This is a genomic window from Corallococcus caeni, from assembly GCF_036245865.1.
Classification (GTDB): Bacteria; Myxococcota; Myxococcia; order Myxococcales; family Myxococcaceae; genus Corallococcus; species Corallococcus caeni.
The window spans coordinates 456,116-513,356 of the sequence record NZ_BTTW01000001.1 but is presented as its reverse complement, the minus strand read 5'-3'; the positions used below and the strand labels follow the sequence as shown (position 1 = coordinate 513,356).

General features: G+C 70.7%; 44 protein-coding genes (2 of these 44 cut by a window edge). 26 read left to right on the top strand and 18 right to left on the bottom strand.

Features of this window, described 5'->3' with window-relative positions; translation table 11 throughout:
* Both AABA78_RS02125 and AABA78_RS02120 read right to left on the bottom strand, forming a co-directional pair.
* On the bottom strand, positions 1-1,441 hold the 5' portion of the coding sequence (locus AABA78_RS02125; protein ID WP_338261397.1) for a POT-type proton-dependent oligopeptide transporter. 8 nt of this gene lie to the left of the window's left edge; the window shows 1,441 of its 1,449 coding nt (coding positions 1-1,441); its start codon is at positions 1,439-1,441; the stop codon falls past the left edge of the window.
* A gap of 9 nt (positions 1,442-1,450) precedes the next feature.
* Positions 1,451-2,491, bottom strand: a complete 1,041-nt coding sequence (locus AABA78_RS02120) for a histone deacetylase family protein (protein WP_338261396.1) — start codon at positions 2,489-2,491, stop codon at positions 1,451-1,453.
* Between the two features lie 336 nt (positions 2,492-2,827).
* Between AABA78_RS02120 and AABA78_RS02115 the strand changes: the two genes are divergently transcribed.
* Positions 2,828-3,928, top strand: coding sequence for a FadR/GntR family transcriptional regulator (locus AABA78_RS02115; RefSeq protein ID WP_338261395.1), 1,101 nt, complete (start codon positions 2,828-2,830; stop codon positions 3,926-3,928).
* Here the strand turns inward: AABA78_RS02115 and uvrA are convergent.
* Positions 3,867-6,740 carry an excinuclease ABC subunit UvrA gene (gene uvrA / locus AABA78_RS02110; RefSeq protein ID WP_171418476.1) on the bottom strand — a complete coding sequence of 958 codons (2,874 nt, stop codon included), beginning with the start codon at positions 6,738-6,740 and terminating at the stop codon, positions 3,867-3,869. The two genes, AABA78_RS02115 and uvrA, sit on opposite strands and share 62 nt — an antisense overlap.
* Positions 6,741-7,158: 418 nt before the next feature.
* On the opposite strand from uvrA, the gene AABA78_RS02105 reads away from it, so the two are divergent.
* Positions 7,159-10,101 (top strand): choice-of-anchor D domain-containing protein, encoded by a 2,943-nt coding sequence (locus tag AABA78_RS02105; RefSeq protein WP_338261394.1) that lies wholly within the window; start codon positions 7,159-7,161, stop codon positions 10,099-10,101.
* An 84-nt stretch (positions 10,102-10,185) separates the two neighbouring features.
* Positions 10,186-11,112 carry a metallophosphoesterase family protein gene (locus tag AABA78_RS02100; RefSeq protein WP_338261393.1) on the top strand — a complete coding sequence of 309 codons (927 nt, stop codon included), beginning with the start codon at positions 10,186-10,188 and terminating at the stop codon, positions 11,110-11,112.
* On the opposite strand, the gene AABA78_RS02095 is transcribed toward AABA78_RS02100, so the two are convergent.
* Together AABA78_RS02095 and AABA78_RS02090 are read right to left on the bottom strand one after the other, a co-directional pair.
* A complete protein-coding gene (locus tag AABA78_RS02095; RefSeq protein ID WP_338261392.1) occupies positions 11,102-12,217 on the bottom strand; it encodes a hybrid sensor histidine kinase/response regulator in 1,116 nt (371 codons plus the stop codon). The two genes, AABA78_RS02100 and AABA78_RS02095, sit on opposite strands and share 11 nt — an antisense overlap.
* Before the next feature lie 207 nt (positions 12,218-12,424).
* Positions 12,425-13,336 (bottom strand): phosphatase PAP2 family protein, encoded by a 912-nt coding sequence (locus AABA78_RS02090; protein ID WP_338261391.1) that lies wholly within the window; start codon positions 13,334-13,336, stop codon positions 12,425-12,427.
* 162 nt (positions 13,337-13,498) lie between these two features.
* Between AABA78_RS02090 and AABA78_RS02085 the strand changes: the two genes are divergently transcribed.
* From AABA78_RS02085 to AABA78_RS02065, 5 genes are all read left to right on the top strand, one after another.
* The gene (locus tag AABA78_RS02085) at positions 13,499-16,744 is read left to right on the top strand and encodes a PD-(D/E)XK nuclease family protein (protein WP_338261390.1); all 3,246 of its coding nucleotides are present in this window, start codon (positions 13,499-13,501) and stop codon (positions 16,742-16,744) included.
* Entirely contained in the window at positions 16,741-20,409 is a 3,669-nt protein-coding gene (locus AABA78_RS02080; RefSeq protein ID WP_338261389.1) for a UvrD-helicase domain-containing protein, read from the top strand. Before AABA78_RS02085 ends, AABA78_RS02080 begins: the two co-directional genes overlap by 4 nt.
* A gap of 12 nt (positions 20,410-20,421) precedes the next feature.
* Positions 20,422-21,732, top strand: a complete 1,311-nt coding sequence (locus AABA78_RS02075; RefSeq protein WP_338261388.1) for an adenylosuccinate synthase — start codon at positions 20,422-20,424, stop codon at positions 21,730-21,732.
* A 56-nt stretch (positions 21,733-21,788) separates the two neighbouring features.
* Positions 21,789-22,685, top strand: a complete 897-nt coding sequence (locus tag AABA78_RS02070; RefSeq protein WP_338261387.1) for a tetratricopeptide repeat protein — start codon at positions 21,789-21,791, stop codon at positions 22,683-22,685.
* Positions 22,686-22,827: 142 nt separating this feature from the next.
* On the top strand, positions 22,828-23,190 hold the full coding sequence (locus AABA78_RS02065) for a PH domain-containing protein (protein ID WP_370469443.1): 363 nt from the start codon (positions 22,828-22,830) through the stop codon (positions 23,188-23,190).
* 11 nt (positions 23,191-23,201) lie between these two features.
* Here AABA78_RS02065 and AABA78_RS02060 read toward each other — a convergent pair whose 3' ends face one another.
* Positions 23,202-24,038 (bottom strand): FHA domain-containing protein, encoded by an 837-nt coding sequence (locus AABA78_RS02060; RefSeq protein WP_338261386.1) that lies wholly within the window; start codon positions 24,036-24,038, stop codon positions 23,202-23,204.
* Positions 24,039-24,167: 129 nt separating this feature from the next.
* Positions 24,168-24,803 carry an outer membrane beta-barrel protein gene (locus tag AABA78_RS02055; RefSeq protein ID WP_171413035.1) on the bottom strand — a complete coding sequence of 212 codons (636 nt, stop codon included), beginning with the start codon at positions 24,801-24,803 and terminating at the stop codon, positions 24,168-24,170.
* A gap of 186 nt (positions 24,804-24,989) precedes the next feature.
* Between AABA78_RS02055 and AABA78_RS02050 the strand changes: the two genes are divergently transcribed.
* Positions 24,990-26,195 carry a carbohydrate-binding family 9-like protein gene (locus AABA78_RS02050; protein ID WP_171413034.1) on the top strand — a complete coding sequence of 402 codons (1,206 nt, stop codon included), beginning with the start codon at positions 24,990-24,992 and terminating at the stop codon, positions 26,193-26,195.
* A gap of 9 nt (positions 26,196-26,204) precedes the next feature.
* Here AABA78_RS02050 and AABA78_RS02045 read toward each other — a convergent pair whose 3' ends face one another.
* A complete protein-coding gene (locus tag AABA78_RS02045) occupies positions 26,205-26,465 on the bottom strand; it encodes a hypothetical protein (RefSeq protein ID WP_120530179.1) in 261 nt (86 codons plus the stop codon).
* The gene (locus AABA78_RS02040; protein ID WP_338261385.1) at positions 26,452-28,776 is read right to left on the bottom strand and encodes a DNA internalization-related competence protein ComEC/Rec2; all 2,325 of its coding nucleotides are present in this window, start codon (positions 28,774-28,776) and stop codon (positions 26,452-26,454) included. The genes AABA78_RS02045 and AABA78_RS02040 overlap by 14 nt, the downstream gene beginning before the upstream one ends.
* A gap of 338 nt (positions 28,777-29,114) precedes the next feature.
* Here AABA78_RS02040 and AABA78_RS02035 point away from each other — a divergent pair, with 338 nt between their 5' ends.
* Entirely contained in the window at positions 29,115-29,609 is a 495-nt protein-coding gene (locus AABA78_RS02035; protein WP_014398206.1) for a CarD family transcriptional regulator, read from the top strand.
* A gap of 307 nt (positions 29,610-29,916) precedes the next feature.
* Here AABA78_RS02035 and AABA78_RS02030 read toward each other — a convergent pair whose 3' ends face one another.
* Positions 29,917-31,560 (bottom strand): FHA domain-containing protein, encoded by a 1,644-nt coding sequence (locus AABA78_RS02030; RefSeq protein WP_338261384.1) that lies wholly within the window; start codon positions 31,558-31,560, stop codon positions 29,917-29,919.
* Positions 31,561-31,688: 128 nt separating this feature from the next.
* Here AABA78_RS02030 and cysS point away from each other — a divergent pair, with 128 nt between their 5' ends.
* The 7 genes from cysS (at position 31,689) to AABA78_RS01995 (ending at position 41,585) form a co-directional block, all read left to right on the top strand.
* Positions 31,689-33,158: a cysteine--tRNA ligase gene (gene cysS, locus AABA78_RS02025; RefSeq protein WP_338261383.1), complete on the top strand. Its 1,470-nt coding sequence runs from the start codon at positions 31,689-31,691 to the stop codon at positions 33,156-33,158.
* Positions 33,159-33,202: 44 nt separating this feature from the next.
* Complete coding sequence (locus AABA78_RS02020; protein ID WP_338261382.1) at positions 33,203-34,879, top strand: M28 family metallopeptidase; 1,677 nt, start codon at positions 33,203-33,205, stop codon at positions 34,877-34,879.
* 79 nt (positions 34,880-34,958) lie between these two features.
* On the top strand, positions 34,959-37,109 hold the full coding sequence (gene uvrB / locus AABA78_RS02015) for an excinuclease ABC subunit UvrB (RefSeq protein ID WP_338261381.1): 2,151 nt from the start codon (positions 34,959-34,961) through the stop codon (positions 37,107-37,109).
* Positions 37,110-37,117: 8 nt separating this feature from the next.
* Positions 37,118-39,058 carry an excinuclease ABC subunit UvrC gene (gene uvrC, locus AABA78_RS02010; RefSeq protein WP_338261380.1) on the top strand — a complete coding sequence of 647 codons (1,941 nt, stop codon included), beginning with the start codon at positions 37,118-37,120 and terminating at the stop codon, positions 39,056-39,058.
* Positions 39,059-39,196: 138 nt separating this feature from the next.
* Positions 39,197-39,715 carry a DUF507 family protein gene (locus AABA78_RS02005; protein WP_120527258.1) on the top strand — a complete coding sequence of 173 codons (519 nt, stop codon included), beginning with the start codon at positions 39,197-39,199 and terminating at the stop codon, positions 39,713-39,715.
* Between the two features lie 61 nt (positions 39,716-39,776).
* On the top strand, positions 39,777-41,162 hold the full coding sequence (locus tag AABA78_RS02000; protein WP_338261379.1) for a hypothetical protein: 1,386 nt from the start codon (positions 39,777-39,779) through the stop codon (positions 41,160-41,162).
* 72 nt (positions 41,163-41,234) lie between these two features.
* Positions 41,235-41,585 carry a hypothetical protein gene (locus AABA78_RS01995; RefSeq protein ID WP_171413027.1) on the top strand — a complete coding sequence of 117 codons (351 nt, stop codon included), beginning with the start codon at positions 41,235-41,237 and terminating at the stop codon, positions 41,583-41,585.
* Between the two features lie 116 nt (positions 41,586-41,701).
* Here the strand turns inward: AABA78_RS01995 and AABA78_RS01990 are convergent, their stop codons facing one another.
* The 3 genes from AABA78_RS01990 to AABA78_RS01980 are packed head-to-tail and all read right to left on the bottom strand — an operon-like array spanning position 41,702 to position 45,240.
* Positions 41,702-42,688 carry a DUF3108 domain-containing protein gene (locus AABA78_RS01990; RefSeq protein WP_338261378.1) on the bottom strand — a complete coding sequence of 329 codons (987 nt, stop codon included), beginning with the start codon at positions 42,686-42,688 and terminating at the stop codon, positions 41,702-41,704.
* 25 nt (positions 42,689-42,713) lie between these two features.
* The gene (locus tag AABA78_RS01985; protein ID WP_338261377.1) at positions 42,714-44,399 is read right to left on the bottom strand and encodes a DUF4091 domain-containing protein; all 1,686 of its coding nucleotides are present in this window, start codon (positions 44,397-44,399) and stop codon (positions 42,714-42,716) included.
* 34 nt (positions 44,400-44,433) lie between these two features.
* The gene (locus AABA78_RS01980; protein ID WP_171413024.1) at positions 44,434-45,240 is read right to left on the bottom strand and encodes a DUF3108 domain-containing protein; all 807 of its coding nucleotides are present in this window, start codon (positions 45,238-45,240) and stop codon (positions 44,434-44,436) included.
* Positions 45,241-45,532: 292 nt separating this feature from the next.
* Between AABA78_RS01980 and AABA78_RS01975 the strand changes: the two genes are divergently transcribed.
* Positions 45,533-45,754, top strand: a complete 222-nt coding sequence (locus AABA78_RS01975; protein ID WP_171413023.1) for a hypothetical protein — start codon at positions 45,533-45,535, stop codon at positions 45,752-45,754.
* Between the two features lie 22 nt (positions 45,755-45,776).
* Here AABA78_RS01975 and AABA78_RS01970 read toward each other — a convergent pair whose 3' ends face one another.
* Positions 45,777-46,448: a YggS family pyridoxal phosphate-dependent enzyme gene (locus AABA78_RS01970; protein WP_338261375.1), complete on the bottom strand. Its 672-nt coding sequence runs from the start codon at positions 46,446-46,448 to the stop codon at positions 45,777-45,779.
* On the bottom strand, positions 46,445-47,038 hold the full coding sequence (locus AABA78_RS01965) for a Maf family protein (protein WP_338261374.1): 594 nt from the start codon (positions 47,036-47,038) through the stop codon (positions 46,445-46,447). The genes AABA78_RS01970 and AABA78_RS01965 overlap by 4 nt, the downstream gene beginning before the upstream one ends.
* 65 nt (positions 47,039-47,103) lie before the next feature.
* On the opposite strand from AABA78_RS01965, the gene AABA78_RS01960 reads away from it, so the two are divergent.
* The gene (locus AABA78_RS01960) at positions 47,104-48,204 is read left to right on the top strand and encodes a GGDEF domain-containing protein (protein ID WP_338261373.1); all 1,101 of its coding nucleotides are present in this window, start codon (positions 47,104-47,106) and stop codon (positions 48,202-48,204) included.
* Here AABA78_RS01960 and AABA78_RS01955 read toward each other — a convergent pair whose 3' ends face one another.
* Entirely contained in the window at positions 48,205-49,785 is a 1,581-nt protein-coding gene (locus AABA78_RS01955; protein WP_338261372.1) for a peptidylprolyl isomerase, read from the bottom strand.
* Between the two features lie 230 nt (positions 49,786-50,015).
* Between AABA78_RS01955 and mreC the strand changes: the two genes are divergently transcribed.
* From mreC to AABA78_RS01930, 5 genes are read left to right on the top strand one after another with little or no spacing between them, the layout of a single operon-like run.
* A complete protein-coding gene (mreC, locus tag AABA78_RS01950; protein ID WP_338261371.1) occupies positions 50,016-50,879 on the top strand; it encodes a rod shape-determining protein MreC in 864 nt (287 codons plus the stop codon).
* Positions 50,876-51,376 (top strand): hypothetical protein, encoded by a 501-nt coding sequence (locus tag AABA78_RS01945; protein ID WP_171414423.1) that lies wholly within the window; start codon positions 50,876-50,878, stop codon positions 51,374-51,376. Before mreC ends, AABA78_RS01945 begins: the two co-directional genes overlap by 4 nt.
* Positions 51,373-53,433, top strand: coding sequence for a penicillin-binding protein 2 (gene mrdA / locus AABA78_RS01940; protein ID WP_338261370.1), 2,061 nt, complete (start codon positions 51,373-51,375; stop codon positions 53,431-53,433). The genes AABA78_RS01945 and mrdA overlap by 4 nt, the downstream gene beginning before the upstream one ends.
* A gap of 7 nt (positions 53,434-53,440) precedes the next feature.
* Positions 53,441-54,568, top strand: coding sequence for a rod shape-determining protein RodA (gene rodA, locus AABA78_RS01935; RefSeq protein ID WP_171414430.1), 1,128 nt, complete (start codon positions 53,441-53,443; stop codon positions 54,566-54,568).
* A gap of 24 nt (positions 54,569-54,592) precedes the next feature.
* Entirely contained in the window at positions 54,593-55,231 is a 639-nt protein-coding gene (locus tag AABA78_RS01930) for a PilZ domain-containing protein (RefSeq protein WP_370469442.1), read from the top strand.
* 18 nt (positions 55,232-55,249) lie between these two features.
* Here the strand turns inward: AABA78_RS01930 and AABA78_RS01925 are convergent, their stop codons facing one another.
* Together AABA78_RS01925 and trxA are read right to left on the bottom strand one after the other, a co-directional pair.
* Complete coding sequence (locus AABA78_RS01925; protein ID WP_338261368.1) at positions 55,250-55,591, bottom strand: hypothetical protein; 342 nt, start codon at positions 55,589-55,591, stop codon at positions 55,250-55,252.
* Between the two features lie 435 nt (positions 55,592-56,026).
* Positions 56,027-56,350, bottom strand: a complete 324-nt coding sequence (gene trxA, locus AABA78_RS01920; RefSeq protein ID WP_338261367.1) for a thioredoxin — start codon at positions 56,348-56,350, stop codon at positions 56,027-56,029.
* Positions 56,351-56,483: 133 nt separating this feature from the next.
* Here trxA and AABA78_RS01915 point away from each other — a divergent pair, with 133 nt between their 5' ends.
* A complete protein-coding gene (locus tag AABA78_RS01915; protein ID WP_338261366.1) occupies positions 56,484-56,849 on the top strand; it encodes a hypothetical protein in 366 nt (121 codons plus the stop codon).
* Between the two features lie 45 nt (positions 56,850-56,894).
* Positions 56,895-57,241, top strand: the start of a protein-coding gene (locus AABA78_RS01910; protein ID WP_338261365.1) for a cytochrome C assembly family protein. 466 nt of this gene lie beyond the right edge of the window; 347 of the gene's 813 nt are visible here — the first part of the coding sequence; its start codon is at positions 56,895-56,897; its stop codon lies off the right edge, out of view.

Sequence of the window (57,241 nt, the reverse complement as noted above, 5' to 3'; positions counted from 1 at the left end):
GCTTCGGCTCCACCGCGGGGTTGCGTCCGTCCATGGGGGCCTGCGCGTCCGTCTGGTAGTAGTCCCGCACCACGTAGCGACGGGCCACCAGCGCCATGCCCACGCCGGCCGCCGCGGCCAGGGCCGCGTAGAAGAAGAACTGCGCGGAGCCCGTGAAGACGTTGAGCGCTGCGGCGATGGCCACCGCCACGTTCGCCAGCGTGTTCGTCACCAGCCACACGCTCTGGATGGTGCCCTTCATCTGCCGGGGGGCCTGCGTGTACGCGAACTCCAGGCCCGTGGTGGACACCAAAATCTCCGCCACCGTCAGCACGATGTACGGCAAGAGCTGCCAGGCGATGTTCAGCGTCGTCCCGCCCTCCATGGCCACCTGGAAGAAGCCCGCGATGACGAACGACGCGGCGCCGATGATGAGGCCCATGGGCATGCGCCGCAGCGGCGTCAGCTCCCAGCCCGCGCGCTGGAAGGCCGGGTACACCACGGCCGTGAGGAAGGGGATGAGCAGCATCACCAGCATGGGGTTGATGAACTGCATCTGGCTGGGCTGGAACACCACGCCGCCCACGTTGGGGTCCATGGACCGCGCCTGCACCACCCAGGTGGACGCCTTCTGATCAAACAGCATCCAGAAGAAGGGCACGAAGGGCAGCAGCAGCGCGGACACCCGGAACACCGCCTTCACGCCCTCCACCGCCTCCGCCGGGTGCTCCGCCTTCGCCTTGTCCAGCCAGGTGCCGCCCGCCACGTCCTTGCCCCGGAACGCGCTGCCCAGCACCTTGAAGAACGAGTGCGGGTTGGGGCCCGTGGGCGGCACCAGCACGTAGTGCTTGCGGCCCGCCCAGAAGATGACCGTCGCCAGGAACATCAGGATGCCCGGCACGCCGAAGGCGACCGCGGGTCCGTAGTTCTTCATGAGCAGCGGGACGAACAGCGACGCGAAGAACGAACCGAAGTTGATGGTCCAGTAGAAGATGGCGAAGACCTTCTTCACCAGGTGGCTGTTCTTCTCCGTGAACTGGTCCCCCACCATGGCGGAGACGCACGGCTTGATGCCGCCACTGCCAATCGCGATGAGCGTCAGGCCCGTGTAGAAGCCCGTGGCGTTGTCCTCGAAGAGCGCCAGGCACGCGTGCCCGCCGCAGTACACGAGGCTGAGCACGAAGATGGTGTGGAACTTCCCGAAGAAGCGGTCCGCCAGGTAGCCGCCGATGAGCGGGAAGAAGTACACCCCCGCCATGAACAGGTGCATCAGGCTCTTGGCCTGCGCCTCCCGCGCACCCGTCTCCGGCACGTGCGTGCGCAAGAGGTAGTCGATGAAGAACACCGTGAGGATGTTCCGCATCCCGTAGAAGCTGAAGCGCTCACAGGCCTCGTTCCCGATGATGTAGGGAATCTGGGGCGGGAAGCGCTGGGCGGTGGGGGCGGTCGAGGTCTCGGCCATACCCCCACCCTACCGCAGGACGGCGCCATCGAACGCGCCCAGCACGGCCGCCACGTTGTGGCCGATGTCCTCCACCGCGTAGCCGCCCTCCTGGACCAGCACCGTGGGGAGCCCCAGCCCGGCCAACTGCCCTCCCAGCAGCGGGAAGTGCTCCTTGCGCAGCTTGAACGCGCTGATGGGGTCGCCGTCGTAGGTGTCCACGCCCAGCGACACCACCAGTGCGTCCGCCCTGAAGGCCTGGATGGCCTCCCGCGCCGTGGCCAGCGCGGCGGAGTACCCGGCCCAGTCCGTGCCGCGCTGCAGCGGGAGGTTCAGCGTGTAGCCCTCGCCCCGGCCCGCGCCGCGCTCGTCGGCGTACCCGAGGAAGTAGGGGTACTCGGTGTCCGGCGTGCCGTGGATGGAGATGAACAGCACGTCGTCGCGCTCCCAGAAGATCTCCTGGGTGCCGTTGCCGTGGTGGTAGTCCACGTCCAGCAGCGCGACCCGCGCCTTGCCCGCGTCGCGCAGGCCCTGGGCCGCCAGCGCCGCGTTGTTGAGGAAGCAGTAGCCGCCGTAGGTCCCGCTCGCGGCATGGTGCCCTGGCGGCCGACACAGCGCGTAGGCCGCCCGCGCGCCCTCCGTCACGAGCGCCGCGGCGGTCATCGCGCAGTGCGCCGAGGCCAGCGCCGCCTCCCAGGTGCCAGACACGATGGGCGTCCCGGCGTCGAACGCGTAGTAGCCCATCGCGCCGTGGATACCGGAAGGCACGCGGTCCCGCCGCAGGCCGCGCGCCGGGAAGCCGCTCGGCAGCATGGAGCCGTCGCGCCCCTCCGCCCGCCAGCGCGGATAGGCCGTGCGCAGGAACTCGATGAAGCCCGCGTCGTGGATGTTCAGCAGGCGCTCCAGCGGGAAGTCGCGCGGCGGCAGCCAGGTGTGATGGCCCGCCGCCCGCAGCGCCTGCTCGATGAAGTCCACCCGCGCGGGGCACTCGTAGCAGGGCACCAACTGCCCGCGATGAAGCTCCACCCCGCCGTCATGCCCTGCGTGCAGGGCGCTGTGCACTACGTCCATCGAGCCATCCTCCCGTTCGCGAAGGGAGGACAGCGTAGGCAGGACTCCAGCAGCTCGTGACACGAACCTGGGCCTGGAAGTTCTCCGCGCGCGCGTGCCTCACGGAGCGCGGAGGCCGTCCGCGGCGGTGCGTCCGTGCGGAGACCCGGGGGGAGCCACGGGCAGAGGTGCCCGCCGGGACCGACGTCGCCCAACTGGTCCGACAGTCGGACCAGTTCGCGGCGTCCGCCGCCCGAGGGCCCGCGCTCACGACGGGGGCGAAGGTCGGTGTCCCTTCGCGTCCATGTCAGACCCGTCTGGTTGGATGGGCGAAGCATGGGCGGGGAGGGGACACAGATGGTGCGGGTGGGGTTGGTGGCGTACGTGGAAGAGCAACTTGAGCAGGACATCGCGCTGGGGCGGTTGCCGATGAACGGGCGGCTGGCCTCGGAGCGGGTGATGGCCCACTGGTATGGCGTGAGCCGGGGCACGGTGCGCGAGGCCTTGCGACGGCTGGCGGCACGGGGCCTGATTGTGCAGCGCCCCGGGCGCCAGGCACGAGCGGTGGCACTGGACGAATCGCTGACGCTGGAGAACCTGGGCCTGGCGCTGCATGCCGCGCGCTCCGAGGAGAGCCGGCGACTGCTGGAGGGCTTCTTCAGCCTCAAGCGGCAGGTGCTGATGGAGCTCCTGACCGACTGCTGCGCGAACGCCTCCGCGTCGCAGGTGAGCCAGTTGGAGTCCGTCTGTTACGCGCTCTCGGATGCGGCGCACTGGCACTCCGGAGAGCGGTGCGCCCAGTTGGAGTTCGAGTTGCTGAGGCTGGCAGCCCAGGCGGCTGCGCGTCCCGGGCACCTGCTCCTCGTTCAATCGCTGCAACGGGCCTTCAGGGGCATTGGGGCCCGGCTGCTGCCCTTCATGGGCGGCGAAGCCCTGCGCCAGTGGGCCAGGTGCGCGACGCACGCCCTGAGCGATCGCGACGCGCAGACGCTTCAGCAACAGCTGCCGGCCCTGCTGAAGACATGCGATGAGGGCGTGCTCAACCAGTTCGCGCCAGTCCCCCAGGAGACTGTGTCTCCCGAGGTTCACCACGCCCAACAGTGCGTCTGCGGGGCTTCAGCGTCAGTCCCCTACGAGGCCGGTCCTCTTGAGGCACGCCCCTTCGTCGAGGAGCGTGACCTTGGAACCCTCGCACCAGCCGCCGAGCCTACCGAGGCGCAGCTGCTTCCATCCGTTCCGGAGCGTCATCACGGCGAACCTGATGGTGACTGCGTCCGGGAGGCGTGCCTTCAGCCCGGACCTCAGGACCCGCCCCCAGCCATGACCGGACCGGAGGGCTGCGCTCCTGGGGCTGCTTCCTTGCCCACAGCCCGGGAGCCACCTGCTTCGTGCAGACTCAGGCCGCGTCCACGCGCTTGCCGATGCGGGCCCGGCGCGCCTTGCCCAGCACGTGCTTGAGGTATCGGCCGGTGTGGCTGGCCTCCACCTTCGCGACGTCCTCCGGCGTGCCGGTGGCCAGGATGTTGCCGCCGCCCGAGCCGCCCTCCGGCCCCAGGTCGATGAGCCAGTCCGCGCTCTTGATGACGTCCAGGTTGTGCTCGATGACGAGCACGCTGTTGCCCGCCTCCACCAGCCGGTTGAGCACGGACAGGAGCTTGCGGATGTCCTCGAAGTGCAGGCCCGTGGTGGGCTCGTCCAGGATGTAGAGCGTGCGGCCGGTGGCCACGCGCGCCAGCTCGCGCGCCAGCTTGATGCGCTGCGCTTCGCCGCCGGACAGGGTGGGGGAGGGCTGGCCCAGCCGCAGGTAGCCCAGGCCCACGTCGGTGAGCGTGGTGAGGACGCGCAGGATGTCCTTGTGCGCGCCGAAGTGGTCCACCGCCTCGCGCACGCTCAGGTCCAGCGTCTCCGCGATGTTCTTGCCCTTGTAGCGCACGCGCAGCGTCGCTTCGTTGAAGCGCTTGCCGTTGCACACCTCGCAGGGGACGTAGACGTCCGCCAGGAAGTGCATCTCCACCAGCTTCACTCCGTCGCCCTCGCACGCCTCGCAGCGGCCGCCCTTGATGTTGAAGCTGAAGCGGCCCGGGCCATAGCCGAAGGTGCGCGCCTCCGGCGTCATCGCGAAGACCTCACGGATGGCGTCGAACACCTTGGTGTACGTCGCCGGGTTGCTGCGCGGCGTGCGGCCAATGGGCCGCTGGTCGATGTCGATGACCTTGTCCAGGTGCTCCAGGCCCTTGATGGACTTGTGCTTGCCCATGGGCTCGCGGCTCTCGTAGAGCGCGCGCGCCAGGGCCGGGTAGAGGATCTCGTTGATCAGCGTTGACTTGCCCGCGCCGGACACGCCCGTGACGGCCGTGAAGATGCCCAGCGGGATGTCCGCGTCCACGTTCCTCAGGTTGTTCTCCGTCGCGCCCACGATGGAGATCTGATGCTTGGGGTTGGGCTTGCGGCGCGTCTCCGGGATCTCAATCTCCTGGCGCCCGGACAGGTACGCCCCGGTGAGGCTGTTCTCGTCCGCCATCACCTGCCTGGGCGTGCCCTGGGACACCACCTGTCCACCCAGCTCGCCCGCGCCGGGGCCGAAGTCCACCAGGTAGTCCGCCTCCTCCATCGTCTCCTCGTCGTGCTCCACGACGATGACGGAGTTGCCCAGGTCGCGCAGCCGCTTGAGCGTGGACAGCAGCTTGCCGTTGTCGCGCTGGTGCAGGCCGATGGAGGGCTCATCCAGGATGTAGATGACGCCCGTCAGCTCGCTGCCCATCTGCGACGCCAGCCGGATGCGCTGGCTCTCACCGCCGGACAGCGTGGACGCCGTGCGGTCCAGCGTGAGGTAGCCCAGGCCCACGTCCACCAGGAAGGACAGGCGGCTGCGGATCTCCTTGAGCAGCTCCTGGGCGATCTTCTCCTCCTGCGCGCTCAGGCCCATCTGCGTGAGGAAGGTGCGCGCCTCCGTGATGGTCATGCGGCTCAACTCCACCAGCGTGCGCTGGTGCACCTTCACCGCGCGGCTCTCCGGACGCAGGCGCTCGCCCTTGCAGGACGGGCAGGGCTTGTCGCTGAAGTAGCGCTGGAGCTCCGTCTTGCGCGCCTCCGACGTCGTCGTCTTGAAGTTGCGCATGGTGCGGGCGAGCAGGCCCTCCCACTCCATGTCGTACTGGCCGTTGTCGCCCCACTGCACGGTGAAGGACTTGCCCTTCGCGCCGTTCATCAGGACGTCCTTCTCCCGCTTGGACAGCTTCGCGTACGGGACGTCCAAATCAATCTTGAACGCGGTCGCCAGGCTCTCCACGAAGTCCGCCGTCCAGCCCTCGCCGCGGTTCATGCCGCTGGCCCACGGTTCAATCGCGCCGTCGCGGATGCTGCGGCTCTGGTCCGGCACCAGCAGGTCCGCGTCCATCTCCGGACGCGTGCCCAGGCCGTTGCAGTCCGTGCACATGCCCAGCGGGTTGTTGAAGGAGAACGACGCGGGCGTGAGGTCCCCGAAGGACAGGCCGCACGCGGGGCACGCGTTCAGCTCGCTCATCACGCGGTCGGACGCGAGCGTGCCCTTCTCATCCGTGATGATGAGCGTGCCCTTGCCCTCGCGCAGCGCGGTCTCCACGGAGTCCGTCAGGCGCGTGCGCAGGTCCGGCTTCAACACCAGGCGGTCGATGATGAGCGCGATGTCGTGCTTGGACTTCTTGTCCAGTTCGATGCGCTCCTCCAATTCGCGCACCTTCCCGTCCACGCGCGCGCGGGAGAAGCCGCGCTTCTGCGCCTCCGCCAGCAGGTCCTTGTGCTCGCCCTTGCGGTTCGTGACGATGGGCGCCAGCACCTGGAGCTTGGTGCCCGCGGGCAGCTTCATGATCTCATCGACGATCTGCTGCGCGCTCTGCTTGCCCACCTTGCGGCCGCAGTTGGGGCAGTGCTGCACGCCGATGGAGGCGTAGAGCACGCGCAGGTAGTCGTGCACCTCCGTGACGGTGCCCACCGTGGAGCGCGGGTTGTTGCTGGCCGCCTTCTGCTCGATGGAGATGGTGGGCGACAGGCCGCGCAGCGTGTCGTAGCGGGGCTTCTCCATCTGCCCCAGGAACTGGCGCGCGTAGGAGGAAAGGCTCTCCACGTAGCGGCGCTGCCCTTCGGCGTAGAGCGTGTCGAACGCGAGCGAGCTCTTGCCGGAGCCCGACACGCCGGTGAACACCACGAGCTTCTTCTTCGGGATGTCCAGGGAGACGGTCTTGAGGTTGTGCTCCCTGGCTCCACGGATGGAAATGACGTCGGGCTCGGACATGGGGGCGCGCTTTATCACTGAAAGGGTGTTCCGGTGCACGCAAAGGCGCACGCCCGGAGCGGTTCTGAAGCAACACCCGGGAAGCCCGCCCGCATCCCCCGGCCAGACGGGCACGCGGCCGTCCTGCGCGCTCCACTCATCCCTGCTGGAAGTCGCACGGCCCCCGAGGGTGAGGGGTCGGTGTGGCATCGACCGTTTGTGAAGCTTTTGCAGTCGCTTCCACGAAACGTCGAATCTCCTGTTTTACCCGTTAAGGCCCGCATCCCAACGTGGGCGCCTGTTTGCCGTGTTGGCGGCGCGACGGCGCCTCGTTGGGACGTTCAGGCACCAGGGTTGCACCTTTCCACGACGACCGGATCCACGTGCAGGGCTGTGTGGGGGGACACCGGTGCCGTGTGTAGGAAGGACGAGACTCTGTATGCGTGGACTCCGATGGTTGGTGTTGGCGGTGGCGGTGGCGGCGGGGACGGCGTGTGAGCGACCCACTTCACAGCAGGCACGCACGGGGTTCGCCGCGCGGCCGGAGCTCCTGGAGTTCGGCGCCGCCGCGGTGGGCCGCACCAAGGCGATGAAGCTGCGGCTGGCGAACGAGGGGCGCGCGTCGTACCGCGTGGAGGGGGCGCGCTCGTCGCTGCCCAACGTGAGCGTCCCCGCGTTCGAGCCCTTCACGCTGACGGCCGGCGCGGAGCACGAGATTGAAGTGCGCTTCACGCCCGACGTGGAGGGCGCGGTGCAGGGGCAGCTGGAGTTGATGACCGACGCGTCCGGCGGCGCGGCGGCGCAGGTGCCCGTCAGCGGGCGCGGCGTGAAGGCGCTGGTGGAGGTGCCGGAGTCGGCGCTCGACTTCGGCAACGTGAACCTGGGGCTGGTGGAGATGCGCGAGGTGACGGTGCGCAACCCCTCCGACGTGGAGAGCCCGCTGGTGCTGTCGGTGGAGGGCGCGGACGCGGACGAGTTCTCCGCCGGGGTGGGGCTGCCGTCCACGCTGGCGCCGCACGAGACGCGCAAGGTGCCGGTGGCCTTCAGCCCGGTGCGGCTGGGCAACGCGGAGGCGGCGCTGCACGTCGCGGTGTGTGACGGCTGCGAGCCCGCGGTGGTGACGCTGACGGGGACGGGCGTGGCCAGCGCGCTGGAGGTGACGCCGCTGCGCGTGGACTTCGGCCGGGTCGCCGTGGGCGCCACCGCGGAGGAGCGCATCACCGTGCGCAACCAGGGCAACGAAGCGCTCAGCTACAAGGGCGCGGCGCTGCTGGAGGACCCGTCCGGTGTGTTCAAGGTGGTGAGCGCGCCCGCGCTGCCCAACGACGTGCTGCCGCCGGGCGGGGTGGTGGAGCTGCGCGTGGCCTTCACGCCGAAGGGGTTCGGCAAGGTGCGCGACGGCCGCGTGGAGGTGGCCGTGCGCAAGCCGAAGACGACGTCGCCCGGCCCCAAGGTGACGCTGACGGGCGAGGGCGGCGCGTCGTGCGTGGAGGTGACGCCCGCGCACCTGGACTTCGGGCCGGTGGCCTTCGGCATGACGGCCACGCGCGACGTCACCGTGTCCAACCACTGCCGCGAGGAGACGTCCGTCACGGGCCTGCAGCTCACCACGCAGGCGGGCGGCTACTTCACGCTCGCGCAGCCGCCGTCCAGCCAGCCGGTGGCGCCCGGGGGCACGCTGAAGGTGGGCGTCACCTTCAGCCCGCGCGCGGGCGTGGGCAGCGTGAGCAGCGGGCAGCTGGCCGTCACCTCCATGCAGCGCACCTCCAGCGCCACGGACGGCGTGACGCTGACGGGCGAGGGCCGCGCCTTCGCGCCCTGCGAGTACGCGCTGCCCTCGGTGCTGGACTTCGGCCAGGTGCCGGTGGGCTCGGAGGTGGCGCTGGGCGTCACGCTGCGCAACACCGGCACGCAGGCGTGCTTCCTGTCCGCGCTCCAGCTGGCGTCGGGGTCGGATCCGGCCTTCCGCGCGGCGACGGTGGCCAACAGCGTGCTGGAGCCCGGCAAGAAGGCGACGCTCATCGTGCGCTTCCATCCGGCCTCGGAAGGGGAGTTCCAGGGGCTCGCGGAGGGCTGGGTGAGCCACCCCACGCGCGGCCACCCGATGGTGAACCTGGTGGGCCGGGGCGTGCAGGGCTGCTTCTCCGTGCAGCCCACCACGGTGGACTTCGGCATCAGCCGGCTGGCGTGCGGCCCGCGCACCCGCGAGTTCATGGCCTACAACGACTGCCCGGGGGAGGTGAAGGTCGCGGGCATGACGCTGGAGCAGGCGGGGCAGGAGTTCGCGGTGTCCGGCGCGCTGCCGGCCACGATTCCGGCGGGCGGGCGCGTGAAGCTCACCGCGAAGTACGCGCCCGTGGAGGAGGGCGAGGACGCGGCGGCGGTGCGCTTCACGCTGAAGGACGGCGCCGTCTACAACGCGGGGCTCGTGGGGCGGGGGCTGGCGAAGACGGACCAGACGGACCGCTTCGTCCAGGAGGCGGAGGCGCGCGTGGACGTGCTCTTCGTCGTCGACAACTCGGGCTCCATGATGGAGGAGCAGCAGAGCCTGGGGGAGAACTTCGCGGCCTTCCTCTCCGCCGCCACCGCCGCGCAGGTGGACTACCGCATCGGCGTCACCACCACCGGCCTGGACCCTTCCCCCGGCGGCTGGTCCGAGTGCCCCGGCGGCGCGATGGGCGGTGAGAACGGGCGCCTGTTCCCCGTGGACGGCACCAGCCCGCGCATCATCACGCCGGAGACGCCCAACGCGGCCGGCGTCTTCGCCATCAACACGCACGTGGGCGTGTGTCACTGGAACGAGCAGGGCCTGGACGCCGCGTACCGCGCGCTGTCGGATCCGCTGCTCTACAACCTGGACGACCCGCGCACGCCGGAGGCCAACGACGGCAACGGCGGCTTCCTGCGCGACGACGCGAAGCTGGCCATCATCGTGCTGTCGGACGAGGAGGACTTCAGCTCGCAGCCGGTGGCCTGGTACGAAACCTACCTGCTGGCCCTCAAGGGGAACGACCCCACCAAGGTGAGCTTCAACGCCGTGGTGGGCCCGGAGGACCTGTCCAGCTGCACCACCGCCAGCAGCTCCGGCAGCCGCTACATGGAGCTGGCCCACAAGCTCAACGGCGTGGTGGACAGCATCTGCACGCCCAACTGGGCCGCGTCGCTGGAGAAGCTGTCGGAGAGCGCCTTCGGCCCCAACCGCACCTTCTCCCTGTCGGAGCTGCCCGCGGACCCGGGCGCCCTCGTGGTCCGCGTGGACGGGGCGCCGGTGACGGACGGCTGGGCCTATGACGCGCGCGCCAACGCCGTCATCTTCGAGCGCCTGCGCGCCCCGGCTCCCGGCGCCGTGGTGGAAATCACCTACCCGCTGGGCTGCCCGTAGCCAGGGCGGCCATTCGTCCGTCACCGGAAAGTGCCGGTGGGGGATGACTCGACAGCGCGAGGCGGGAGGCTTTGAGTGAAGGACATGCCGCAGGACTCCCTCCTCGTCGCCGCGCTGGGTGACATCCATGGCCGCTTCCACCGGGTGGAGGCGTGGCTGGACGCGCTGGAGCAGGCGCGCGGCCGCCGGGTGGACTTCGTGCTGGCGGTGGGGGACGTGGAGGCCTTCCGCCGCGCGGACGACCACCGGCGCAAGGCCGCCAAGCGCGCCATGCCCGCGGAGTTCGCCGAGTACGCGGACGGCGTGCGCCGCGTGAAGCGGCCGCTGTACTTCATTGGCGGCAACAACGAGGACTTCGAGGCGCTGCACGACCTGCCTGACGGCGGGGAGCTGGCCCCGGACGTCCACTACCTGGGCCGCGCGGGCCTGCGCACCCTGGGCCCCCTGCGCGTGGCCTACCTGTCCGGCATCCACGCGCCGCGCTTCATCGACCAGCCGCTCAAGCGGCCCACGTCGCTGGATACGGCGAAGCAGGCGGGCTACTTCCGCACGCCGGAGGTGGAGCAGGTGGCCGCGGCGCGCGACGTGGACCTGCTGCTGGTGCACGAGTGGCCCCGGGGCATCGTGCAGCGGGCCCGCGAGGAGCGGCTGGCCCCCGCGCGCCCCCTGCCGTCGCCGTGGATCGGCAACCCGGTGACGCGCAAGCTGGTGGACACGGTGCACCCGAAGTGGGTGCTCTGCGGCCACTCGCACAAGCCCTTCGCGGTGGCGCTGGAGGCCCACGGGCGCACGACGTCGCGCGTGGCGTGCCTGGATCAGGCGGCCCGGCCGGAGACCGCCGTCTTCTGGCTGGAGTTCGAGGGCCGCGAGGCCCAGCGCGCCGGCTGGGGCGTGACCGGCGTCGCCTCCTGGCAGGCCGGGCAGCGCTGGGGGCTGCACACGCTGCCGCTCCCCGAGCCAGAGCCGGACGGGACGGGCAGCGTGCCCGTGGACAACGGCGCTACAGCTTGACGACGTCCACGCCCTTGCGCGGCAGCTCCACGCGGAACTCCGTGTAGGGCCCGCTGCCGGAGAGCACCTCCACGCCGCCCTGATGCGCGTGGATGATCTGCTGGACGATGTAGAGCCCCAGGCCCAGTCCCTCTCCCCGGCCCCGGCGCTGGTTGCCGCCCCGGAACGGGTCGAAGAGGACGGGCAGCAGGTCGGGCGGGATGACGCCCACGTTGGTGATGGTGAAGCGCAGGGCGTCGTCGCGCGTGCCGTCCACGCGGATGCGCACGGGCTCCGCGGCGTCGCCGTGCTGGAGCGCGTTGCCAATGAGGTTGGACGCCACCTGCGCCAGCCGGTCCCCGTCCCAGTCCCCTACGAGGTCGCCGTCCTGCTGCACCTCGATGCGGTGGCGGGGCCACGCCGTCTGGTGCTCCTGCACCATGCGCTGCACCAGCTGCCCGAAGTCCGTCTCCCCCCGGCGCAGCGGGATGCCGCCCGCGAGCCGCGCGCGCGCCAGGTCCAGCACGTCTTCAATCATGCGGCTCATGCGCTTGCCGGCGGTCATCATCCGCGTGGCCGTCCTCTTCACGACCTCGTCGTCGGAGCGGCGCTGGAGCAGGTCCGCCGCGGTGAGGATGGCGGAGAGCGGGTTGCGCAGGTCGTGGCCCAGGACGGCGGTGAACATCTCGTTGAGGCGCAGGGTCTCCGCGAGCGTGTCCAACTGCTGCGCCAGTTGCTGCTTCTGGCGGTGCACCTGGAAGAAGACCTCCGCCTTGCTGCGCAGCGCCCGCGCCTCCAGCGGCTTGTAGAGGAAGTCCACCGCGCCCGCCTCGAAGCCCTTGAACGTGCGCCGCGGGTCGCCCGTGCCCGCGGTGACGAAGATGATGGGCACGTCCCGGGTGCGCTCGGAGCCGCGCATCAGCTCCGCCAGCTCGAAGCCGTCCATCTCCGGCATCTGCACGTCCAGGAGCGCGAGCGCGAACTCGTGTTGCAACAGCAACTCCAGGGCCTCCGCGCCGGAGCGGGCGCAGTGCACCTCCACGTCATCGCGCCGCAGCACGGCGGAGAGCGCGAGGAGGTTCTCCTCCAGGTCATCGACGAGCAGGCACTTCACCCGGGAGGCCACGGACGGGGGCTCCTTGCTGAGAACAGACAGGTCAGATAGCACCGCCATCTCCCCATGCCCGGAAGACGGCGGGCATCTGTTCAAGAGGAAGCACGAAATCCACCGGCCCGGCCGCGCGCGCCGCCGCGGGCCTCGTGGCCGCACGCGGGGTGTCAGGCTCTTGCACCCCGGTGACGCCGCCGCCGATGCGACTGGACGCGGGCGTGTCTAGAAGGCGCCCGACAGGCCCACCATCTGGCTGCCCACCATCGGGTTGAGCGACACCGAGGACACCTGCTTGGGGGTTGGCGCAGCGTCGTCGTCCACGCGGCCGTGCAGGAGCAGGGGCACGGCGAGGCCGAACGCGGTGCCCATCACGGCTCCGGTGAGCACGTCGGTGAGGTAGTGCTTGTCCGCGCCCATGCGCAGCAGGCCCACGGACGCGGCGAGCGGCAGGCCCACGCCCCAGATGAGCTCCTGGTGCTTGTAGCCGCGCATGGAGGCGACGGTGCCGGCGGACACGACCAGCGAGAAGGCCAGGTTGGTGTGGCCGCTGTAGAAGGACAGGTTGTTGTCGGTGGGGTGCGCGGTGAGGCCCTTGGCCTCTTCCGGAAGGACGTGGACGAAGGGGCGCTCGCGGCCCAGGGTGAACTTCACCGCCTGGTTGGCGACGGACGCGAGCACGGCGCTCTGCACCATGATGGTGGCGTCCTGGGCGAAATACTCACGGGACGCGCCGCTGCCGTGGCCCACGGCGTACTGGGTGCCCAGCATGGCCAGCGGCAGGCCCGCGAACCCGATGATGTTGCTCCAGGTGTCCGCGCGCTTGCGGGACGCCTCCGTGTTGCCCGCGATGCCGCGGCCCCACCGGTCCAGGCGGTTGAGCCGGTCGGTGCCGTCCGGCGCGCGGTCGCACCAGCGGCACTGCGCCGGAGCCAGGTCGTCCTTGAACACCGACTCGCTGGAGATCCACAGCACGCCGGCGGTGCCGGTGATGATGCCGTCGCGGGTCCAGTCGAAGCGCAGCGCGCGCGGGGCATCGGAGGTGTCCTGCGCGGCGGCGGGCGACAGCGGCGCCAGCAGGAGCAGACAGAAGGCGGCCAGGGTCCGGTAGGAGGCAGGCATGGGGCGGGGGAGCATAAGGGCGCTCCACCCCTTCACGGCAATCCGGACGCACGGGTTCAGCGGACTTCCCGGGTTCTGGAGGACAGCAGGCGGGCGGACAACGGGCCAGGGTGTGGGAATGCCTCGAAAGGAGCATGAAAACGGCGCCCCTGGCCGTTCTAGAGTCCTCGCCCCCGCATGCCCCGCCCTGGCCGCACACTCCACGTCTTCCCCGATGCCGCGCGCCGCCAGGCTGCCCTGCGGGCGGAGCAGCGTGCGCGGGGCATCGCCGTGGGGACCCACCTGCTCACGTGGGACGACTTCGTCCATGCGCTGGGCGGGGCGCGCGAGCTCAACCGTCGGCCCTGTCCCGCGATGACGGCCCGGGCCGTGGTGGCGGGCCTGGGCGGCACGCTGGGGCCCACGCCGTTCGGCGACTACGTGCGCGAGCCTGCCTTCGCCCGCGCCGCCGCGGACGTGCTGCTGGACCTGAAGGCCGGACGGCTCTCTCCGCGTGAGCTCCAGGACGCCGCGGAGGTGCTGCCGCCGGAGCGCCGCACCCGCGCGCGCGTCCTCGCCCGGCTCTATCACCTGTACGAACAGCGCCTCGCGGAGCTGGGGCTCGCGGACCGCGAGGACGTGCTCCGGGGCGCGCGCGAGGCGCTGGACCGGGGCGCGTGGCCCACGGGCTGGGACGGCGTGACGGGGCTGGTGCTCCACGGCGTCTACGACGTGCGCCCGTCGAAGCTGGAGCTGCTGATGGGCCTCGCCGCGGCATGCGAGGCTCGGCGCGTGTCGCTGCGCGTGGAGACACCGGTGGGTGGCTCGCCGGTGGCGGACGCGGCGCTCGCGGCGCTGTTCCGCGCGTTCGAGAACCGGGGCGAGACCATGCCCCACGTCGACCTCTTCAAGGCGGACGTCACCTTCGAGGGCCGGCCCTTCACGGACCTGGGCCGGCACCTGTTCTCGCCCCGCGCGGCGCGCGACGTGCTCAAGGGCGCGGTGGACGGGCTGGCCGTGTGGAACGCGACGTCCGCGCGCGAGGAGGCCCGCGTGGTGGCCCGCGACGTGCGGCGGCTCATCGACGCGGGCAGTGCTCCGGGCGACATCGCCATCGCGTACCGCGACCTGGGCCCGGAGGCGGGCTGGCTGGCGGAGGCGCTGGGAGACCTGGGCGTGCCGGTGCGGCTGCCCTGGGGTGAGCCGCTCGCGCTCGCGGGGCCCGTGCGGCTGGCGCTGGAACTGCCGGTGCTGACGGAGGATGGCTTCCCGGCGGAGCGCGTGGCGGAGCTCGTCTCCAGCCGCTACGTGCCGTCGCTGTCGCGAGGAGGCCCGGATGCGCCCGCGACCCTCTTCGCGCTCGCCGCCGCGCGGGACGACCGCCTGGGCGCGACGCGAGGCAAGGGCGCCTACGACGTGCGCCTGGACGGGCTCGCGCGCCGGATGGCCGCGCAGGGCGGCAAGCGCAAGGAGGACGCGGGCAAGGTGATGGCCGTGCGCGCGCTGCGCGACCGCGTGATGCGGCTCATCGACGAATGCCGCCACATCCCCCAGGAGGCCCCGGCCGCGGAGTCCGTCGCCGCGTGGTGGAAGGTGGTGGAGCGGCTGGGCCTGCTCGACTCCGCGGGGCCCCTGGAGGCGAAGGAGGCCGGCACGCTGGGCGCGCGCATCGAGGACGCGAGGGCCCGGGACGACGCGGCGCTCGCGGCCTTCCGCCAGCGGATGGAGGCGCTGCTGCGCTCGCTGCGCGCCGTGGGCGGAGGCCCCCGCATCACCCGGCGCGTGCTGGGCCGGTGGCTCGCGGACGCGCTGCGCGACGTGCACCTGCCCGCGCGAGGCCCCTCCACGGGCGCGGTGGAGGTGCTGGACCTGGCCGACGTGCCGGGCCGCAACTTCCGCCACCTCTTCGTCGCCGGGCTCACGGAGGGCCGGCTCCCCGGGCGAGATCCGCCGTCGCCGCTCTTGGGTGACGCGGAGCGCGTGGCGCTCAACCAGCACCTGACCCGCGATGTGTTCCGCCTCACCGGCGGCGAGTTCGACGACCGCGCGCCCTGGCGCCTCACCGAGGACCGGCTGCTCTTCGCCAGCGCGCTCGCGGCGGCGGAGGGCACGTTGAGCCTGTCGTTCGCGGTGAAGGCCGCGGGCGGGCAGGAGCAGGTGCCGTCCGCGTTCCTGGAGGAGGTGCGCAGGCTCACCGGCCACAAGTGGGCCACGCGCACGCTGCCTCCGGTGCTGCCGCTGGACGAGGTGCTCACGCCGTCGGAACTGCGGCGCACCGTGGCGCTGGAGGCGCTGGCGGGCCTGTCGTTCCCCACCTTGCGCGTCACGGAGCCGGACCCCGCGGGACAGCTGCTCAAGGACCGCTTCGGCACGGACGACTGGTTCCGCACCGCGAGAGAGCTGGCCCACATGGAGGCCGCGCGCCTGCGCTTCTTCGGCCGCGAGGACGAGCTGCCCGGCGAGTTCACCGGCGGCGTGCAGGGCCCCCAGCTGGAGCAGAAGCTGCGCGAGACGTTCCACTTCGGCCTGGAGCGTCCGCTGTCCGCGAGCGCCCTGTCGAAGTTCGGCAACTGCGGCTTCCAGGGCTTCATCGCGTACGGCCTGAAGGTGGCCGAGCCCGTGGTGGCCAGCGAGGAGTTCGACGCCCGGGGCCGCGGCACCTTCTGGCACCGCGTGATGGAGGAGGTGTTCCAGGCGCTTAAGGAGAAGAAGCTCCTGGGGCAGGCGCCGGAGGACATCCCCGACGACGTGCTGGAGAAGGCGGTCAAGAAGGCCAGCCGCCACTTCGCGGAGCTCAACCACGTGGGCCACCACGAGCTGTGGAAGCTCGCGGGCGAGAAGGCCCACGCGATGGTCCGGCGCATCCTCACGGACCAGCGGCGGGGCCTGCCCTTCGACCCGCTGGTGCCGGAGGGCTTCGAGCTGCGCTTCGGCCCGGCCGCGGAGGACAAGCGCTGGAGCGACGTGAAGCTGATGGTGGCGGAGGACGCCATCGTCTTCGAGGGGCAGATCGACCGGCTGGACACGGCCGGCACGGAAGTGGGCGTCATCGACTACAAGACGGGCCGCCTGGACAAGCGCACGCTGAAGGAGAACCTGCTGCGCTCCGACTTCCAGCTCCCGCTCTACCTCTACGCCGCGCGCGAAGCGGGCCACGTGGGCGCGAAGAACGCGGCGTGGTTCTCGCTGCGCACGGGTGACGCCATCCACCTGTCCGCCGTGCTGCCGCCCGCGGAGCTGGAGGACCTGCTGTCCACCGACCCGGAGGTGCGCCAGCGCGTGGCGGAGGCCGCCGGCCTCAACCTGCCCAACGCGGTGGAGGACCTGGTGCGGCGCTTGCGCAAGGGTGACTTCCCGGCGCGGCCCAACGACTGCGGCAAGTGCGGCTACCGCGCGGTGTGCCGCATCACCGAGCGCCGCATCTCCGACGAGGGGAGCGGATGAGCGACACCACGCCCCACATGCTCGCGCTGGAGAAGAACCTGGCCCTGATGGCGGGTGCCGGCGCGGGCAAGACGTACAGCCTGGTGACGATGACGCTGCACCTGTTCGCGGGAGCGCGGCAGGCGGAGCCGCTGCGTCCATCCCGGCTGTGCATGCTCACGTTCACGGACAAGGCCGCCGCGGAGATGCGCAAGCGCGTCCGCGAGCGCCTGGACGCGCTGGCCCAGGGCGACGTCCCGCACGACGCGGAGAAGGACCTGCGCGCGTCGCTCGCGAGGCTGGAGCGCCCGTTCCCCACGCAGGACGCCTGGCGCAAGGTGCGCGAGGAGCTGGGCGCCGCGACGGTGGGCACGTTCCACTCGCTCTGCGGTCAGCTCCTGCGCCGCGCGCCGCCCGCGGTGGGCATCGATCCCGCCTTCGAGGTGCTGGACGAGCTGGAGGCCGCGGGCCTGCTGGAGGACGTCACCGAACGCGTGGTGCTGGACGCGCTGGAGGGCGGCGACGCGCGCGTGCGCGAGCTGTGCGCGGAGCTGGGCTTCTCCGGCTCCGGGTTCTCCGACGGCCTCGTGGCCGCGCTGATGGACGTCTACGGCAAGATGCGCGAGGAGGGCCTCAAGGCCGCCACGGCGCGCGTGGGCGACGGCGTGGCGGACAAGGCGCAGCTCGAAGCGCTCATCGAGGACTGCCGCCGCCTGTGCCTGGAGGCCCGCGCCCAGGACACCAAGGGCGAGTGGAGCACCCTCCTGAACGCGTGCGAGCCCCCGTTGAAGGGGATGACGCCGGACACGTTCATGCAGCCGGGCCACTTCCCGACGCTGCGCAACGTGCTGCTGTCGGAGCCGCGCAACCTGGTCAACCTGCGCAAGGGCGCGGGCGCGTGCCTGAAGGAGCTGCTCTGGAAGGTGAAGGGCAAGAGCGACGGCTCCGTGCGGCGGCTGGAGGATGCCTATGCCGCGTGGCGCACGGCACCGTTCGAAGCGACCTTCCGCGACCTCTTGAGCCAGGTGGAGGCCCGGCACGACGCGGAGCTGACCCGGCGCAACGTGTTCGACTTCACCTCGCTGCTGGTGAAGGCGCGCGACCTGCTGCGCGACCATCCGGAGTTCCGTCAGCAGGTGCAGGAGCGGCAGGGCGCGCTGCTGGTGGACGAGTTCCAGGACACCAACCGGCTGCAATTGGAGCTGGTGCTGCTGTTGTCGGAGCAGCGCGAAGGCGGCCCGCGCGAGCTGGCGCCGGACGCGGACCTGGTGGCCGCGCTGCCCCTGGAGCCCGCGTTCCTGTGCGCGGTGGGCGACCGCAAGCAGTCCATCTACGAGTTCCGTGGCGCGGACGTGTCCGTGTTCAAGGTCCTGGCGGACAAGATTGAAGCCGAGGGCGGCATGCGCGGCTTCCTCCAGAACAACTACCGCTCCCTGCCGGGCGTCCTGTCCTTCTTCAACCGCGCGTTCGCCGGGTTGCTCGTGGCGAAGGAGGCGACGCCCCGTCCCTTCGAGGTCGTCTACGAGCCCCAGACGGACGACCTGTCCCCCACGCGCCCGGAGCTGGCCGAAGGGCCCGTGGTGGAGCGGCTCACGTTGCCGGAGGCCGACACGGCTCCGGAGCTGCGCGAGTACGAAGCGGACGCGGTGGCCCGCAGGCTGCGGGTGATGCTCGCGCCGGGCGCTCCGCCGACGGTGATGGCGGAGGACAGGAAGGGCCTGCGTCCCGCGCGCGGCGGCGACGTGGCCATGCTCTTCCGGACCTTCACGCACCTGGAGGAGTACCGGCAGGCGCTGATCCGCCACGGCGTGCCGCACCGGGTGCTGCGCGGCCGGGGCTTCTACGGGGCCCAGGAGGTTCGCGACCTCGCCTCGTTGCTGGCGCTGCTCGCGGACGCGGACGACGCGCTGGCGTTCGCCGCGGTGCTGCGCTCGCCGCTGGTGGGCCTGTCGGACGCGTCGCTGTTCCGGCTCGCGGGGGACCTGCCGCTGTCGCTCGGCTCGCCCCGGCTGGTGGATCCGGAGGTCCGCGCCGCCATGTCAGCGCGAGAGCAGTCGCGGCTCGCGCGCTTCCTGGAGCTCATCCCCGTGCTGCGGCGGGAGCGCGACCGGCTGGGCGTGCATGCGCTGCTGCAGGCGGCGCTGGAGGCGACGGGGTACCGCGAGGCGCTGGCGGGCTCACCCTACGCGGAGCAGGCGAGCGCCAACGTGGAGAAGCTCCTGTCGCTGGCGGCGCGCAGGGACGAGCGCGGCACGGGAGGCTGCGTGGCCTTCGCGCGCGAGCTGCGCCAGCTGGCGGACTCCGACCCCAACGAGGCGCAGGCGGACCTGCTGGATGAAGGGGATCCGCGCGCCGTGCAGCTGCTCACCATCCACCGCGCCAAGGGCCTGGAGTGGCCCGTGGTCGTGGTGCCCGGCATGGGCGGCCGGCGGCGCACCACCACCGCCCGGGCGTACTTCGAGCGGTCCTTCGGCCTGGCCCTGCGGCCCTGGATGCCGGACTCGCTGGACACCTTCACCTCCGAGCGCTTCGAGGCCGTGCGCGCCGAGCTGAAGGCCCGCGAGGACGCCGAGTACCTGCGCCTGCTCTACGTGGCCCTCACCCGCGCGAAGGACCTGCTCGTGCTGTCGGGCGGCGAGGAGAAGCGCGCGGGCACCGATACGTGGTGGCACCGCGTGGACCGCCGGCTGGACGTGGATCCGGACCTGCGGGCGCTCGCCCTCGACGTGGACGTGGAGCAGCTGCCGCCCCCCGCGGATCCGGAGCCGCCCACGCAGGAGCAGCTCGAACAGGCGCGGATCCGCATCGAGTCCGCGCTGGAGCGCATGTCCGACGAGGCGCTCGGAGCCGGAGCCGCGCTGTTCACCGACGCACCGGTGGTCGCCACGGCGCGCGCGGTCCAGGACTTCCTCACGTGCCCGCGCCGCTACCATCACCTCCACCGGCTGGGGCTCCCCGTCGGATCCGAGCCCTGGGAGGCCCCGGCACGCGCCGCGCCCCTCTTCATGGAAGCCGACGGCTGGCTGCCCGTGGAGCGTCCGGACCAGCTCGTCACACGGTTGTTGCGTGAGGTGGACCTGTCGCTCGCGGGGCCGGACGCGGAGGCCTCCGAGCGGCGCGCGCACCTGGAGAACCTGCTGCGGACCGCGGGCCGGGATCCGGAGGAGGACGACCTGGGCGGCGTGCTGTCCACCGTGGAGTGCTTCCTGGGCACGACCTTCGCGCGCCAGCTCGCGGCGGCGCCCGCGTCCTCCATCCACCGGGGCCTGGACTTCGTGCTGGACCTGGATGACGGCGCCAGCGTGGAAGGGGCGGTGGACCTGCTCTGGGAGTCACCGGACGGCGAGGCCGTGGCGGTGCTCCTGCGCCCGGGCGCCCGCCACCCCCTGGGCCCGGCCGCGTGCGCGCACGAGCTGACGGCCCTGCGCCTGGCCGCGGCCCGGATGGTGCGTGACGGGGTGCCGGTGCGGGTGGGCGTGGCCTTCCTGGGGGACGCGTCCCCGGAACCGGAATTCCTCCCGGCCGGATCCGCCGACGCCGGGGCGGTGCGCCGGCTGGCCGAGGGCGTCCGGGCCCTGGCCCGGGCGGAATCCACCGGGGCATGGCCGGGGTGGGACAAGGCAGCCTGCCAGGCCCTTCACTGCGGCTTCGCGGAACACTGTCACCCGGCCCCTCCCGCGTGCTAAGCGGCGGGCACCATGCCGAACGTCGTCGTCATCGGAGCGCAGTGGGGAGATGAGGGGAAGGGCAAGGTCGTCGACCTTCTCACCGAGCACGCCCAGGTGGTCGTCCGTTTCCAGGGCGGCAACAACGCGGGCCACACGCTGGTGGTCGGGGGGCAGAAGACCGTCCTGCACCTGATCCCCTCGGGCATCCTTCACCCGGGCAAGACGTGTGTCATTGGCAACGGGGTGGTGGTGGATCCCGCCGTCCTCGTCGGGGAGATCGACGCGCTCAAACCGCGCGGCTTCCTCAAGGATGACGCGCAGCTGCTCATCTCCGACAACGCCCATGTCATCTTCCCGTGGCACAAGCTGCTGGACAGCTTCCGTGAGAAGGCCCGCGGCGGCAGCGCCATCGGCACCACGGGGCGGGGCATTGGTCCGGCCTATGAAGACAAGGTCGCCCGCCGGGGCATCCGCGTGCGCGACCTGCTCCACCCGGAGCGCCTGCGCCGCCGCATCGACGAGCGCCTCCCCGCCGCGCTGGAGGAGCTGAAGGACCTCTGCGCCCAGGCCGGCGTGGACGTGCCGCGCCTGGAGACGCCGCAAGTGCACGCGGAGTTCTCCGCCCTGGGCGAGCGGCTGCGCCCCTACGTGCACGACGTGTCCCTCTTCCTCTCCGAGCAGGTCCGCCGCGGCGCCCGCATCCTCTTCGAGGGCGCGCAGGGCACGCTCCTGGACGTGGACCACGGCACCTACCCGTTCGTCACCAGCTCCAACTGCGTGGCGGGCAACGCCGCGGTGGGCTCGGGCCTGGGGCCCACGGCCATCGACAAGGTGATGGGCATCAGCAAGGCGTACACCACGCGCGTCGGCGGAGGCCCGTTCCCCACGGAGCTGAGCGACGAGCTGGGGGACCGGCTGCGCAAGGTGGGCGACGAGTTCGGCGCCACCACGGGCCGCCCGCGCCGCTGCGGCTGGCTGGACGGCGTGGTGCTGCGCTACGCGGTGCGCGTCAACGGCCTCTGGGGCCTGGCGCTCACCAAGCTGGACGTGCTCAGCGGCATCAAGACGCTCAGCATCTGCAACGCGTACGAACTGGACGGCCAGCGCGTCACGGAGCTGCCCGGTGACTACGAGGACCTGGCGCGCGTGAAGCCCATCTACGAGTCGCTGCCCGGCTGGGATGAGAAGCTCGCGGGCGTGCGCACCTTCGACGAGCTGCCGGAAGCCGCCAAGCGCTACGTGCGCCGCGTGGAAGAGGTCAGCGGCGTGCCCGTGGTGTGCGTCTCCGTGGGCGCCGACCGCGGCGAGACGGTGCTCCTGCAGAACCCCTTCCGCAGCTAGGAAGGACGCAGGACGAAGTGGTCCTGGCCCGCCGGGGGCCAGGACGGGAGAGGGACATGGTTCGCACGCGCAGGTTCCAGCTCGGGGTCTCGGCGGTGGTGTGGCTTGGCACGATGGCGGTGCCGGCCCAGGCGCAGGTACACCCCCCGGCCACCGACACGAAGCCCGCAGCCCCTGCCGCGCGCGCGCCGGGCCCGGCCACCGACACGAAGCCCGGCCCCGCGGAAGCCCTGCCCCAGCGCACGTCGCAGGCGGTGCTGGCGGCCACGCGGATCCGCGACGGGGACGCGCTGATGCGCGAGCGGCGCTACCGCGAGGCGGCCTTCGCCTTCCTCGACGCGGAGCACGCGGCCCCGGATCACGTGGAGGCCCGCTTCAAGCTGGGCAACGCGCTGGCGGTGCTCGGCTACTACGCGCGCGCCATCGAGGAGTGGGAGACCGCGTCGCGCCTCACCCAGGACGCCGCCATCCGCCAGAGCGCGCAGGACAACATCACCCGGGCGCGCGTGAAGCAGGCGGAGGCCGGTGCGTCGCCGCAGGACGTGGGACAGCCGCCGGGCTCGGGTCCGGTGGCGGACACGACGCGGGCCCAGGCGCGCCGCGCCTACGAGCAGGGCGTCCAGCACATCAGCCAGCGCGCCTACGCGCCCGCGCTCCAGACGCTGACGCAGGCCCTGCAGCAGGAGCCGCTCCTGACCGTGGCGTACATCGCGCGGGGCAGCGCCAACATCGGGCTGCGGCGCTACGCGGAGGCCGCGGCGGACTACCAGTTCGCGCTGAAGCTGGAGCCGGACTCGGCCTCGCCGCTGTACGGCCTCGCGGAGGCGTACCGCGCGCTGGGCCGCAACCTGGAGGCGCGGGAGCTCTATGAGCGCTACGCCCGCTCCACCGCCGCGGACGTGCGCCCCGAGCTGAAAGAGGAGTCCCGCCAGAAGGCCGAGCGCCTGCGCTGACCGCCTGCCTGGTGGCCAGACGAGCATCGCCAGAGGGGCTGTCCGGCCCACTATTTTGAAGGGCATGGACCGACGCGATCCGACGGTGGAGGGGAAGCAGTCGCAACAGGTCTTTCGTCCTCGCAAGGTGCTCGCCGCGCTGATGGCCGCGGCAGGCCTGTTATGGCTGGGCGTCTTCGCCTGGCTGTTCCACTTCGACGGCGTGCCGCTGCAGACGTTCCTGTCGGCGGCCTTCTTCGTCGTCTTCTTCGCGGTGGCCGTCGCCTACTACGGCCGCACCCGCATCGAGGTGGACGCCCGGGGCATCACCTGCCGCGGCATGGTGCGCACCCGGCGCTTCTCCTTCGCGGACATCCGCAAGCTGGACGTGCTCCCAGGGCCGGTGACGGTCTACGCCATCCGGGGCAGCAAGGGCTTCGTGCACTTCACCAGCTTCTTCCGTCACCACCGGTATCTGGCCCGGCTCCTGGTGGAGCGCGCAGGCCTCTCGCCCCTGCCGGCGTAGCACGCCCCGCTTCAGCCGGCCGCCGCCAGCAAGGAGGCGACGAGCAGGGCACCCGTGGCCAGCGCGACGGCCCCGGCGATGATCCACCCCTCGCGCCGCCGTGGCTTCCCTTCGGGAGGCCGCGGCGTTTCCGTTCCGGCCAGCGCCTCCACGGCGGCCACGGGCTGGGGCACGGGCGCGGCGTCCCCTGAAGCCTCATCGAACGCCGCCTGGAAGCGGAGCAGCGAGCGCCCCAGCTCCACGACGTCTCCGTCCGTCAGCGGTCCGGGGGCCTCCAGGCGCACGCCATTGAGGAACACGCCGTTGGGGGTCCCCAGGTCCTCCAGCACGAAGCCCGAGTCCTCACGGCGGATCCGCGCGTGCATCCGGGACACGGCCCGGTCGCGCAGCCGCAGGGCCACGCCGTCGCCCCGGCCGATGTCCGTGTTCGCCTCCGCGAGCGCATGGCTGCGGCCCACGTCCAGTCCGGTGAGGCAGGTGAGGGTGGCGGCGCGGGACGGCGGGGCTTCCGCGTCCGTGAGCAGGCCCTTGAGCACCGCGACCGTGCCCACGCCGCGCTCGGGGGCGCTGGGCTCGGCGAGCACGCGCAGGCACATGCCGTCCGGCAGGCCCAGCACTTCACCGGGCACCACCAGGCGCGACACGCCGGGCAGCACGCGCACCGCGTTCACGGTGAAGCTGCGCACCGCCTCCACCATGAGCCGGCCGGAGTCGATGCGCAGGGTCAACAGCCCTGGAGGCAGGCCCTCCAGGTGGATGTGATCCTCGGGGCCACCGCCCAGCAGGTGGTGGCCCTCGGTCAGCTCGAACGGGGTGGGGGTGCCCAGGTGCTCGAATTCGAAGCGCATGCGGACGCCCGGCAGCAAGCCTCACGCCTGCCACCGGACGTCGCGTTTTCGCGAGGTTGCCCCCAGGCTCCCATCCATCCCCGGCCTCCCATGTCCGGAGGCCGGGACGGCGGTGCCCCTGGCTTCTGTCTAGAAGGTGGCACCCAGGTTGATGGTGCCCACGTAGCGTCCGCCGCTGCTGAACGTCTCGTCACCGCCCAGGTCCACGTCGGACGGCGGCACGGTGAGGGCGAACTCCTGGTCGAACAGGAAGTTGTAGTTCACGCGCGCGTCCGCGGTGAAGCTGCCCAGGTGCAGGCGCAGGCCCGCGCCCACCGGTACGTTGCCCACCGTGTCGTCCTGGAAGCCCGGGGCGAAGGCGCGCACGTTGTAGCGGCTCAGGCCCACGCCGCCCATGATGTACGGCTGGATGGGCGTGGCCGTCAGGCCCAGCGTCACCGCCGCCTGCGCGCCGTTGCGCACGATGTCCGGCCCGTTGGCGTTCGTCGCCAGCACGCTGCCGGTGTTGAACTCGCTGATGGCGCCCGTGTAGCCCAGCTCGAGGCCGAGCACGTTCGTGGGCTTGATGGCCACCGTCACGCCGTAGGCCAGGCCTGGATCAATCTGGTCGCGGAGCCCGCTGGTGTAGCCCTCCACACCGCCGCCCACGAGGAACGTCAATCCGCGCATGTCCGCGGACCTGCGCAGCTCCGTCGAGGCCGCCTGTGCGGAGCCCGCCGCCAACACCGCCACCGCCGCCGCGCCAGCCAACAATCCCTTGCTCATGTGGTCCCCTCCCTGTGTTGGACCGAAAAGTGGGGTGTCCTTTCGTCCATGCCAACCGGGCCTCGGGGGCCCGCTGGCTCGGCCGCCCTCCCTTGCGGACGGGTTGCCCATGCACAGGAAAGGCGTTGCCCCGGGAGTGGAAGAACGCTTCCTGGAAGACGGGGAAGGGTAGACTCCGCGCCTTCGATGCGCCTCCGCTCCCTTGTCCTCGTCCCGCTGCTGTCCTCCGTCCTGTTCGTCGCCGGTGCGTGCCGCGATGAGCAGGCGGGTCCCGCCCACCGCGCGCCCAGGCTGCCCGCGCCCACGACGCCGCGGACGCTCGACGCGGCGCCGGAGGGTTTGACCTTCAGGAGCGGCGCCACCTTCGCGGGCGGCGCCATCGTCTACCTGGGCTCGCGCGTGACGCCGGAGCGGCCCACGCCGGGGCAGCCCGTGCGGATCGCGCACTACTTCCAGGCGGTGCGTCCGCCGCCGCAGGACTTCCACTTCTTCGTGCACGTGGTGGATCCGGACAGCGGCCAGATGCTGGCCAACGCGGACCACGAGTTCCAGGACGGGGCCGCGCCGCTGGAGACCTGGCCCGTGGGCAAGGTGCTGGAGGACGTGCACACCGTCGCCATGCCGTCCGTGCCGGCCCGTCTGGTGATGGGCTTCTGGCGCGGCGACGAACGACTCTCCGTGGATGATCCGCGCATGCATCAGGGTGACAACCGCGTGCGCGGCCCGCTCCTGGGCGGTGAGCCTCCCTCGCTACCGGAGTACACCGTCACGCGAGTGAAGAAGGCGCCGGTGCTCGACGGCGCGCTGGACGACGAGGCCTGGAAGGGCGCGAAGCCGGTGACGCTCGTGGGCAGCTTTGACGGCCGGCCTGGACGGCTGCGCACCCAGGCCCGCCTCGTCTACGACGACGCGAACCTGTACGTGGCCTTCGACGTGGAGGACCCGGACATCTGGGGCACGCTGCGCAACCGCGACGACTCCATCTACGAGCAGGAGGTCGTGGAGGTGTTCCTCGACGCGAACGCGGACGGGCGCACGTACAACGAGCTGGAGGTGTCCCCCCACAACGTCATCTTCGACGCGTACTTCCCCGCGCGGCGCCAGGGCATGGACCTGTCGTGGGACTCAGGGATGAAGACGGCGGTGAAGGTGCGCGGCACGCTGGACGACGCGTCCGACCGCGACGAGGGCTGGACGGTGGAGCTGGCCATCCCGTTCAACCGGCTCGCGGAGGTGCCGCACATCCCGCCCCAGCCGGGCGAGCGCTGGCGCTTCAACCTCTACCGGTTGGAGCACCACGACCGCCGGCAGGTGGAAGGCCAGGCCTTCTCCCCCCTCTTCATCGGAGACTTCCACGCCCTGCCGCGCTTCGCGTGGCTCGTCTTCCAGTAGGCGGGAGCGTCAGGCGTGGGGTGAGATGTCCCACGGCGCGTCCGCGACGGAGCGCTCCGCCGGATCGCCCAGGAAGCGCACGAAGCCCCGGGACTCCAGCGTGTCGACGAGCTCCTCGGCTTCCAGTTCGGAGAACCGGTTCTCCCTCATGTCGAGCAGCATGTCGCGCATGAGGGACTTGCCGCGCAGATAGCCCACGGGCTCGCCCGGTCCAAGTCGTGCCTTCAGGTCGGCGGTGAGTTTCCGCAGATCAAGATCATCGGAGATCATCACCGCTCAAGCTGGGCCTGCCCCCCACTCCCGGCAACGGGGAGGGGGCGGAATCCGGACGCGGCAGGAAGGACACCAGCCGGACGTCCTGACCGTCGCTCTCCAGGGTGATGGCGCCGTCCTGGTCGGTGCGCCAGCACTCGGTGCCCAGGGCGCGGTAGCGCGCCTCCACCTCCGGATGGGGAAAGCCGAAGCGGTTGCGCCGGCCCACGCAGAAGACCGCGTGACGTGGCCGCGTGCGCTCCAGGAGCGACGCGGTGGACGACGTGCGCGAACCATGGTGCGGCACCTTCAACACCGTCACCGGCCCCAGCGCCTCCTCCAGCGCGGCCTCGCCGTCCGCCTCCACGTCGCCAGCCAGCAGTACGGTGACGTCGCCATGGCGCACGCGCAGCACCACGCTCCGGTCGTTCGCGCCCTCCATCAACTCCCGGTCCACCGGAGGCCCCAGCACCTCCAGCGTCGCCTCACCCAGGGCGAACGCGGGCTGCCCCACCTGCACCTCCTCCACGAGGGCGCTCTTCGCGGCCGCGACAATCCGCCGGGACAGCGGCCCCTCAGTGGTCCCAGCTGAAAGCCACAGGCGTTCGGTGGGCACCTGGGCCAGGGTCGACACGAGTCCGAGCGCATGGTCCGGATGCGGATGGGAGAGCACCGCGAGGTCCAGCCGCGACACGCCATCGGACTTGAGGAAGGGCAGGACGAACCGCTCCCCGGTGTCCGAGCCCTCCGGGACGCCGCCCGCATCCACCAGCGCATGGTGCCCCCGCGAGCGCAGCACCACCGCATCCCCCTGGCCCACGGAGAGGAAGGTGATCCGCAGCGCCGGCTCCGGAGTGAGCACGGGCAGCAGCAAGGCCCCCAGCACCGCCCCCGGAACGAGCACGCCCAGCCATCGCCAACGTCCCGAGCCGAGCGCCCAGCCTCCCAATCCCATCGCGTACGCCCCGCCGAGCCACGGTCCCAGCCCCGGCACCTCCACCGCGGCGAAGGGCACGGCCGCGAAGCCCCGCGTCAGCATGAGCAGAAGCTCCGAAGCCCAGGCCCCCGCCCACAGCACCGGCGTTGCCACGACAGGCGCCACGACGAACAGGGCCGCGCCACCCGCCGCGAGCCCGGTGAGCACGCCACACAGGGGCAGGGCGACGATGTTGGACACGAGCCCCGCCAAGCTCACCCGGCCGAACGCCGCCGCCACCACGGGCAGTCCCACGAGCGTCGCCGCCGCGCTGGCGCACAAGGTCTGAGCCACCGTCTCACGAGCCTGGCCGGTCCATCGCTTCAGCCGCCGGGGCTCGGACGGATCCGGCGGGGCGAGGGGCAGGGCCTCGCGCAGCGCGGGCGACAACAACACGAGTCCCAGCACCGCGAGGAACGACAGGCGGAGCGACAGGTCCACGACGCTGGAGGGCGTCCAGGCCACCAGCACCAACGCCGCGAGCGACAGTCCATTGAGCCCATCCGCGCGCCGCCACAAAGCCAGCCCCAGCAGCACCGCCGTGGCCATCACCGCCGAGCGCACCGCGGGCGCCTGATTGCCCGTGAAGAGCACGTAGGCCCAGACGAAAGGCACCGCCGCCGGGGCCGCCCACCGGCGCGCCTCCAGCGTCCGCCAGCGCCCGCCCAGCCGCACCAGGCCCCGCCTCAGCAGGGCCAGCGTCATCAGCGCGAGCGCGGCCACGTGCAGTCCGCTGACGCTGAGCACGTGCGCGAGCCCCGCCCGCGAGAAGGCGTCCTCCCAGGCCGCGTCCAGGTCCGCGCGCTGTCCGGCGGCCAGCGTGAGGAACAGGGCCGCCGCGTCCGCGGAAGGCGCCACGCCGTGCACCGCCGTCGTCAGCCGTCCGCGCACGTCCTCCAGCGCGAGCCGCCACGCAGGGGCAGGGGAGAGCGCCAGCACCCGTCCCGGCACGAAGCCTCCCGTGAAGGCCACGCCCTGCCGCCGACGCGCCGACGCGAAGTCCCGCTCGCCCGGGTTGGAGGGAGGCGCATCCGGCGCGAGCCGGGCCTCCACCCGCACGCGCTGCCCGGGTTGCAATTCCAGCCCCTCACCGCGCCCGGAAAGGCTGGCACGGAAGCGGGCCGTGACTGGTGGCTCTGGAAGGAGCCCGGCACGGGACACCGCGAGCCGCAGGCGGAGGGCACCGTCGAAGCGCTCCACGCGCTCCAGCTCTCCTTCGAGGACCGCGCTGCCTCCGTCCCTCAACGAAGGAGGCACCTCGACGCGGGCCTCGAAACCGGAAAGCCCCGCGCCCGTCAGGACCAGCGCGCCCAGCACCGCCAGATGCGCTCCAGGCAGCGGGCCGAGCGCCATTCCAGACAGTCCCAGACAAAGCGCGCAGAGGAGAAATACCCCGGCGGAGCTCTCTGTTCCGGTTGCCCAGAGGGCGCCGAGCAAGAGGCTCAGCGCTGGAAAGAACAACGGACGCGTACCCAGGTCGCGCCACGCATAACGAACCAACACCCACCCCCACCCACCGCCCTGTCCGTCACGCGGCGCTCACACACCGAGCGACACCGCACACAAAACCGGACACCGTAGTGCGGCTGTCATCGGGTGGTCAAGGCGATTTCGTTGCCCGTGGATGTGGTTTGTGGTAGTAGTGGCGGGCGTGAAGGCCGGGGTCGAAGCTTTCTCCAAGGAGGCATTTAGTGCAGACCAGCTTCAAGACTGGTGACAAGGCGGTTTATCCGGGCCAGGGCGTCGGTGAGGTGATGGGCATCGAGCACACCGAGGTCGCCGGGCAGCGCCAGTCGTTCTACGTGCTGCGCATCCTGGAGAACGGGATGCGGATCATGATCCCCATCAACAAGGTCGGTTCGGTCGGCCTTCGGGAGATCATCAGCGAGGAGGACGTCAAGCAGGTCTATTCCATCCTCCGCGAGAAGGACATCTCCGTCGACTCCACCACGTGGAACCGCCGGTACCGCGAGTACATGGAGAAGATCAAGACGGGTTCCGTCTTCGAGATCGCCGAGGTGCTCCGCGACCTGTACCTGCTCAAGGGCGACAAGGACCTGTCGTTCGGCGAGCGCAAGATGCTCGACACGGCCCGCTCGCTGCTGATCAAGGAGCTGTCGCTGGCCAAGGATTGCTCCGAGGAAGAGGTCGAGTCCGACCTGAAGAAGATCTTCAACCTCGCCTGAGTCCCAGCGTGACGCGCGGCCCCACGCCGCCGCGTTCGCACCTCGCGCCCCGGGTTCCCTCGATGGAATCCGGGGCGTCGTGTTTTCAGCGTCCGGCATCCAGGCGTCCCGTGGCCCAGTCCTGAAGCACTGGTCCGACAGTCGGACCACCTGGGCAAGCCAAGCCTCCCGGGCCACTGCCGAATGAACTGGTCCGACAGTCGGACCAGTTGGGCAACCCAGGCCTCCCGGGCCACTACCGAATGAACTGGTCCGACAGTCGGACCAGTTGGGCGAGCCTGGCTTGGGGGCGGCGCGTCTGGCCTGATCAAGGCGCCTGAACTGCAAGCGCGGCCAGCTGTGCGCGGGCATCGGCGTTGTCGGCGTCGTACTGGAGGGCCGCGGTGAAGGCCGCGCGGGCGTCGGCGAAGCGCTGGGCCTTGGCGGCGTCCTGGCCGGTGCGGACGTACAGACCGGCGAGCTGGCGGCGAAGTCCGGCCCCCTGCCGGCTCCAGCCGTGGGACAGCTCCTGGTCCAACCGAACGGCGACGCCGAGCGCATCGAGCGCCCGGGGACGGTCCTGCTGCGACAGGGCGGCCCGAGCGGCGGCTTCCGCGACCTGGAAGCGGGTGATTTGCTGCACCAGGGGGGCCAGGTTCGCGCGCTTCGCCTGAGCCAGGGCCCCGGCGACATCCCCGGACTCGTAGCGCGAGAGGATGTCCGCGCGCTGGCGCTCATCCGGAGACCCCGACGGTTCGGCGGAGGGAAGGGCCTTCCGCCCGGACGCGGCGACGACCTGGCCCACATGCGCTTCACTCGTCTTCGAGGCCCCCGTGCTCGCATGCATGCCGCGAGAAATCTCCACGGCCCCGGGAGCCGCCTGTCCCGAGTGCGTCCCCCGCGCGATATCCGAAGCGCTGACGACCTTCGCGTCCCCCGTGCTCGCATGCATGCCGCGAGCGACGTCCATCGCGCTGGGCGTCGTCCCTTCACCCGCACCCGACACGGTGTGCTCGTGCATCCCACGGGCAACGTCCGTCGCACTCAGCCCAGTGGCCTCCCCGGCGCCGACGTCCGAGGCCTTCGCGGGAGCCTCCGCCTCCACGGCACGGGCCTCCTTCGCGGGAGCCTCCGCCTCCACGGCACGGGCCTCCTTCGCGGGCGCCTCCGCCCCGGTGTCGCGAGCGTCGTCCGCGGGGGGCGCCGGAGTCGCGGGGGACTTGCTCGGAGCGCCTTCCGCCGGGGTCCGCGCGGGAGTCCGGTCCGCCATCCGCACGGCCACCACGCTGATCAACGCCGCCACCGCGGAGCCCACCACGGCCGCCGCTACCGCCACCGCCACGCCGTTCAGCGGACGCTTCACCTTGCGAGGCCCCAGCGGATCCAGCGACGTCCGGCTCACCGCCGGCCCGGCCCCCGAACCGCGAAGCCGCAACGTCGCGTTGCCCAGGCTCAGCTCGTCTCCGGGCCGGATCTCCACCTCGCCCTTGATGCGCAGGCGGTTGACGAACGTGCCGTTCTGGCTGCCCAGGTCGCGCACGGTGAAGGCGTTGCCCCGCCGGGTCAGCTGCGCATGGCGCCGGCTGATGGACGCGTGCTGGAGCCTCAGGTCCGACGTTGACGACCGGCCCAGCGTGATGGAGCCCTGGTGCAGGGGGACGAGCTGGCCCGCGCCCGGCCCGCGCTCCACGTACACGAACGCGGGCGTCACGCCCGGATCTGAATACTCCTTCGCCCAGTCGTACCGGGGCGACAGCTCCCGGTCGGACTTCGACCGCTCGCCCGGCCCGCGCCGCTTCACCTTCCGGGGGCCCGCCGGATACTGGGGCACGCGCTGCGGGCGCGGATCATCCGCCTGGAGGGGGGAAACCTCGTCGTCGTCGAAGGGCAGCTCCTCCGGGTCGTCCGAAGACGCCTGCTGCCCGGGAGGGCGGGGAGGGCGCGGCGGACGCTTCGGATTCGGCGGAGCCATGCGGCGATTCTCCCTATCCGACGCTTCCAACGCCAAGTGCTGGCCTGTGTGGGACCCGGGATCCTAGAGTGTGTATCGCGTTGCGCAAGTGCCGCGCCCGCCCTGTTCCCAAAGGAGGACCTTCCACCGTGGCCCCCTCATCCATCCGGCTCTTCAACACGATGTCCATGCAGAAGGAGCCGCTGGAGCCGCTCGTGCCCGGCGAGGTGAAGGTCTACGTCTGTGGGCCCACGGTCTACAGCTACATCCATATCGGGAACGCACGCACCTTCACGTCGTTCGACGTGGTGGTCCGCTACCTGCGCTACCGGGGCTTCAAGGTGACGTACGTGCGCAACTTCACGGACGTCGACGACAAGATCATCAAGGCCGCGCACGAGACGGGTGAGGAGCCCGTGGCGCTGGCCTCGCGCTTCGTGGAGGCCTTCCGCGAGGACGTCCACGCGCTGCACCTGCGCGAGCCGGACGTGTCCCCGCGCGTGAGCGAGACGATCCCGGAGATCGTCGCCATCATCCAGACGCTCGTGGACAAGGGCTACGCCTACGAGGCGAAGGGCGACGTGTACTTCGCCGTCGACAAGGACGAGGACTACGCGAAGCTGTCCAAGCGCAACCTGGATGACCTGTGCCAGGGCGAGCGCGTGCAGCCCGGCGACCTCAAGCGCCAGCCGCTGGACTTCGCGCTGTGGAAGGCGGCGAAGCCCGGTGAGCCGTCGTGGGACAGCCCCTGGGGCAAGGGCCGGCCGGGCTGGCACATCGAGTGCTCCGCGATGAGCGAGAAGTTCCTGGGCCGCACGTTCGACATCCACGGCGGGGCGTTGGATCTCATCTTCCCCCACCACGAGAACGAGATCGCCCAGAGCGAGTCCGCCACCGGCCAGACGATGGCGAAGTACTGGATGCACTGCGGCTTCCTGGACCTGGAAGGCGCGAAGATGTCCAAGTCGCTGGGCAACGTGGTGCGCCTGCGCGACGCGCTCGCCAAGGTGGACGCGGAGGCCCTGCGCTTCTTCTTCCTCTCCACGCACTACCGCCACCCGCTCACCTTCGCTGAGAAGTCGCTCCAGGACGCCGAAGGGCGCATGGAGTACTTCTACGAAACGCTGCGCAAGGTGGACGAGCGCGTGGCGGGCAAGGACTTCGGCAAGGGCCCCCTGCACGGCGACCCCGCGCGCTTCCTCACGGAGTTCGAGTCCGCCATGGACGACGACTTCAACACCGCGGGCGCGCTGGGCGCGCTGTCGGGCCAGTTCGGCCTGATGAACGAACTCACCGACAAGCCGCCCGTGAAGGACAAGCCGCTCGTGGGCCGCACGCTCCAGGCGCTGCGCGAACAGGTGCGCGAGATGTCCCGCGTCCTGGGCGTCTTCGAGGACGACCCGGGCGCGTGGCTCCTGCGCCGCCGGGATCGGGCGGTGCGCGAGCGCGGCATCGACGTGGCGGAGGTGGAGCGGCTGCTCTCCGAGCGGACCGCCGCGCGCGCCGCGAAGGACTTCGCGAAGGCGGACGAGGTGCGCGGGGCCCTCAAGGCCCTGGGCGTGGACATCATGGACACGCCTGCTGGCACCTCCTGGAAGGTGGCGGCGCCCGCCGCCTGAAAACCCGCTGGGGGGCCCCGTGCGGCCATGCTACGCACGGGGCCATGAGGCTCCTCCCCGCGCTGTTCGTTTCGCTGTGCTCGGCGTCCGTCCTCGCGGCGGGCGCGCCCACCGTCACGCCGCAGGAGAAGACGGCCGAACAGGCCATCACCGCGGACCTGCTGCGCGCGCACGTGCGCTTCCTGGCGAGCGACCTGCTGGAAGGCCGCGGCCCGGGCACGCGCGGTGACGCGCTGGCGCAGGAGTACATCGCCACGCAGTTCGAGGGCCTGGGCCTCAAGCCGGGCGCGGAGGGCGGGAGCTACTTCCAGCGCTTCGACCTCATGGGCATCAACAGCCACCCCGGCACCATGACCTTCCAGGCGAAGGCGGGCCGCGTGGAGCTCCAGCCGCGCGAGGACTTCATCGCCGTGTCCGGCGTGCAAGCCCCGGCGGCGAAGCTGGACGCGTCCGAGCTGGTGTTCGTGGGCTACGGCATCGTCGCGCCGGAGTACCAGTGGGACGACTTCAAGGGCGCGGACCTCAAGGGCAAGACGCTGGTCATCCTCAACAATGATCCGGAGGACGACCCGCGCCTCTTCGCCGGCAAGGCGCGCCTCTGGTACGGCCGCTGGGACTACAAATACGAGCAGGCGGCGAAGACGGGCGCGGCGGGCGCCATCATCATCCACACCACGCCCAGCGCGGGCTACCCGTGGCAGGTGGTGCGCACGTCGTGGACCGGCGAGCAGTTCGAACTGCCCGCGGGGGACGCGCCGCGCCTCCAGGTGAAGGCGTGGACCACCGAGGACGCCACGAAGCAGGTGATGAAGCTGGCGGGGCAGGACCTGGACGCGCTGCGCGCCGCCGCGCAGAAGCGCGACTTCCACCCGGTGCCGCTGGGCGTGACGCTGTCCGTGAGCCTCACCAACGAGGTGCGCCGCCGGCCCACCGCCAACGTGCTGGGCCTCCTGCCCGGCAGCGACCCCACGCTGGCGAAGCAGGTGGTGCTCTACAGCGCGCACCATGACCACCTGGGCAAGAAGGACGACGGCAAGCCCGGCGAGGACGTCATCTACAACGGCGCGCTGGACAACGCGGCGGGCGTGGCCGCGATGCTGTCCGTGGCCCGCGCCTTCACCGCGCTGCCCACGGCCCCGCGCCGCTCCATCCTCTTCGCCGCGGTGGCCGCGGAGGAGTACGGCCTGCTGGGCTCCGCGTACCTCGCGGGGCATCCGCCGGTGCCCGCGGGCCGCATCGCCGCGAACATCAACGTGGACGGCGGCAACGTGCTGGGCCGCACCCGCGACATCACCGTCATCGGCCTGGGCAAGTCCTCGCTGGACGGCTTCGTCACCGCGATGGCGAAGACGCAGGGGCGCACGGTGAAGGCGGATCAGCTCTCCGACCGCGGGTTCTTCTACCGGTCGGATCAATTCAACTTCGCTCGGCAGGGCATCCCGGCCGCCTACTTCGGCAGCGGCATGGACTTCATCGGCCGGCCGGAGGGGTGGGGCAAGGCGCAGCGCGGCCAGTGGGAGGCGAAGCACTACCACCAGCCCTCCGACGAGGTCCGCCCGGAGTGGGACCTGTCCGGCGCCGTGGAGGACACCCGGCTGTTCTTCCTGGTGGGCGCCCAGGTGGCGAAGGCCCCGGAGATGCCGGTGTGGAACAAGGGGGACGAGTTCGAGGCCGCCCGCCTGAAGTCCCTGGAGGCACTGAAGGCCCCGCCCGCGAAGTAGGCGGGCGCCCCGTCCTTTGCCGGACGGACGTGCACGAAGGTTCAGTACACAGACGGCGGGGATGTTAGATCTGTCCTCTATGCCGGAGTTCGAACTCGTCAGTGAGCACAAGCCGCAGGGTGACCAGCCAAGGGCTATCGGGGAGTTGACCGAGGGCCTGCTTCGCGGCGACCGCTACCAGACCCTCCTGGGCGTCACCGGCTCAGGCAAGACGTTCACGATGGCGAACCTCATCGCCAACGTGAACCGGCCCGCGCTGGTCATCGCGCACAACAAGACGCTGGCGGCGCAGCTGTACGGCGAGTTCAAGGCGCTCTTCCCGAACAACGCCGTCGAGTACTTCGTCTCGTACTACGACTACTACCAGCCCGAGGCCTACGTCCCGTCGACGGACACCTTCATCGAGAAGGACTCGTCCATCAACGACAACATCGAACGGATGCGCCACTCGGCGACGCACAGCCTGCGCACCCGCAACGACGTCATCATCGTGGCCAGCGTGTCCTGCATCTACGGCCTGGGCGCGGCGCGCAGCTACGTGGACCTGGCCATCCGCGCCACCGTGGGCGAGGACATGGGCCGCGACGGGTTCATGCGCAAGCTGGTGGAGGCCCAGTACGAGCGCAACGACCTGGACTTCCACCGCGGCACCTTCCGCGCCCGCGGCGACACCGTGGAGGTGTTCCCCGCGTACGAAGAGGAGCGCGCCGTGCGCGTCAGCTTCTTCGGCGACGAGGTGGAGCGCATCACCGAGTTCGACCCGCTGCGCGGCCAGACGCTGGGCCAGCTGGAGAAGATCGTCATCTTCCCCGCCAGCCACTACGTCGCCGGCGCGGACGCGCGCCAGAACGCCATGCGCACCATCCGCGAGGAGCTGGCCGAACAGCTCCAGAAGTTCAAGGCGGAGGGCAAACTGCTGGAGGCGCAGCGGCTGGAGCAGCGCACCATGTTCGACCTGGAGATGATCGAACAGGTCGGCTACTGCAACGGCATCGAGAACTACTCGCGCCACTTCACCGGACGCGCGCCGGGGGAAGCGGCCCCGTGCCTCATCGACTACTTCCCGCGCGACATGCTGGTCCTCATCGACGAGAGCCACCAGACGGTGTCCCAGATTGGCGCCATGTACCGCGGCGACCGCGCCCGCAAGGAGACGCTGGTCAACTTCGGCTTCCGCATGCCCAGCGCGCTGGACAACCGCCCGCTGAAGTTCGTGGAGTTCGAGGAGATGGTGAAGCAGGTCGTCTTCGTCTCCGCGACCCCCGCCGAGTACGAGCTGCAGAAGTCCAAGGGCGTGGTGGTGGAGCAGATCATCCGCCCCACCGGCCTCACCGACCCGGAGGTGGAGACGCGCCCCGCGGGCAACCAGGTGGACGACCTGCTGGAAGAGGTCCGCGTGCGCGTGTCGCGCAACGAGCGCGTGCTGGTGACGACGCTCACCAAGCGCATGGCGGAGGACCTCACCGAGTACTACAGCGACGTGGGCGTGAAGGTGCGCTACCTGCACTCGGACATCGACGCCATCCAGCGCATGGCCATCATCCGCGACCTGCGCCGGGGCGAGTTCGACGTGCTCGTGGGCATCAACCTCTTGCGCGAGGGCCTGGACATCCCGGAGGTGTCGCTCGTGGCCATCCTGGACGCCGACAAAGAAGGCTTCCTGCGCAGCCACGTGTCGCTCATCCAGACCATTGGCCGCGCGGCGCGCAACGTGAACGGACGCGTCATCATGTATTCGGACCAGATGACCGACTCCATGAAGCGCGCCATGGAGGAGACCACCCGCCGCCGCGACATCCAGCGCGCGTACAACCTGGAGCACGGCATCACGCCGCGTTCGGTGAAGAGCAACATCACCGACTTCACGGAGAACATCCCGGACTACGACGCGGGCGCGGGCGCGCTGCCCATGGCGGCGGAAGGGGAGAACGACCTCCTGGAGCCCAAGGAGATCAAACGCCTCATCGCGGAGTTCAGCGCCGACATGCTCAAGGCCGCGGACGAGATGCAGTTCGAGAAGGCCGCTGAGTTCCGCGACCGCGTCCAACTGCTCAAGGACATGGACCTGGGGCTCAAGCCCGCCTCGCGTTCGCTCTTGCGCGCGCCGCCCAAGGCGGTGGATCAGCCCGGCACCACCCCGAAGAAGGGGAGGGGACGCGGACGTCCGTCGGCGTCGTCGGGTAGCGGTTCCTCGGGGGCGCCCGGCCGTTCGCGGTCGCGCAAGAACTAGGACCCGCCATGGACATCCGGCTGCAGGAGAAGCTGGACGCGCTGCCCACCGAGCCCGGCGTGTACCTGATGAAGGACAAGCGCGGGACCATCATCTACGTGGGCAAGGCCGTGAACCTGCGCAGCCGCGTGCGCAGCTACTTCAACCGCTCCGGCGACACCCGCGTCTTCGTGTCCCTCTTGGACACGATGCTGGGCGACCTGGAGACGGTGCTCGTCCACAACGAGAAGGAGGCCCTCCTCCTTGAAAACGAGCTGATCAAGAAGCACAAGCCGCGCTTCAACGTCCTGCTCAAGGACGACAAGCAGTTCATCTCCCTGCGCCTGGACCGCACCCAGCCGTTCCCCCGGCTGGAGGTGGTGCGCAAGTACGAGAAGGACGGCGCGCGCTACTTCGGCCCGTACTCCAGCGCGGGCGCCATCCGCGAAACGCTGCGCCTCATCAACCGCTTCTTCCGCCTGCGCACCTGCACGGACCACGTGCTCGCCAACCGCAAGCGGCCGTGCCTGCTGTATCAAATCGGACGGTGTCCGGCGCCCTGCGTCCACCCGGTGTCCCCGGAGGACTACCGCAAGAGCGTGGACGAAGTGGCCATGTTCCTGGAGGGCAAGGCGGGGCAGCTCATCGAAGGCTTACGCCTGCGCATGAAGCGCGCGGCGGTGGAGCTGAAGTTCGAGGAGGCCGCGCGCGTCCGCGACCAGTTGCTCGCCATCGAGCGCAGCCTGGAGCGCCAGAAGGTGGCCACCACCGACTTCAAGGACCAGGACGTCTTCGCCCTGTATCGCGAGGGCGACCGCATCCTGTTCTACGTGCTGCACGTGCGACAGGGCCGGCTCAACGGCGGCCAGGCCTTCCCCTTCGGCAGCCAGGAGTTCCCGGACGACGAGCTGCTCGCGTCGTTCGTGAACCTCTACTACGACCAGGGCGGCTTCGTGCCGGAGGAGGTGCTGCTGCCCCTGGAGCCCGGCGACGGCACCGACGGCCTGGAGGCCCTGCTCTCGGAGCGCAAGGGCGAGCGCGTGCGCGTCTTCGTCCCCAAGCGCGGGGAGAAGCACGAGCTGGTGAACATGGCGGTGAAGAACGCGGAGCAGGCGTTCATCGAGCGCAAGCGCACCAAGGACGAGACGGACACGGTGCTGTCACGGCTCCAGTCCAAGCTGGGCCTGCGCAACTTCCCGCGCCGCATGGAGTGCTACGACATCTCGCACTTCCAGAGCTCCTCCATCGTCGCGTCGCAGGTGGCCGTGACCGACGGCGAGACGGACAAGTCGCGCTACCGCAAATACAAGATCAAGACCGTGGACAAGCAGGACGACTTCGCCAGCATGTACGAGGTCATCACCCGCCGGCTCAAGCGCGGGCTGGAGGACAACGACTTGCCGGACCTGCTCGTCATCGACGGCGGCAAGGGCCAGCTCGCCAGCGCCCACGCGGCCATGAAGGACCTGGGCGTGGAGGGCGTGGACGTGGTGGGCCTGGCCAAGAGCCGGGATCAGGAGGTCTTCGACCGCGACACGGAGAGCGCGAAGAGCCCCGAGCGCGTCTTCGTGCTGGGCCGCAAGGACCCCATCGTCCTGCCCCAGAACTCGGCGGAAATGTTCATGCTCACGCGCATGCGGGACGAAGCCCACCGCTTCGCCATCACCTTCCAGGGCAAGTCCATGCGCAAGAGCGCCATGCGCTCCGCGCTGGAGGACATTCCCGGCGTGGGCGAAGGCCGGCGGAAGATGTTGCTGCGCCACTTCGGTTCTCTCAAGCGGGTGGGTGACGCCAGCATCGAGGAGCTGGCGGAGGTCGTGGGCCCGGCGATGGCCGAGCGCGTCCACGCGGGCCTGCATGGCGACCCCGAGGACGACACCGAGGACCCCGTGCGCGAGGCGTCCCTGGATGACGCCTCCGAACCCGTGCACGAAAAAGCGGATGGAGGGTCGCCACCCGGTGCGGCATGATTAAGTTCCGCTTCGGACGCCGGGGGGACTGGCCGCTGGAACCCGCGACGTTCCTAGGGTTTTTCATTGCGACCATGCTCGGCGCTGATTTATAGCGGTTGAAGATCCGAGCACGTTTGAAGAGGACGAGGGACCGACATGAGGCTGTATCCGAAGGTGATCCCGATCATCTCGCGCGAGGCCATTCAGCAGCTCATGCAGGACGGGGACATCGAGGTGGAGCCGATGCGCGTGGCCGACGCCGAGATGGATCTCTCCGCCATCATGCGCGAGTACCTCGCCAACGAAGAGCGTGTGAACCAGGCGACGCGCGAGGCCCTGGAGCGTCGGGGATATGACTACTCCAAGTTCAACCAGGTGAAGCGCGAGATGGCGGACGTGCGCGGCTTCAAGATGGGGGACGAGGGCATCGAGTACGTCATCAACCAGATGATTGAGTTCCTCCTCATCAGCCGGAACGTCGAGGAGGTCTACTCCCCCGACAACGTGCTGCGTCAGAAGATGTTCCAGGGCATGAAGAAGCACCTGGACGTCGACGACGAGATCGACAAGGAGGCCCGCTCGCGGCTGAAGCACCTGCAGGAGGGCACGAGCGCCTTCGACATCGAGTACAACAAGACGGTCGAGCAGATCCGCCGCGCCCGCGGCCTGATTTAGTCCCGGGGCGTGCCACGGCCCGCTCCGCTGCCTACCTTCAACTTCAAGGGAGGCAGCGTCGATGGCGGGTCCAATCACGAGCATCTTGCTGTCCGGGTTCCTGGCGGCGGCGCCAGGGGGCGACGGGTTCACGTTCGAGGGCCGGGAGGCCAGCGCGAGGACCGAGCAGCCGGACGGGTACTACTTCCAGGGTCCTCTGCCGTACAGTGACCTGACCGAGCGGGGCACGGGGCAGGTGTCCTTCTCCGTGCAGGACCGGGTCGGCCTGGCGAACGCGACCTTCGGCGACAAGGCCCGGCTCTCCGCGAGCCTGCGCATTGGCGGCGCGGACTACCGCGTGGAACTCACGCAGACGGGCTTCCCACCCAGGCAGGCCATGTCGCGGGCGCCCGCCGGGCCGCTCCCGCCGCCGCCGCCGCACCTGATCGAGGGCGGCGTGCTGATGGGCACGTCCATCTACGGGGAAACAGGCATTGGCTGGCGCGCGACGACGCGCGCGCACGCGGCGATGGCCGTCTGGGGCATTGGCAGCGTGTGGCGCAACGGGACGCTGGTGACGGACTCGGCGTTGATTCATGCGGCGGCGCTGGACGCGGGCACGTACTCGGATGACGACACGAAGCGGCTCTTGCGCGAAGCGCGGCCGGGGGACGCGGAGGTGGTGGTCCTGGCGTGGAACCTGCCGCCGGAGGTGGAGCCGCGCGGGTTCATCCAGTTCGTCTTCGACAACGTCTCCATCAACGTGGACGGGACGCGCGTGCCGTCCGTGCCGGTGGTGCCGGTGACGGGGGACCTGCCCGCGTCGCTCGCGTCGCTGACGCCAGTGGCGCCCACTGCGTTCCCGGCGGCGGTGCCCCCTATGTCCCCGCCGCATTTCGCTCCGGCCACGGGAGGCAGCGGGACCGCGGGAACGACGGCCGGAACCACGGGCGTGGGCGCGGCGGGGACGACGACCATCACCCCGCCCACTGCGAACGCGTTGCCGTCCGAGGGGCCCTCGACGTTCAGCGGCACCTTCGCACCGGCGGCGCCCTCCGAGCCGCCGGCGGTGGTGTCGGGCGTGCAGCCCGGCTCCAACGCCACGGTGGGGCAGGGAACCTTCACCACGCCGCCGACGGTGGCGGGCGTGTCCGTGGGCGGCTTCACGACGCCGCAGGTGTCCGCGCCGGACTTCAACGCCTTCGTGGGCACCAGCCAGGTGAGCCCGGGCATCCTCGCCACGGTGCCGCCGCTGACGCAGTCCTCCGGCACGCCCGCGTCGCCCATCCTGGGCACGCCCGCGCCGCTCAACACGGGCACGCCGGGACCGCTGCTGGGCACGCCCGCGCCGCTCAACGCCGCTCCCAGCACCGCGCTGCCCGCCACGCCGGCCCCGGCCAACGCCGCGCCCGCCACGGGTGCCGCGGCCCCGGCGGCCACGGGCGGTGCCGCGGGGCCCGCGCGCTGACGGCGGGCTTCGCACCGGCGGGTGGGGGGATGGAAAATTGACCGGACGCTACGTGCCTGTAGCGTCCGGGGCATGCCCTCTTCCGTCGCAGCCCTCGCCACCTCCGCGATGTTGCGCCGCACCGACCCTGTTCGCGGGGCGGTGGAGCGCCTGGCCCGGACGCTGCCCGCTCGCGCGGATGCAAGCGTCCTGCTGGACTTCGTGGAGGATGACCTCCGCGAGGGCCTGGATGCCCTGGGCGATGTGCAGGCCCACTTCCACGACCTGCTCCTGACCCTCCACCGCGAGACGCTGACGCCGGTCGCCCTGATGAACGCGGGCGAGGACCTGCACGTGCTCCAGCGCCTGGAGGACCTGCACGAGGTGGTGACGCACCTGCGCCGCCGCCTGTCTCAGGCCGCCGGGATGGTCCGCAACGGCTGACGGCCGGGCGCTACCGCGAGCTCGGGTGGCGCACCGCCGCGTTCAACGAGACCCTGCCGGTTCGAGGCCACCGTCGGAGTCCCGCAGGGCCTCCGCGGGAGCCGCCAGGGGCTCCGTTACCACTTGAGGTCTTCCTTGCCCTGGGCCTCCATGGGCTTTTCACCGGGGCGCTTCACTCCGGACAGGGTGAGGCGCACGGCGCCCAGGTCGATGGCGCCCACGGCGGCCAGCGGGAGGCGGCGCTCGTCATCGGTGATCCACACGTGCACGTCGCGCGTCTGCGACGGCCGGTCCAGGCGCACGGCGGTGCCGGCCAGGTGCCACGCGTCGAACTCGCCCAGGGGCAGCGACACGTGCTCGCGCTCCACCACGGTGGCCGTCATGCGCCACATGCGGCGGATGCCGTACACGTCGAAGCAGACCGGCAGGTCCTTCTTCAGCGGCAGCTGGCGGATGAGGTAGATGGCGCCCGCGACGTCCAGGCCGTCCTTGTCGAACGCGTAGTCGAAGTGGCCCTTGGGGCGGTCCCCAATCTGGTAGTCCACCTTGACGCTCTTGTCCTGCGCGCCGAAGTCCACGTTCACCTTGCGGCGCTGCTCGTTCTCCACGGCCTCCTCGGTGTAGCGCGAGGGGCGCAGCGTCTTCGGGTGCAGGTAGCTGGTCGCGCTGCCGCGCACGCGGCGCACCTTGGAGAACAGCGTGTTCGTCTGCGCCTCCACCAGCACCGGCAGCGAGCCGTTCGCCGGGCGCTGCACGCGCATGGTGAGCTTGCCCGCCTTGGCGCCCATGGCGTCCATGTCGAACTCGAGCATCTCCCCCGGCTTGAACGCCAGCGGCGAGCGCAGCGTGGGCAGGCCCTGTTCACACGGCTTCACCGCGACGACGGGCTCGCCGGGCGCTGCGGCGGCGGCCGCGTCGCCGGTGTTCTCCGGTGCGTCCGCGGGCTTCGCGGCGTCCGCGGGAGCGTCCGTCGCGGGCGCCTTCGTGGAAGGGCTCAGGATGGACTTGAGCGGGAGGGGCCGGGCCTCCTGGGCCTGACCCGGGATGGCGCTGAAGGCGCTGAAGGCGAGGCAGGCCGCGACGAGGTTGCGCATGGTGTTCATTCTGCTTCCTCCCAGGGGGGAGTGACTACGGGGTTCCCCCGGAAGTCCGACGTCCGGAGCGCTTCGCTTCTTCAGCCGCCTGCCGCTTCACGATGCGCTCGGTCACTTCCTTGCGCACCGCTTCCCACTCCGCCGGGTCCCGGGAGATTTCGTACCCGGACTTCGCCAGCCGCTTCGCCGCCGTCCGGGCGAAGGCGCCGTCGCCCAGCGACGTGAGCAGGCGCAGGTATTCGTAGTCCTCCAGGCCGTCGCGGATGTGTTTCAGCCGCAGGGACACCACGGGCTGGTGCTCCGTGCCGCCCAGCTTCGCGGGGGTGCCCGGGTAGAAGAGGGTGCCGTCGCCGTTGCCGCCGAACTCGAAGAGGTCCGTCCAGACATCCTTCTTCGTGTTGTAGGCAAAGACGGTGTCGAAATAGAGCTCGCCGTCCACGCCGCTCTCGAAGGCCAGCACGCCCATGGCGCGGTTGAGCGGGGCGGGGTGGTCCACCATGTACGAGGCCCAGTCGCTGTAGGCCTTGTCCAGCGCCTTGTCCGGGGGCGGGCCGCCCGTGCAGCCGTGGGCCATACAGCTCTGGTACCACCACACCTTCGCGCGCGACGGCAGCCGCGTGCGCGCGGTCGCGGTGTTCGCCACCGTGCGGCACGTCTGCGGTCCCTCGCGCGGGTAGAAGCAGTTGATGATGGGCGTGAGGATGTCCACCGACCCGTTGAACGCCGGATCCAACGCCGTGGTGACGAGCACGGGGATGGTGCCGCCCGCGTCATGCACGCGCTTCGCCTGCGCCTTCACCAGCGGCACGTCCGCCGCCTTGGGTTCGTCCTTGGCGTAGAAGAAGAGCTGCGCCTTCCAGCCCTTGTCCTCGAAGTGCTTCTGGAAGGCGCGGTAGTACGCCGTCTTCTCCGCGTCCGTGGAGGCCTTGCGGTTGTCGCGCACGTCCGCCGTCGTGAAGCGCGCGCCGGAGGGCAGCAGCGTGCCATCCAGGAAGGGCCCCATCTCCGCGTCGTACGCGCTCCAGTCCAGCACCGCGCGGCCGTCCTGGAACCTCACCGGCGGCGGATCCATGCCCATGCCGTGCGCGCTCACGCGGTGCTCCAGCAGCGCCTTGCCGTACGCGCGCAGCAGCGCCTTCGCCTCCGGCGAGTCCGCCGGGATGCCGTGCCCCTTCGCGATGCTGTACAGCGAGATGCCGAAGCTGTTGGGCAGCGACGACGTCGCGGGCAGCTCGAACGGCCGCACCTCCACCGTGAAGGGAACGGCCGGCAGGTCCTTGCCGTCCGCCGCCGCGCTCAGGCTCCCCGTATAGGTGCCGGGGGCCTGCTTCGCGGGGACGCAGACCTCCACGTAGACGACCGTCGGGTGCCTGGGATTGGCGGGCGCCGACAGTGGCACCAGCGCGTCGGGCCACGGGCCCGGCTTGCCCTCGCCGTTGGAGGGCGTCTTCACGTCGAGGTACGCCTCGCGCCACGCGTCCACGGTGAGCGGCGCGCCCGGCCCCTTGAGGGCCAACGGCTGCATCGTCACCCGCGTCACGCCCTGGGGGAGCACCAGCTGCGTGCCCTCGCACTCGCCCCGGGCCGCGCTGAGGCGGGCCTCCTTCGCGCCCTTCGGCGTCGCGTCCGGCCGCACCTTCACCAGCGGCGACACCACCTGCACGCCGCCCGGCGCGGCGGAAAGCACCGCCGCCACTGCCCATGCCCAACCCACGCCCATGCCCCCTGCCTTCCCCTGGTTGGTGGACGACGCCTCAGTCGTCCGAGTTGTCCGCCCGGGCCACCGTCACCACGCGGCCCGGCTTGTAGTCGGTGAGCTCCGCCACGATGGTGCCCAGCGCGAAGTCCGCCTCGATGCGCACCGGCACGTGGTGGGCGTCCGCGCTGAGGTACGCGACCATGTCGCGCTTGGACTCCAGCTTGCCGCCAAACTCGGTGTGCACGCGCACGCGGAAGGTGTCGCGCGCGCCCGCAGGCGTGGAGACCGTCTCGCGGCCCTCCACCGTGGCGCGCAGGTTGAACTGCTTGCTGCCGGTGAAGACGGGGTACTCGAAGGAGCGGCCCACCGTCAGCTCCTGGCCGCGCAGCGCGAACGTCGCGCCCGCCACGTCCAGCGTGCCCTGGGGCAGCGCGTGGTCGGACTCGCGCGGCGGGTCGTTCTCCTTCTGCTTGATGACCTTCGCGCCGGTGCCGTCCGCCGTGAGCTGGATGCGCTGGCGGCGGCGCTTGCGGTTCTCCTCGGAATGCAGGTCGCTGCCCGTCACCCGCTGGGCGCCCGCGTCCCAGTACGACACGAAGCGGCTCTTGATGGGGTAGACGCCCACCAGGTCGTCGGACTTCGCCGTGGACACGATGGGCCACACGCTCTGGCCCCACTGCGTCATGGGCGCACCCACCGTCACCGTCGCGGTGCCGGCCGTCAGCCCCAGGTAGCGCACCCGGTACTGGGCCTGCTCACCCGGGCCGAACGCCGTCCCGGTGGGCTCCTGGGCGTGCGCCAGCGCGGACCCCATGAGTCCCACCACCGCGGCCGTGAACCCCCAGCTGGACAGACTGCGCATCGGGTGTGCTCCCTTGCTTGCAAGTTAGGTGGCCGGCCCGCCCAAGCCAACCGTGCTGCGCAACCGCCCCCACCACCGGACATTTCCAGGACGGACGGCCGTGGGACAGCATTCAAAGCCGTCCGGCCGCCCTCCGGGCACGCCGGGAAACGACAGGCGGGGGACGGAAAGGCGGCCCGCAGGGGTACACGCCTGCACGGGCCGCTGACAAATGGCGGACAGTCCTCCGCGCCCGCCTGGATGCCCAGCAGGGCACTCCCGGACGGGGTGCGCGGTGCTAGCGTCCGGACCCATGGCCAACGACTTCCACTTCGACGACGACGACTTCGCGAAGGACGCGGGCGCGGGGACCGGCAGCCGCGTCTTCGACGAGTTCGACTGCCCCGGCTGCAACGCCAACAACCCCGTGGACGACACGTTCACCGACGGGGACGAGGTGCGCTGCAACTACTGCGGCTGCGAGTTCAAGGCCCTGGTCAACCAGGAGGGGCGGCTGCGGTTCCGGGAGCTGTGAGCGCGCCCGGACGCGCCCGTTGCTAGGCGCGCTCGCCGAAGATGGCGGTGCCCACGCGCACGGCGGTGGCGCCCTCCAGGATGGCCTGCTCGAAGTCGTGCGTGGTGCCCATGGACAGCGCCGTCAGCGCATGGGCCGACGCCAGCTCGCGCAGCCGCGCGAAGCCCTCGCGCATCCGCGCCACGTCGTCCGTGGGCGGCGGCAGCGCCATCAGCCCCACCACCTGGAGGTTCGGCAGCTCGCGCACCTGCGCCAGGAAGCCGCCCAGCGCGTCCGGCGTGAGCCCGTGCTTGGTGTCCTCGCCGCCCAGGTTGAGCTCCACGTAGCAGGGCAGGGGCGCGGAGCCCGCCCTCCGCTTGGACAGCTCCGCGGCGACGTCCAGCCGCTCCAGCGCGTGGAAGGCGTGCGCGACGCGGGCCACGTACTTCACCTTGTTCGTCTGCAGCGAACCGATGGCGTGCCAGCGCAGGCCGTCCAGGTCCTTGAGCTCCTCGGCCTTGTCGCGCAGCTCCTGGGCGTAGTTCTCCCCGAAGTCGCGCTGCCCCGCGGCGTACGCCTCGCGGATCAGCACCGAGGGCTTGAGCTTGGACACCGCCACCAGCGTCACCGACGACTCCGGCCGCCCCGCGCTCGCGCAGGCCTTCGCCACGCGCTCGCGCACCCGCGCCAGGTTGTCCGCCACGCTGTTGCTCATCGCCGGCCTCCGGGCCAGGGCAGGGGGACGCCCACCCGGCCGAGCAGCGCCAGCGTCTCCCCCAGCGGCAGGCCGACGACGTTCGTGGGGCTGCCGTCGATGCCCTGCACCAGGAAGCCGCCCTTGCCCTGGATGGCGTAGGCGCCCGCCTTGTCCAGGGGCTCGCCGGTGTCCGCGTACCAGGCGATCTCCTCCGGGGAGAGCGCGCGGAAGGTCACCTGTGTGCGCACGACCTCGGAGGCCTGCGCGCGGCCCGCCACCGCGATGCCGGTGAAGACCTCATGGATCTGGCCGGACAGCCGGGTGAGCATCTCCCGCGCCTCCGCCGCGTCCCGGGGCTTGCCCAGCAGCTCGGACCCCAGGGCCACGGTGGTGTCCGCGGCCAGCACCCACGCGTCCGGGTGTCGGGTGGCGACCGTGCGGGCCTTCTCCACGGCCAGCCGGTGCACGTAGTTCCGCGCAATTTCTCCGGCCATCGGCGTTTCATCGATATCCGCCGCCGCCACGGTGAAGCGAAGGCCCAGCTGGGCCAATAAATCCTTGCGCCGGGGCGAGGCGGAGGCGAGAACGAAGAGAGCGGTTGGATCCATGGGCGGGTGCGAGAGGTTTCGCGCTCGCGCGGCCTTAGCAGACTTGCGCTCCAGAGGGCACCTCGATGAACCCCGCGGACCTCCTGTCGGCCATGAAGCGGACAGTGGAGCAGCTGGCCGCCTACAACGAGATGGCCAAGGCGCTGACCTCCACGCTGGAGCTGCGCGAAGTGCTCGCGCTGGTGATGCAGAAGGTCAGCGCGCTGCTGCGGCCGCGCAACTGGTCCCTCATCCTCCAGGACGAGCGCACCGGAAAGCTCTACTTCGAAATCGCCGTGGGCGAGGGCGCCGAGGCGCTCAAGGGCCTGCAGCTCAACCCGGGGGAGGGCATCGCCGGGGCCGTGTTCGCCTCCGGCGTCGCGCGGCTCGTCCACGACGTGGGCGGCGACCCCAGCTTCGCGCCCCGCTTCGACGAGGCCTCCGCCTTCCACACCCGCTCGCTGCTCGCCGTGCCGCTGGTGGCGCGCGAGCGGGTGCTGGGCGTGATTGAGCTGGTCAACGGCCCCACGGAGCCCGGCTTCACGCATGACGACCTCACCGCCCTGTCCGCCATCGCGGACTACGCGGCCATCGCCATCGAGAACGCGCGCAACTTCCGCCGGGTGCAGGAGCTCACCATCACCGACGAGCACACCGGCTGCTTCAACGCGCGGCACCTGCGCGCGCAGCTGGAGCAGGAGGTGAAGCGCTCGGCGCGCTTCCGCCACCCGCTGTCGCTCGTGTTCCTGGACCTGGACCACTTCAAGTCCATCAACGACCGCCACGGGCACCTGGTGGGCAGCGCGACGCTCAAGGAGGTGGGGGACCTGCTCATCAGCCTGGGCCGCCACAACCTGGACGCCGTCTTCCGCTACGGCGGCGACGAGTTCGCGGTGATGCTGATTGAGACGGACACGGAAGGGGCCCAGGTCATCGCCCGGCGCATCTGCGAGGCGTTCCGCGGCCAGCGCTTCCTGCGCGAGCAGGGGCTGGACGTGGCGCTCACCGCGAGCGTCGGGGTGGCGTCCTTCCCGGACCATGCCACCACCTCCACGGACCTCATCCGCGCGGCGGACTTCGCCATGTACGCGGCCAAGGGGCGGGGCCGGGACGGCATCGCCGTCGCCGAGGCCCGTTCGGGAGAGGGGACCCCCATGGAGGTCCCCTTCGCCCGCTCCGGCGGGTGACTACCCCGCGGAGCCCAGCACCGAGTCGATGGCCTCGGTGTTGGTGATGACGTTGCCGCTCTTCTTCAGCGACTTGAGGAAGGACTCCGTCAGCTCGATCTGCTTGGCCTGACGGGCCTGGGTGCGCAGCTCCTCCTTGCGCTTGTCGAAGCCCGCGGTGTCCGGCTTCTCGCGCTCCACCACCTGCGCGACGACGTTCGCCTCGCCCACGGTGAAGACCTCGCCCAGCACCGTCGGGCCCTTGGCCTCGAAGGTGGCCTTCACCAAGCCCGGCGCCGGACCCAGGTGCGGCACGGAGTCACCCTGCGCGGTGAAGCTGTCCGTCTCCACCGCCTCCGGCTTCGTCTCCGCCTCGAAGCGCAGCAGCGCCGGCTGCTGGCCGGCGGGGACCGGGAACTGCTCCTTCAGGGACTTGCCGGCCTTCGCCGCGGCCAGCGCCTTGTCGGCCTCCGCCCGGGCCAGGCCCTTCGCCTGCTCCTGCTTGTAGAGCGTGGTGGCGATCTCGCCCTTCACGTCGTCCAGCTTCTTGTTCTGGGCGTCCTTCTTCTCCTCCACCTTCACCAGGTGCAGGCCCAGCGCGGACTCCACCGGCTGCGTGATTTCCCCGGCCTTCAGCGCGAACGCCGCGTTGGCCAGCGCCGGATCCCACGTGGTGCGCTCCACCCAGCCCAGGTCGCCGCCCTTCAGCTTGGTGGCGTCGTCGTCGCTGCTCGCCTTGGCCACGGTGGCGAAGTCCTTGCCGCCCTCCAGCTCCTTGCGCAGGCCTTCCGCCTTCGCCTTCGCCTGGGCCTTCTGCTCGGCCGTCGCGTCCGGGGCCACCTTCACGAGGATCTGCCGGGCGCGGATCCGCTCCGGCACGTTGTAGACGAAGCTGTTCGCCGCGTAGTAGTCGGCGATCTCCTTCTCATGCGCCTTCTGGAACTCCGCGAGCTTCGCGGCCGTGGGCGCGGGGACCTGGTCCGCGTACATCGTGGGCAGGAAGCGGGCGAACACCAGCTTCGCCTGGTTGCCCTCCTTCTCGTAGCGCGCGCGGACCTCGTCGTCCGACACCACGGCGCCCGTGCGCACCACGTCGATCATCTTCTGGGCGGCCATCTGCCGGCGCAGCTCCTGCTCGTACTCCTGGGGCGTGCGGCGGTAGAAGTCGCGCAGCACCTGCTGGTAGCGGGCGAAGTCGAACGCGCCCTCCTTGGAGTGGAAGTCCGTGTTCTCATGGATGAGCTTGCGCAGCTCCTCATCCGACGGGGTGATGCCGTGGCGCTCCGCCGACTGGGCGAGCAGCTCCGCGTTCACCAGCCGGTCGAGCACCTGCTTGTCCAGGCCGAACTGGCGGGCCACCGACTCCGGGATGGGGTTGCCCTGCGAGCGCAGGAAGTTCATCTGGCGCGACCAGGCCATGCTGAAGTCGCGCAGGGGGATCTCCTTGCCGTTCACCGTCGCCACGGCGCCGGCGCCAGGCGCCTGGCCGCCGCCGCTCGAGCCGAACCCGTTGCTGCCCGGGCCGAACTGGAGCGTGAACACCACGGCGATGCCGATGATGAACAGGAGGGAGAAGACCTTCCGGGGATTCAAACCGTCCATTGTCGTCACTTCACGGTCGGAAGCGCCCGCGAATCACCTTGCGGAAGGTCTCGCGGCGCCGTGTTGTTGGTAGCCCGGCCGGTGGGGATGCATGAGTGTCAACACCCCCTCATCCGGGCCTTGACTGCCTAGGACAACAGACCGGAAAATGCAAGCGATTCAGCCAGCTTAGCCCGCTCCCATCCCCCTTCCACCACCGCCGTCCGCCCACCCCGGGAAAGCCCCCGTCCGTGCTGTCTCTTCTCAAGCGGTACCGCCGCTTCCTCCTCGTGGCCGCCCTCCTGCTGTACCCGCTCGGCGCCTTCCTGCTGGGGGGCCGGCGCGGCCGCGACCCCAACTTCGTCGACCGGGGCGTCATCGCGCTCACGGCCCCCGTGCAGCAGGGGCTCACGGCCGGCATCGACGGCGCCGTGGCCGCGGTGCGCAACTACCTGGACCTGCGCGGCGTCCGTCAGGACAATGACGCGCTGCGGCTGGAGAACCTCCAGCTGCGGGCGACGGTGCAGGCCCTGGGCGAGGCCCGCTCGGAGAACGGCCGGCTGCGCAAGCTGCTGGCGTACGCGGAGGCGGCCCCCGGCCCGGAGATTCCGGCGCGGGTGGTGGGCGTGAACCCGGTGGCGAAGCTCCTGTCGGTGCGGATCAGCAGCGGGGAGAAGGACGGGGTGTTCCGGGGCATGTCGGTGGTGACGCCGGACGGCATCGTGGGGCAGGTCATCCGGTCCACGGGCGGCTACGCGGACGTGGCGCTGGTGACGGATCCGCAGAGCCGGGTGGCGGTGCGGGTGCAGCGCAGCCGGGCTCGCGGCACGGCGGCGGGCGCGGGCAACGGCCCCCTGGCCCTGGAGAACATGCTGCGCACCGAGGACGTGGAGGACGGCGACCTCATCATCACCTCCGGCACGGACGGCATCTACCCGCCGGGGCTGGTGGTGGGGCGGGTGACGCAGCTGGAGAAGAAGGAGCACGGCATGTTCCAGGGCGCGGACATCCAGCCCGCGGTGGACACCAGCCGGTTGGAGGAGGTGCTCGTGGTGGGCAGCCCGTACAGCGCGATGGCCTCTGGTGGGGCGTCGGCGGAAGGCGCGCAGAAATGAAGTTCCTGGTGACCGTCATCCTGGCGCTGGTGCTGCTCACGCTGGAGTCCGTGTTCGTCCAGCAGGCCGGGCTGGTGCTGGGCCGCGTGGACGTCACGGTGGTGCTGGTGGCCTTCCTCGCGCTCCGGGCGAGCCTCACCGAAGGGGCGTGCTCCGCCTTCGCGGTGGGCTACCTCTTGGACCTGATGAGCGGCCAGCCCACGGGCCTCTTCACCTTCCTGGCCGTGTTCACGTTCCTGGTGGGCCGGCTGGTGGCGTCGTTCGTGGACGTGCGCGGGCCGGTGGCCTTCGCGCTGTTCGCCATGGGCGCGGACCTGGGGCACGGCCTGCTGTCCACGTTCTTCACCTGGCTCACGGTGAAGGACGGCCACACGGCGCCGCTGCTCTCCGGCATGCCGGTGCAGCTGGCGCTCACGGGCGCGGCGGCGCTGCTGCTCTTCCCGCTGTTCAAGCGGTTCGAGGTGGCGCAGGAGCGCCCGGCGGGGTTGCTCCGTTGACGCCTCCGACCATTGGCAACACCACGCCGGGCCGGGACCTGAAGCGCCGTTTCCTGTGGCTGGGCCTGGCCATGTCGCTGGGCCTGGTGGCGCTGGCCATCCAGCTGTACCGGCTGCAGCTCATCCGCCACGAAGAGTACGCCGCCAAGAGCGTGGCGAACTTCGTGAAGGAGGTGCGCCTGCGCGCGGACCGCGGCGTCATCAAGGACGCGCGCGGCACCATCCTGGTGGACAGCCGTCCCTCCTTCGACGCCTTCGTCACGCCGGCCTTCTGCACGGACTGCTTCGAGCAGGTGATTCCGCGCCTGGCGGAGCTGCTCCAGTGGGACGCGGACCAGCGCAAGAAGATTGAAGACCTGGTGCGCGCGAGCCGCCGCAACGCGCCCTTCCAGCCGGTGCCGGTGCGCGTGGACCTGACGCGCGATGAGTACGACCGGCTCAACGCCCGGCGCGACATCCTGGACGGCGTGGAGGTGGTGCCGGTGCCGCACCGCAACTACCGCGCGGACACGGTGCTGTCGCACGTGCTGGGCTACATGAACGAAATCACCCAGGAGGAGCTGGAGCGCCTCAACGGGGACGGCGCGAAGTACGCGCTGGGCGACTACATCGGCCGGCGCGGCCTGGAGCGCTACTTCGAATCCAAGCTGCGCGGGCAGGACGGCGTGCGCAAGGAAGTGGTGAACGCGCGCGGCCAGACGATTGAAGAGCTCAACGACAAGCTGGGGGAGAACGCCGTCATCCCCCCCACGGCGGGCAGCAACCTGGTGCTCTCCATCGACATGCGCCTGCAGGAGGAGGCGGAGCGCGCGTTCCCGGGCGTGACGGGCGCGGTGGTGGCCATCGACGTGAACACCGGCTTCATCCGGGCGCTGGTGTCCCGCCCCGGCTTCGATCCCAACCTGCTCACCGGCCGCGTGACGCCGTCGCAGATGGCCACGCTGGCGCGAGACCCGCTCCACCCGATGATCAACCGCGTGGCCGCGGAGCACTACAGCCCGGGCTCCACGTTCAAGGTCGTGACGCAGCTGGCGGCCTTCAAGTCCGGCGTGTTCCGCCCGGAGACGGTGGTGAACTGCTCCGGTGGCTACCGGCTGGGCGCGCGCGTGTGGCGCTGCCACAAGGACAGCGGCCACGGGCCCCTGGACGGCAAGGGCGCCATGAAGGCGTCGTGCGACTCGTGGTTCTACAAGGTGGCGGACACCATCGGCCTGGACCCCATCGCGGAGATGGGCAAGTCGCTGGGCCTGGGCCGCCCCACCGGCATCGGCGTGGTGGCGGAGGTGCCGGGCATCATGCCGTCCAGCGCGTACCACGACAAAGCCTCTCCCGGCGGCTACACCAAGGGCATGGCGCTCAACAGCGCCATCGGGCAGGGCGACGACAACGTGACGCCCCTGCAACTGGCGCTGGTGTACGCGGCCGTGGCCAACGGCGGGAAGCTCTACAAGCCGCAGATGGTGCAGCGGCTGGAGAACCTGGACGGGCAGGTGATGGAGGAGTTCAAGCCGGAGGTGGTGTCGAAGGTGGACATCAACCCCGCGCACCTGAAGGCCATCGTGGAGGGCCTGGAGGCGGTGGCGCAGGAGCCCGGCGGCACCGCGTACCGAGCGAAGCTCAAGTCGGGCCTGCCCCCGGACTTCCTCGTGGCGGCGAAGACGGGCACCGCGCAGGTGGCGCGCATCGGCACGGTGCGTCTGAAGACGCACCAGATGAGCTACTTCGAGCGCGACCACGCGTGGTTCGCCGGCTTCGCGCCCGCGGACAAGCCGGAGCTGGCCGTGGTGGTGCTCAACGAGCACGGCGGCCACGGCGGCGTGGACGCGGCCCCCACCGCGCTCGCGGTGATGAAGAAGTACTTCGAATTGAAGGCGCAGGACGCCACGTCACCGCCGCCGCGCGCCAACCAGCCCTACACGCCGTCCCTGCCGCCGGCGCCCAGCCTGGATGAAGCGGCGCTCACCCGCACGGTGGTGCCGCCGCCGCGCGTGAACCTGCCGGGAGAGCCCATCCAGCCGCCCTCGGAAACCGGAGACGACAGTGCAACTGCGGATTGAGCGCCGGATGATGCCCCACGTGCCGTGGGGGCTCGTCGTGTGCGTGCTGGGCGTGTGCTTCCTGGGCATCTGGAACCTGGCGTCCGCGTCCCGGCCCCCCATGGCGCCGGTGTGGACCAGCCAGGCGCTCTACCTGGGCGTGGGCCTGGGCGCGGTGCTGATGGTGTGTCTGGTGGACTACCGCTGGATCCAGCGGATGGCCTTCCCCATCTACGTGCTCAACATCCTGGCGCTGCTGGCGCTGCGGCTGGTGGGGCACACTGCGAAGGGCGCGGAGAGCTGGTTCGTCATCGGCCCGTTCCGCCTGCAGCCCGCGGAGTTCATGAAGATTGGCGTCGTGCTGATGCTGGCCAAGGTCTACCACGACGACTTCCAGCCCAATCAGCCGTCCTACGGCATCGTGCGGCTGTGGAAGCCGGTGCTGGTGGTGATGGTGCCCTTCGTGCTGGTGCTGGTGCAGCCGGACCTGGGCACCGCGCTGATGATCTTCCTGTCCTCCGGCACCGTCATCCTCTTCGGCAAGGTGCGCTGGTACCTGGCCGCCACGCTGGTGGCGGGCGTGCTGGTGGGCGGCCTCATCATCTGGAACGACTACGTCCGGGAGATGCCCGAGCCGCGCACCACCGTCGTGCGCCACTACCTCAAGAAACACCAGAGCCAGCGCATCTCCGGATGGCTGGACCCCGAAGCGGACCTGCGCGGCAGCGGCTACCACGCCGCCCAGTCGAAAATCGCCGTGGGCTCGGGCGGGCTCACCGGCAAGGGCTGGCGTGAGGGAACCCAGACAGGTCTGCGCTTCCTGCCGGAACAGCACACGGATTTCATCTTCTCCGTGTGGGCCGAGGAGCACGGCTTCTTCTCCTGTCTCCTGTTGCTCCTGCTCTACGGCGGCATCTTCATTCTCGGGTTGGGCGTGGGCTTCAGCGCGCGCGACCGTTTTGGAGCGTTCGTCGCGGTGGGGGTGGTGGCCACACTTTTCTGGCAGGTGTTCGAAAACATCGGCATGGTCATTGGCCTGTTGCCGGTGACGGGCATCACGCTGCCCCTCATGAGCTACGGCGGCTCCTCGATGCTGTCGGTGATGTTGTGCATCGGGCTGCTGGTGAACATCAGCATGCGCCGTCACATGTTCTGACGGCCGCGGAGGCTTCCGATGGCGGTGCAGAGGAAGGGTGCGACGACGGTGAAGGCCGGCACGGCGGTCCGCGGGCCGGAGGGCACGGAGACACCCCGGCCGTTCGTCCCGCCGGTGGGGACTTCACGCGGCGCGGCGCCCACGCCCGGCGCGGCGCCCCGCATCGAGATGAACCAGGGGGAGCCGGAGCACCGGCACTTCCCGCGCGCGCAGCTGGCCACGCACTTCGACCTCTGGGTGGATGACGGCGAGGGCGGCCGGCGCTTCTCCGCCAACCTCGTGTCCGTCAACGTGAGCGTCAGCGGCGCCTTCCTCGCGAGCACCTTCTTCCTGCCCATGGGCACCGTGGTGCGCACGCGCTTCGCGCTGGAGGAGGGGGCGGCCCCCGTGGAGGCCCGCGCGGAGATTGTCCGCGAGGAGCGCGGCCCGGAGGAGGAGGGCCGCAGCGGGTTCGCCCTGCGCTTCCTGGACTTCTCAGGCCAGACGGAGGTGGCGCTCGCCCGGCTCTTTTTGGGCATGCGCCTGCGTGCCTTCACGGAGGACTATCTCAAGTCCCAGCGCGCCCGCTCCCTGCCCAATGAGCTGGAGCGGGTCATCGACGTGATGGCGGCCTGGGAGCTGCTCAAGGCCACCACGCCCGGAGACCCCTGGCGCGGCGAGTAGGGCTCCGGTGCGCGGCCCTCAGGCCGGCTTGCCGGTGGCGATCTGCCTGCGGCGCTCGGCCTGGTAGTGCGCGGAACACAGGCCCTTGGAGCGCTGCTCGCGGGTGCAGCCGTTCACCGTGCAGCGGCGGTCCATGGGCACCGGCCCACCCGCCACCGTCTTCGGGGGACGGCCGCGGCGGCGTCCCGCCATCACCGCGCCGTTGCCCGGCGACGCCGCGACGGCGCCCATGCCCGGCATCCCCGTGTTCAGCGCGCGCAGCATGCCGCGGCCGATGGCATCACCCAGCGCCTCCGCCCACGAAGTCAGGGCAGGGGTCAGCGGTGGTTGCGTGGTCAATTCTTTGCGAAGGCGTGCCATGAAAACTCCTGTTGAAACTCGCCAATCAAGACAGGCGTGTATCCGTGACTTCTGTCTGGTGTGGCGAACTCTGTCAACAAGACATGTCGGGGTCGTGTTTGACTCGTAATGCAATTTCAATGTCTGTTGAACAAAACATGACGGGAGGATCGTCCAGTCGTCCCGGTCAAGGCGTTTGTCTCAAGTACAGAGAAACGTCTGCCGTCGGAGCGGGGCCCGCCCCCGGTAAGTGAAAGCCCTTACCGTCGCGGTGAGTTGTCTTTCTACAGACATATCGAATTCGGAGCCATGTCATGCCCGGGTGTCTGGCCGAGGCCGCGGACGCGGTGTCCCCTCTCACCGGCGCGAACCCTGGCAATCCAGGCCAGGCGCGTCAGGGGTGGGAGGGGACGAAAGGACGGCCCCGGGGCAGGCCCGTCACGGGAACACGGGGGCTCAGAGATTCTTCCGGACCACGTCCTCGATGCGCGACTTCGGCACCGCGCCGACAATCTGGTCCACGACCTTGCCGCCCTTGAAGAGCAGCAGGGTGGGCAGCGAGCGGATGCCGTACTTCTGGGGCGTGTCCTGGTTCAGGTCGATGTCCAGCTTCGCGAACGTCACCTGCCCCTTGTACTGGGCGGACAGCGCCTCCACGGAGGGCGCGATGGCGCGGCAGGGCGCGCACCACGTGGCCCAGAAGTCCACGAGCACGGGTTGTGGTGAATCCAGGACCTGCTTCTGGAAGTCCGCATCACCGATGTTGAGCACGTCAGCCATGTCGTCTCCGGGTGTCTCTGCTTGGGTGGGGCAGGGCGGCCGGGCCGCCCCGTCAAACGGATGCGGCATCCGGCGGGGGGTTGCTCCCCCATTTCAGGCCCGCTCGGCGGGAGGCTGGTGTAGGCTGGAGGGCGTGACGAAGCTCTTCCTGTCCCAGGCCCAGCTCGAGGAGTGGGCGCTGGCGGACAAAGCAGACCTGCGCGAGGGCCGCCTGGTGGTCTCCGCCGACGGAGGGAGCGACTGGCCGCTCACGCCCGCCGTCCACGTCGTGCAGCTGGTGTCGGGTGAGGACACCCACCAGCTGGTGTCTCGGGTGAAGACCGAGGAGCAGCTCGGCCGGCTGGGCGCCGAACAGATGGCCGACTCCATCCTGGTGGGGGACTCTGCCTACGAGGTGGTTCCGGGCTATGTGACGGAGGTGGGCGCGCCCTCCCCGGAGCGCAAGCCCAATTCGGAGACCGACCTGCTGGCGGCCTTCATTCTCAATAAAATGGGCTGAGGCAGGAGTGAATGCCTCCTCGGCCGGGGTTATGAGCCTGCCGCCATGAGCCATACGCTCGTCTCGCTTGCCTGCCACGCCTACGGCCTGGCCGCGCTCGTCTACCTCGCCTTCCTGGTCCGCCAGTCCCAGGTGCTCGCCGTCACCGGCCGGGTGCTGGTGGGGACCGGGCTGCTGATGCATTGCGTTGCCCTCATCCAGATGCTGGGGGCGCAGGGGGGCCGGCTGGTGGGCCCCGCGCAGGGCATGTCCACCTTCGCCTTCCTGCTGCTGGCGCTGTTCCTGGCGCTGGACGTGCGCTACCGCAAGCCCGTCATCGGCGCGTTCCTCACGCCGCTGGCGGTGGCGGTGCTGCTCATCGGCATGCTGCTGCACGGTGGGTCCACGCCGCT

Excerpts from the sequence above, each read along its gene's own strand:
- AABA78_RS02065 (WP_370469443.1), top strand. The coding sequence starts at position 22,828 with ATGGCCGCGGCAGGCCTGTTATGGCTGGGCGTCTTCGCCTGGCTGTTC.
- AABA78_RS02020 (WP_338261382.1), top strand. The coding sequence starts at position 33,203 with ATGAGGCTCCTCCCCGCGCTGTTCGTTTCGCTGTGCTCGGCGTCCGTC.
- AABA78_RS02080 (WP_338261389.1), top strand. The coding sequence starts at position 16,741 with ATGAGCGACACCACGCCCCACATGCTCGCGCTGGAGAAGAACCTGGCC.
- trxA (WP_338261367.1), bottom strand. The coding sequence starts at position 56,350 with ATGGCTGACGTGCTCAACATCGGTGATGCGGACTTCCAGAAGCAGGTC.
- AABA78_RS02045 (WP_120530179.1), bottom strand. The coding sequence starts at position 26,465 with ATGATCTCCGATGATCTTGATCTGCGGAAACTCACCGCCGACCTGAAG.
- AABA78_RS01970 (WP_338261375.1), bottom strand. The coding sequence starts at position 46,448 with ATGAGCAACAGCGTGGCGGACAACCTGGCGCGGGTGCGCGAGCGCGTG.
- AABA78_RS02005 (WP_120527258.1), top strand. The coding sequence starts at position 39,197 with ATGAGGCTGTATCCGAAGGTGATCCCGATCATCTCGCGCGAGGCCATT.
- AABA78_RS01995 (WP_171413027.1), top strand. The coding sequence starts at position 41,235 with ATGCCCTCTTCCGTCGCAGCCCTCGCCACCTCCGCGATGTTGCGCCGC.
- AABA78_RS01945 (WP_171414423.1), top strand. The coding sequence starts at position 50,876 with ATGAAGTTCCTGGTGACCGTCATCCTGGCGCTGGTGCTGCTCACGCTG.
- AABA78_RS02115 (WP_338261395.1), top strand. The coding sequence starts at position 2,828 with ATGGTGCGGGTGGGGTTGGTGGCGTACGTGGAAGAGCAACTTGAGCAG.
- AABA78_RS02050 (WP_171413034.1), top strand. The coding sequence starts at position 24,990 with ATGCGCCTCCGCTCCCTTGTCCTCGTCCCGCTGCTGTCCTCCGTCCTG.
- AABA78_RS02100 (WP_338261393.1), top strand. The coding sequence starts at position 10,186 with ATGCCGCAGGACTCCCTCCTCGTCGCCGCGCTGGGTGACATCCATGGC.
- AABA78_RS01985 (WP_338261377.1), bottom strand. The coding sequence starts at position 44,399 with ATGGGCGTGGGTTGGGCATGGGCAGTGGCGGCGGTGCTTTCCGCCGCG.
- AABA78_RS02060 (WP_338261386.1), bottom strand. The coding sequence starts at position 24,038 with ATGCGCTTCGAATTCGAGCACCTGGGCACCCCCACCCCGTTCGAGCTG.
- uvrA (WP_171418476.1), bottom strand. The coding sequence starts at position 6,740 with ATGTCCGAGCCCGACGTCATTTCCATCCGTGGAGCCAGGGAGCACAAC.
- AABA78_RS01955 (WP_338261372.1), bottom strand. The coding sequence starts at position 49,785 with ATGGACGGTTTGAATCCCCGGAAGGTCTTCTCCCTCCTGTTCATCATC.
- AABA78_RS02120 (WP_338261396.1), bottom strand. The coding sequence starts at position 2,491 with ATGGACGTAGTGCACAGCGCCCTGCACGCAGGGCATGACGGCGGGGTG.
- AABA78_RS02000 (WP_338261379.1), top strand. The coding sequence starts at position 39,777 with ATGGCGGGTCCAATCACGAGCATCTTGCTGTCCGGGTTCCTGGCGGCG.
- AABA78_RS01925 (WP_338261368.1), bottom strand. The coding sequence starts at position 55,591 with ATGGCACGCCTTCGCAAAGAATTGACCACGCAACCACCGCTGACCCCT.
- AABA78_RS01960 (WP_338261373.1), top strand. The coding sequence starts at position 47,104 with ATGAACCCCGCGGACCTCCTGTCGGCCATGAAGCGGACAGTGGAGCAG.
- AABA78_RS02055 (WP_171413035.1), bottom strand. The coding sequence starts at position 24,803 with ATGAGCAAGGGATTGTTGGCTGGCGCGGCGGCGGTGGCGGTGTTGGCG.
- AABA78_RS02090 (WP_338261391.1), bottom strand. The coding sequence starts at position 13,336 with ATGCTCCCCCGCCCCATGCCTGCCTCCTACCGGACCCTGGCCGCCTTC.
- AABA78_RS02070 (WP_338261387.1), top strand. The coding sequence starts at position 21,789 with ATGGTTCGCACGCGCAGGTTCCAGCTCGGGGTCTCGGCGGTGGTGTGG.
- AABA78_RS01975 (WP_171413023.1), top strand. The coding sequence starts at position 45,533 with ATGGCCAACGACTTCCACTTCGACGACGACGACTTCGCGAAGGACGCG.
- uvrB (WP_338261381.1), top strand. The coding sequence starts at position 34,959 with ATGCCGGAGTTCGAACTCGTCAGTGAGCACAAGCCGCAGGGTGACCAG.
- AABA78_RS02075 (WP_338261388.1), top strand. The coding sequence starts at position 20,422 with ATGCCGAACGTCGTCGTCATCGGAGCGCAGTGGGGAGATGAGGGGAAG.
- uvrC (WP_338261380.1), top strand. The coding sequence starts at position 37,118 with ATGGACATCCGGCTGCAGGAGAAGCTGGACGCGCTGCCCACCGAGCCC.
- AABA78_RS02040 (WP_338261385.1), bottom strand. The coding sequence starts at position 28,776 with ATGGCGCTCGGCCCGCTGCCTGGAGCGCATCTGGCGGTGCTGGGCGCG.
- AABA78_RS02085 (WP_338261390.1), top strand. The coding sequence starts at position 13,499 with ATGCCCCGCCCTGGCCGCACACTCCACGTCTTCCCCGATGCCGCGCGC.
- AABA78_RS01990 (WP_338261378.1), bottom strand. The coding sequence starts at position 42,688 with ATGAACACCATGCGCAACCTCGTCGCGGCCTGCCTCGCCTTCAGCGCC.
- AABA78_RS02030 (WP_338261384.1), bottom strand. The coding sequence starts at position 31,560 with ATGGCTCCGCCGAATCCGAAGCGTCCGCCGCGCCCTCCCCGCCCTCCC.
- AABA78_RS01980 (WP_171413024.1), bottom strand. The coding sequence starts at position 45,240 with ATGCGCAGTCTGTCCAGCTGGGGGTTCACGGCCGCGGTGGTGGGACTC.
- AABA78_RS01965 (WP_338261374.1), bottom strand. The coding sequence starts at position 47,038 with ATGGATCCAACCGCTCTCTTCGTTCTCGCCTCCGCCTCGCCCCGGCGC.
- AABA78_RS02105 (WP_338261394.1), top strand. The coding sequence starts at position 7,159 with ATGCGTGGACTCCGATGGTTGGTGTTGGCGGTGGCGGTGGCGGCGGGG.
- rodA (WP_171414430.1), top strand. The coding sequence starts at position 53,441 with ATGATGCCCCACGTGCCGTGGGGGCTCGTCGTGTGCGTGCTGGGCGTG.